The organism is Streptomyces sp. NPDC058279, assembly GCF_042881255.1.
Taxonomy (GTDB): domain Bacteria; phylum Actinomycetota; class Actinomycetes; order Streptomycetales; family Streptomycetaceae; genus Streptomyces.
The window spans coordinates 113,409-168,065 of sequence record NZ_JBHVYA010000011.1 but is presented as its reverse complement, the minus strand read 5'-3'; the positions used below and the strand labels follow the sequence as shown (position 1 = coordinate 168,065).

Here is a 54,657-nt window from a genome sequence, read left to right as displayed (position 1 = left end):
GGCCCGGCGGCGCTCACCATGCGGGGGCTCGCCGCGGCACTCGGGACGGCCGTGACCTCCATCTACTGGCACGTCGGGAACCGCGAATCGCTGCTCGACGCCCTCGTGGAGCGGACCGTACGCGAGATGGGCGCGATCAAACCGTCGGGCCGTACCCCGGCCGAGCGGATCGTCTCCGTGGCCCGGCTGCTGCGCCGTGAACTGCGGGAGCGGCCGCACCTGATCGCGATGGTGCACGAACGGGGGCTGACCGAGCGGATGTTCCTGCCCGCCCAACAGGCGCTGGTGCACGAGGTCCGCGCGGCGGGGCTGCGGGGAGCGCGGGCCGCCGACGCGGTGCGGGCCGTCCAGTTCCAGATCGTCGGCTTCCTGCTCGTGGAGCGCAATCGCGAGCGTTCCCCCGCCCAGTCCCCCGCCGAGGGTGAGCTCTGGGACCCGGCCGCGGCGCCCGGCGACCCGGCGCTCTCGCGCGCCCTGGCCCGGCCGCCCGACCCGGAGCGGCTGTTCCTGCTCTCCGTACGGGCTTTGACGCGGGCGCTGCTGGCGCCGGAGCCGCCGGGCCGCGGCTGACCCGCACCGGTTCCGCCGCCCGACCCGCCACCATCGGGGCACGGGTGTCAGCGGGGGCCGATATCCTCTGTGACCATGCTCGACGACCGAACGACCGCAGAGACGACGTGGCCGACCGCGTACCCCGAGGGGTACGCGGTCGTCGACGTGGAGACCACCGGGCTCGCGCGCGACGACCGGATAGTCTCCGCCGCCGTCTACCGGCTCGACGCGCAGGGCAACGTGGAGGACCACTGGTACACCCTGGTCAACCCGCGCCGCGATCCCGGGCCCGTGTGGATCCACGGCCTGACCAGCGACGTGCTCCGGGACGCCCCGCTCTTCGAGGACATCGCCGAGGAGTTCGCCGGTCGCCTCGCGGACCGGGTGCTGGTGGCGCACAACGCCATCTTCGACTGGCAGATGATCGCCCGCGAGTACGCCCGGGCCGCCGCGGCGGCGCCGGTCCGTCAACGGCTGTGCACCATCGCGCTGTCGAAGGAGCTGAACCTCCCGCTGCCCAACCACAAGCTGGAATCGCTCGCCGCCCACTTCGGGGTCGTCCAGCAGCGCGCCCACCACGCGCTCGACGACGCCCGCGTCCTCGCGGAGGCGTTCCGTCCCTCGCTGCACGCGGCCGCCCGGGACGGCGTCCGGCTGCCCCTGCTGGAATGCCGCCCGTTGACGGAGTGGTCGGACTCGCCCGCCGCGCCCCGCGTCGGCTACCAGGGCCCCTTCGGCGCGACGAGCTGGCGGCCCTCCCGCAAGCGCCCGCCGTGCCCGCACCCCAACCCGGGCCGGTTCGAGGACGGCAAGCCGCTCAAGCAGGGCATGCGGATCGCCTTCTCCGGCGACACCTCCGTGGACCGGGAGCTCCTGGAGGACCGGGCGGTCGAGGCCGGCCTGCATGTCGCGACGAGTGTGTCGCGCCTCACGAGCCTGCTGGTCACCAACGACCCGGACTCGGCGACGTCGAAGACCGTGAAGGCGAAGTCCTTCGGAACGCCCGTGGTCGACGAGGCCGCCTTCACCCAGCTCCTGCGGGACGTCGCTCCGGCAGACGGGTGACCCTCGCGCGACTCGCCACGCGCCCTCTTCCCCGGGCCACCGGTCCGGTCCCACCCTGTGGCGCATGGCCCGTTGCGAAGTATGCGGAAACGATTACGACCTGGCGTTCTACGTGGAGACCCAGGACGGTGCGCGGCACGTGTTCGACTCCTTCTCCTGCGCCATCCACCGGATGGCGCCCATCTGCGAGCACTGCCGCGTGCAGATCATCGGGCAGGGCGTCGAGGCGGACGGCCACTGGTACTGCGGGGCGCACTGCGCCCGCGCCGAGGGCAAGGCCGGGATCGTCGACAAGGTGGGCAGCGCGGCCGGCGCCTCGTGACGACGCCACCCGGCCGCCGGGGTCCGCGCGGGTGGGGGTACCGTCGTGGGCGTGTACCGCTTTGTGCTGACCCGGCAGTGGGTGTGCCTCACCCTCATCACCCTCGCCCTCATCCCCGTGATGATCAAGCTGGGGTTCTGGCAGTACCACCGCCATGAGCACCGGGTCGCGCAGAACGAGCTGATCGCCCGGAACCTGTACGGGAAACCGGTCCCGGTGGGCGAACTGACCTCCCCCGGCCACACCGTCCCGCGGAACGACTACTGGCGCGCGGTCTCCGCCACCGGTACGTACGACTCCGCGCATGAGGTGGTCGTCCGGATGCGGACCTCCAACGACGGCAAGGTCGGCTTTCAGGTCGTCACCCCGCTGGAGCTGGACGACGGCCGGGTGCTGCTCGTGAACCGCGGGTGGGTGGCGAGCGGCGAGGACTCCGGCGCGTACCCGCCGGTGCCGGCGGCGCCGCCGGGCGAGGTGACGGTCACCGGGCGGCTCAAGGCCGACGAGACCAGCGGCGATAGCGGCATCAAGGACCGCAAGGGCCTGCCGGAGCGCCAGGTGATGCTGATCGACAGCGCCCAGCAGACGGCCCGCCTGGGCAAGCCCGTGCTCGGCGGGTACCTGGAGCTCACCGCGCCGGTCCCGGCCGGGGGCAGCCCGGAGCCGGTCGCCGAACCCGACCACGACTCGATCGGCCCGCACATGGCGTACGCCGTGCAGTGGTGGCTGTTCGCCGCGGCGGTACCGGTGGGGTGGGTGATCCTGGTGCGCCGGGAGAAGCGGGACCGCGACGAGGCCGCGGCGAAGGCCGCCTCGGAGCTGACGACCGCCTCGGCGTAGCGTGTCCGGCATGGATCTTGGACTGAAGGACCGTGTCTACATCGTCACCGGGGCCACCCGCGGCCTCGGCCACGCCTCCGCGCGCGAACTGGCCGCCGAGGGCGCGAAGCTGATCGTCACCGGACGGGACGAGGAGCGCGCGGTGGCCGCCGCCGCCTCCCTGGGCCCGGACGCGGTGGGCGTCGCGGCGGACAACTCCGACCCGCGGACGGCGGCGCGGCTCGTCGCGACGGCCGTGGAACGCTTCGGCCGCCTGGACGGCATCCTCATCAGCGTCGGCGGGCCGGCCCCGGGCGCGGCGGCGGACAACACGGACGAGCAGTGGACGGCCGCCTTCGAGTCGGTCTTCCTGGGCGCGGTCCGCCTGGCCCGGGCGGCGGCGGCCGAACTGGGCGAGGGCGGGGTCATCGGCTTCGTCCTGTCCGGCTCGGTCCACGAACCGATCCCCGGTCTGACCATCTCCAACGGCCTGCGCCCGGGGCTCGCCGGCTTCGCGAAGTCCCTGTCGGTGGACCTGGGCCCGCGCGGTATCCGGGTCATCGGGCTGCTGCCCTCGCGCATCGACACGGACCGGGTGCGGGAGCTGGACGCCCTCGCCGGTGACGCGGCCGCCTCCCGCGCGGCGAACGAGGCCCGGATCCCGCTGCGCCGCTACGGCACGCCGGAGGAGTTCGGCCGCGCGGCGGCGTTCTTCCTCTCCCCGGCAGCGTCGTACCTGACGGGCGTCATGCTGCCCGTGGACGGCGGCGCCCGCCACGGCTTCTGACGCCGGGCCCCGGCGACCCTGGCCGGCCGGCCACGGTCGTCGGGCCCGTCAGGTGACCCGGCTCGCGCGGTGCGAAGCGACCCCGAGGCGGGCCTCGGTCGGGAGGGGGGTCAGGCCCGTCGAGGCGCGGGCGTGCTCCAGGACCGGGCCGGCCAGCGCGGCCAGGGTGTCCGAGGGGACCGCGTGCGGCTCCAGTTCCAGTTTCACCCTGAGGGCCGGCGCACCCCGCCGGCCCCGCAGGGCGACCCGGCAGCCGGCGACCCCGTCCAGCGCCCCCACCTCCGCGGCCACCGCCGACTCCAGCGCGCGTCCCCGCAGCACCGCGTAGGCCCCGTCCCCGGTGTCCACCGCCACCGTCGCCGGCCGTGAACGCCGCAGCTGGGCCAGCAGCCACCACAGCGCCAGCAGCACGCACAGGGCCAGCCCGCCGAGCACCGCCCACCACCACCAGCCCTCGACGTGCAAGTGGGCCCGCCGGGCCCGCGCCGTCAGCAGCGGTGCGTGCCGCCCGGCCAGGGGCCACGACCCGGTCAGCACGGATCCCCCGGCCGCCAGCAGCGCCAGCCCGATCAGGGCCAGCAGCACCCGGTTCACCACCCCGAGCATCGCGTCACCTTCACCCTTTCCGGCGGACCCGTACCCGCGCCACCGGCGGGTGCGCGAGCCCGAGTTCCTCGATGCCGACCGCGACTACCGCCTCCAGGTCGGCCCGTACGTCGGCCAGTTCGCGGAAGTGCGAGGTGGCCCGGACCCTGACGCGGGAGCGGCCCGTCCGCACCCGGACCGACCGCACCCCGGACACCTCCATCGCCCGGTCGCGCAGCACCAGACCGGCCGCCTTGCGGCCGAGGCCGGCCCGTACCTCCGAGCCCCGCATGACCAGCAGCCCGCGCATCCCCGGCGTGAGCGCCAGCAGCAGGAGCACCGCCCCGACCACCGCCAGGACCGCTCCGGCGATCAGCACCTGCGGGTCGGCGGGGGTCTGCCGCTCCAGTTGCCGCACGAGTTCCCGGCGCCAGCCCATGCCGGGTCGGTGCGCCCGTACCGCCGCGAGGTCGTAGAGGAACAGCCCCGCGACCGCGAGCACCGCCAGTGCGGTGAGCCCGGCCGGGATCCGCCGCGCCGACGTGAACCGCCGCGCGCGCGGGCCGGTCACCGCAGCCGCCGGCCGCTGCGCCCGGAGGCGGCCGGCCCGGCCGGGAGGGGCCGCAACCGCTCGATGTCGATGTGCACCTCCGGTACGGCCATCCCGGCGCACCGCTCGATCCGCTCGGTCACTTCACGGCGCACGGCGGCGCACTGGGCGGTGAGGTCGGAGGGGTAGTCGAGTTCCAGGCTCACGTGCACCCGGGCGATGTCGTGGTGCACGGTGACGGTCGCGTGCGGGCGCGCCGGCGCGGGACCGGTGGCGGCGAGCGCCTCCCGGGCCGCCTGGGCCGCGATCTTGGTGACGACCCGGTCGGCGATCCGGGTCGCACCCCGGTCCGCGGGTGGTACCCGCGGCGGGGTGGACCGCGGCGTGTCGGTGTCGCTCGTACTCATCGGCGCCTCACCTGCGCCGGCCGTCACGCGGACGGAACAGGTCGGCGAAGTCGAGGTCGCCGTCGAGGAACCGGCCGACCACGAAGCCGATGGCGCCCAGGGCCGCCACCAGCAGGAAGGCCCCGAAGCCGCCGAAGTACCCGGCGAACCCCAGTGCCATGCCGGCCACCAGGCCGACGACCGCCATGCTCATGCGGGGCTCCTTCGGCTATTGGAGACGGGATTCCGGTTCTTCGTCTTCCTCGTCGGGCAGTTTGACGTCGGTGACGGCGATGTTGACCTCCACGACTTCCAGGCCGGTCATCCGCTCGACCGACGAGATGACGTTCTCCCGTACGGCGCGGGCCACGTCGCGGATCGACACGCCGTAGTCGACGACGATCTCCAGGTCAAGGGCGGTCTGGAGCTCGCCGACCTCGGCCTTCACCCCGCGCGAGGCGGAGGATTTGGCGCCGCCGGGTACGCGTTCGCGGACGGCGCCGAACGTACGCGAGAGGCCGGAGCCACTGCCCATGGCGTGGACGCCGACCACCTCCCGGGCGGCCAGTCCGGCGATCTTCTCGACCACCCCGTCGGCGATGGAGGTGCGGCCCCGGTCGGCGGCGTCCTTGGCAGAGCTCCCTGGCACGAATTCGGTCATCGTGTGTCCCTTCGAGCGTGCGGACTCAGGACCACCGTAAGCGCGAAACCCCTCCGCCGCTCTGAGGACGCGGGTGCGCCGGGCGGATCGGAGGGGTCGCGGGGCCGGGCGCAGGGGCTGCCGGGCCGGCCGGGTCAGTCGGAGAGACCGGCCAGGTCGCGCAGCCGGCGGGCCTGCGCCGCACGTTCGGCGGCGCGCTGGTCGTCGTAGGAGCGTGAGGTGGCGCCGCGCAACAGTGTCTTGGTCTCGATCACCGCGTCGCGCGGCGGCGCCAGCAGGGCCGTCGTCAGGTCCTGGACGGCCGCGTCAAGCTCGTCCACGGGCACCACGAGGTTCGCCAGGCCCACCCGTTCGGCCTCTTCGGCGTGTACGAAGCGGCCCGTCGCGCAGATTTCGAGCGCGCGGGCGTAACCCACCAGCGAAGTCAGCGGCTGGGTGCCGGTCAGGTCGGGCACCAGGCCGAGGCTGGTCTCGCGCATGGCGAACTGCACGTCGTCCGCGACCACGCGCAGGTCGCAGGCGAGCGCGAGCTGGAAGCCGGCGCCGATCGCGTGCCCCTGCACGGCGGCGACGGAGATGATGTCGCCGCGCCGCCACCAGGTGAACGCCTCCTGGTACTCGGCGATGGTGCTGTCGAGCAGTTCGTCCGAACCGCGCGCGAGATCGAGGAAGGACGGCTCACCTTCGAAGCCCTCGGGCGTGAACGCCTGACGGTCGAGTCCGGCGGAGAAGGACTTGCCTTCGCCGCGCAGCACGACGACCCGGACGCTCCCCGGCAACGACCGTCCGGCCTCCGCCAAAGCCCGCCAGAGCGCGGGGGACTGAGCGTTTCGCTTGGCCGGATTGGTCAATGTCACCGTGGCGACCGTGTCGTCCACGGTGAGCCGTACGCCGTCCTTGTCGAGCAGAGCCATCTCGGTGCCTCCGGTGTGCAGTCGGCCGGCAATCCCGACCTAAGTGACTGCACAGTAACCACCCGGTCGGCCGCAGGACCGACCGGGGGCCACCGAAGAACCGTCCGTGACGGCCAGGGTCAGGCCGAGGCCGCCTTCTTGCCGCGCGTCGCGCCACCGCGACCACGCAGCACGACTCCGGACTCGCTGAGCATCCGGTGGACGAATCCGTAGGACCGGCCGGTCTCCTCGGCCAGCGCCCGGATACTCGCACCGGAGTCGTACTTCTTCTTCAGGTCTGCCGCGAGCTTGTCGCGCGCGGCGCCGGTTACCCGGCTGCCCTTCTTCAGAGTCTCGGCCACCCGTGCCTCCTCATGGGAAGTGCGCTCTGGACTTCTCATGATCACCCCTCCCCGCGATCCTGGCCACCCATTCAGCAAGGTCGGTACGACGGCATTTCTCAGGGAGTGGACACGAGAACAGAACGGAATCTCCCCTTCCGCCGCATGACCTCCGTCACACTCCCCCCGTCGCACAAGGAATCACCAGGTCAGGGGCGGGGAACCGGAAAGTGGACGGGCCCCGGTCGCGTACCCCCACGGGTACGGCCGGGGCCGTCGTGTCGGTGCGACGGTATGAGACCGCCTCACTCAGATGATGGATCACGCGTGGGCCGAATGATCCATAAGGGACTGGATCAACCCCGCGAAGGGCCGGCGGGACCCGCGCGAAGACGCTGCACGGGCTCCGGCGGGGGCTCGGCCGAGGGGTCAGGCGAGCGCCACCAGGTCCCGGTAGTCCGGGCCCCACAGGTCTTCCACACCGTCCGGCAGCAGGATGATCCGCTCCGGCTCCAGGGCCTCCACCGCGCCCTCGTCGTGGGTGACCAGGATGACGGCGCCCTTGTACGTGCGCAGCGCGCCGAGGATCTCCTCGCGGCTGGCCGGGTCGAGGTTGTTGGTGGGCTCGTCGAGGAGCAGCACGTTCGCGGAGGAGACGACCAGCGTGGCCAGGGCCAGCCGGGTCTTCTCACCGCCGGACAGGACGCCCGCCGGCTTGTCCACGTCGTCGCCGGAGAACAGGAACGAGCCGAGCGTCTTGCGGACGGCGACCAGGTCCAGGTCGGGCGCGGAGGAGCGCATGTTCTCCAGGACCGTGCGCTCCGGGTCGAGCGTCTCGTGCTCCTGGGCGTAGTAGCCGAGCTTGAGACCGTGCCCGGGGGTCACGGTGCCGGTGTCCGGCTTCTCGGTGCCCGAGAGCAGGCGCAACAGGGTGGTCTTGCCGGCGCCGTTGAGGCCGAGGATGACGACGCGCGAGCCCTTGTCGATGGCCAGGTCGACGTCGGTGAAGATCTCCAGCGAGCCGTAGGACTTCGACAGGCCCTCCGCGGTCAGCGGGGTCTTGCCGCAGGGCGCCGGGTCCGGGAAGCGCAGCTTGGCGACCTTGTCGGAGACGCGGACGGCCTCCAGGCCGGACAGCAGCCGCTCGGCGCGCTTGGCCATGTTCTGCGCGGCGACGGTCTTGGTCGCCTTCGCGCGCATCTTGTCGGCCTGCGAGTTGAGGGCCGCGGCCTTCTTCTCGGCGTTCTGGCGCTCGCGCTTGCGGCGCTTCTCGTCGGCCTCGCGCTGCTGCTGGTAGAGCTTCCAGCCCATGTTGTAGACGTCGATCTGGGCGCGGTTGGCGTCCAGGTAAAACACCTTGTTGACGACGGTCTCGACCAGGTCGACGTCGTGGGAGATCACGATGAATCCGCCGCGGTAGTTCTTCAGGTAGTCGCGCAGCCAGACGATCGAGTCGGCGTCGAGGTGGTTGGTGGGCTCGTCGAGGAGCAGCGTGTCGGCGTCCGAGAAGAGGATCCGGGCGAGCTCGACCCGGCGGCGCTGACCACCGGAGAGGGTGTGCAGGGGCTGGCCGAGGACCCGGTCGGGCAGGCCCAGGGCGGCCGAGATGGTGGCGGCCTCCGCCTCGGCGGCGTACCCGCCCTTGGTCAGGAACTCGGTCTCCTGGCGCTCGTACTGCTTCATCGCCTTGTCGCGGGTGCCGCCGCTGCCGGTGGCGATGCGCTCCTCGTTCATGCGCATCTTCTTGATCAGTACGTCGAGCCCGCGCGCGGAGAGGATCCGGTCGCGGGCGAGTACGTCGAGGTCGCCGGTGCGCGGGTCCTGCGGCAGGTAGCCGACCTCGCCCGAGCGGGTGATGGAGCCGGCGGCGGGCTGGCCCTCGCCGGCGAGGCACTTGGTGAGGGTCGTCTTGCCCGCGCCGTTGCGGCCGACCAGGCCGATGCGGTCGCCCTTGGCGACTCGGAAGGAGGCGGACTCGATGAGGACGCGGGCGCCGGCGCGCAGCTCGACGCCGGTGGCGGTGATCACGGAAATACTCCAGGGCGGTGGGGACGGCGGAAGGGGGGCAGGACGCGCGAGGCTTCGACGCCGCTAATCCGCGAGGAGATTTGCCATGAGGACATTCTACCGGGGGCGCGCAACCACTTTTCGGGCCGCCCGGTCTCCTTCCCGTCCCGCCGCCGGGGTGCCCGCCGGTCGTCGTCGCGGCCCCGCCGGGGTCCGCGCCCGGTCCTCCGTTCGGCGCACGGATCTCCCGCGTCTTCCGGGGCACGTATCAGGGCAAGGACGGTGACGATCGCCGCGGGTGCGGACACGTGGGAGTGAGGGCGGTGCGGCATGCAGTTCGACGACGACGCCGATCTGGACACGTCGGAGGTCTCGGACCAGCGCGGCAGCCGGGTCCCGGGCGGCAGGGCCACGATCGGCGGGGGGCTCGTCGGCCTGATCGCCCTGGTCCTGGGGCTGCTGCTGGGGGTGGGGCCGGACCAGCTGGGCCTGTCGGGCGGCGGTCCCCAACCGGTGACGAGCCCCTCATCCGCCGCGCAGGTGCAGCAGACCTGCCGGACCGGCCACGACGCGAACACCCGTGAGGACTGCCGGCTCGTCGCGGTGACGAACAGCACGCAGGACTACTGGCGGCAGGAGTTCCGGCGGCGGGGCGCCCGGTACGTCCCGGCCTCGACGGTCTTCTTCACCGGCCAGGTGAACACCGCCTGCGGCCCGGCCACCTCGGCGGTCGGCCCCTTCTACTGCCCGGGTGACCGCAAGGTCTACCTCGACCTCGGCTTCTTCCAGGAGCTGCGCACGAAGTTCGGCGCGAGCGGCGGCCCCTTCGCCCAGGCGTACGTGGTCGCCCACGAGTACGGGCACCACATCCAGAACCTGACGGGCACGCTCGGGAAGTCCCAGGACGGGCGGACGGGCGCGAACAGCAACTCGGTCAAGGTCGAGCTCCAAGCCGACTGCTACGCGGGGGTGTGGGCCCACAACGCGACCCGGACCCCGGACGAGTCCACCGGGCGCCCGCTGATCACCAGCCTCACCGACCAGGACATCAAGGACGGCCTGGACGCGGCGGCCGCGGTCGGCGACGACCGGATCCAGGAGAAGTTCCAGGGGCGGGTCACCCCGGAATCGTGGACGCACGGCTCGGCGCAGCAGCGCCAACAGTGGTTCTACCAGGGCTACCGGACCGGTGACATGGCCCAGTGCGACACCTTCCGCTGACTGTCGGCGGTGCCTGCCATGCTGTGGTGCGGGTCACGTGGCCGGTCGGCCGGTCGCGTGATCCGAGGTCCGTACCCGCCCACCGCACGAGAGGGAGTGATCGTCATGGCAGGTGTTCCGTCCATCGTTCCGACGCTGCTCTACCGCGACGCGAAGGCCGCGATCCGGCAGCTGACCGAGGCGTTCGGGTTCACGCAGGTCGCCGTCTACGAGGGTGAGGACGGCTCGGTGATGCACGCGGAGCTGTCGTACGGGAACGGCGCGGTGATGCTCGGCAGCAAGGGCCGGGGCGGGGCCTTCGACAAGGCCATGGCGGACGGCGGCCCCGTCGGTGTCTACGTCGTGGTGGACGACGTGGACGCCCACCACCGCCGGGCCGCGGAGCACGGCGTGGAGATCGTGATGGAGCCGACCGACCAGGACTACGGCTCGCGGGACTACATGGCCCGCGACGCCGAGGGCAACATCTGGAGCTTCGGGACGTACGCGCCGCAGGTCTGACCCCGGCCGGGCGTACGCCCCTCGTTTCCTCGCGGTGCTAGACGCCGCCGGTGTGGACCTGGAAGGCGGCCCGCCGGACCGCCTTGGCCAGGGCCGGGTCGGGGTGGGCGGCGGCCAGGGCCACCAGGACCTGCACGGTACGGGGGTGGCCGACCGCGCGGACCTCGTCCAGCAGCCGGGGCACGGTGGTGCGCACGGCCGAGTCGAGGTGGCGGGCGAGCAGTTCGGCCTCTCCGTGGTCCGCGATGGCAGCGGCGGTGTCCACCCAGAGCCAGGTCGACTCCTCGGGGGTGAGGACGTCCTGTGCCTCGTCCGGGTCCACCCCGTCGTGCTCGGCGAGCCAGAGCAGGGCGTAGGGCCGCAGCGCCGGATCGCGCACGGCGGCGCGCACATCGGGTTCGGCGGGGGCGCCGACCACGCGGAGCGCCTCGAAGGCGAGGCCGCGCAGCAGGGCGTCCTCCCCGCGGGCGGCCTGGAGCAGTTCGCTGACGGCGTGTCCGACGGGCCGGGCGGCGAGCCAGGCCCGGTACTCGGCGCGCGCGGGGCCCGGGGTGAGCCGGGCACAGCCGTGCAGCATGGCGGCGGCGGACTGTTCGATGTTCCCGGCCGGGCTCTGCGCGGCGACGCAGATCTGCTCCAGCTTGACCCAGACGGCCCAACTGCCGAGCGGGGTCAGGGTGGCCCGCGCGGGGCCGAGGGTGACGGCGTCGACGGCGGCGAGGCCGCCGAGCGCCCAGCGCAGCAGGCGGGCGAGGGGGACGGGGGGCGCGGGCGCGGTCGCCTGCGCGGAGACCGCCGGGTCCGCCGGGCCGTCGTGCGCGGAGGCGTCCGGGGTGGAGGCGGCGTAGGGGACTTCGCAGCGCTCGTCGCGCAGTTCCGTCACCCGTTGGCCGAGCAGGTCCAGTAGGTCCGGGACGGTCACCGGGCCGGCGGAGAGCTGGAGCAGCGACAGGAGTTGGGGCATCGCCTCGACGACCTCGGCGACGGCCGCCGGGGCGATGTCGGCGGGGGCCGGGTGGACGAGCGACCAGGCGTCGAACAGGGCGACCCAACCGCGCAGGACCGCGGTGTCGTCCCGGTCCCAGGCGCGCAGGCGCCAGCCGGGCCGGGCGTGGCCGCCGTGCACCTCGACCAGGCCGGAGAGGCGGGCCCGGTCCCAGCCGACCCGGATCTGGCCGTGGGTCAGCCCCAGGTCTGCCGCGGCCCGTTCGACGTCCGTGGCGGGCAGCGCGCCCGCCGGGGCGGGCCTGCCCCCGTCGCCGGCCCCGAGGTGCCGCTCGGCCCAGCGGGCCAGCCGTACCGCGTCGGCGAGTGAGGCCCGGGCCCGGTTCGCCAGGTCGGCCGTCGCGGGAGTGCCCGCCGGGGGCCGGGGGGCGGTTCGCGTCCGCCGATCGGTCACCGCCTTGCGGGCCGCGGCGACGGAGCGCGGGGAGACGAGTCGGAGTCTGGAGTCGCGAGCCAACTGCTCATCAGGCTTTCGGGACGTCACGGAAGCAGTCTCGCCCGTCACTGGCCGAAAGCCCAAACGGAACGGGGCGTTTCTACGGGGCACCGGTCAGGCATACCGGGACAAGACGACCACGACACTTCCGCTGCCACCGCACTTTCACACGACCGTAGCGGTTCGCAGGAGAAGGGGTCTCACATGAGGGGGGTCAGGAAGCGGCGCAGGGTCTCCTCGTAGACCTCCGGGTCCGCGTTCCACATCGCGGCGTGCGGCGCGCCGCGGACCGTCTTCAGGGTGACGAGGTCGGGGCGGGCCGCGGCGAGCCGGCGGGCGGGCCCCCAGGGGGCGATCGCGTCGTCGGGCCCGTGGAAGATCAGGACGGGCATCCCCGGCGCGCCGGGGTCCGTGGCCGGGGAGCGCCGGTCGGCGCGCAGGCCCGCACGGCCTTCGGCGGCCCGGACCACGAACGGCATCAGCGGCGCCGGGGTGCGCCGGGCCCCGGCCAGGGCGCGCAGGGTGGTGTGCCAGTCGAGCACCGGGGAGTCCAGCACCAGTCCGGAGATCCGGCCGGCCAGCGCCGAGCGCTCGGCGGCGTAGAGCGCCATGGTGGCGCCGGCGGACCAGCCGTACAGGATGACGTTTCGGGCGCCGTAGCGCAGGGCGTAGCGGATGGCGGCGTCCACGTCCCGCCACTCCGACTCGCCGAGATGACCGAGGCCGTCCGGTGGGCGGGGGGCGCCGAGGTCGCCCCGGTAGCCGACATCGAGGACGGGGAGGCCGTACCGGTGCAGGAACGGCATGACGACCATCGGGTGCTCTCGGGTAGCGCCGAGTCCGTGCACGGCGATGACCCAGGTGTCGCGGGCCGCCGGGACGAACCAGGCGGGCAGCGGGCCGAGCTCGCCGGGGATGTCCACGTCGGCGTGGTCGAGGCCGAGGGCGGTGCGCGGATTGCCGAGGTGGACCTGGGGGGTGAGGGCGACCCGGGTGCCGGGGTCGAGGCTGCCGTGGGTGACGGCGAGGAGGCGGCGTACGACGGTGTCGGGGCCGTGCGGGACATCGGTGAGGACGGGGCCGACCACGGCGTGCACCCCGGGGGCGTCCAGGCCGTACCTGCCGGGGCGCAGGGAGGCCAGGGACCGACTCAGTTCGACGCGGCCGGCCGCGGTGGAGTGGACGGTGAGCCGGGCACTGCCGGGCAGCGGGCGCCCCGGCTCGGGGCGCAGGGCCGCGTCGGCGGCGTACCGGCCGGCCGCGACGGCGGCCGCGCCGACACCGATCAGGGTCGCGGTGACGGCCGCTGCCGTCGCTGTGGCGGTACGCATCGCTCCAGTGTCGGCGCGCGACGGCACGGAGGCCACTGGAGGAGATCATTCCGCATCCGTCGGGTCACGGTCGGTCAGGGTTCGGTCAGGGTTCCGCTTGGCCGCCGCGGAATGTGATCCGGGTCTCGTCGCAAGGGGCGCGAGAGGCGGCGGGGGCGGCCGGGACACCCGCCGGTGAGCGCCGCTCACCGGCCGTGACGTGCCCTTATGGCCGGATCTGGGGCCGAATCGGGAGGAAGGCCCCGATCGCGCCACGGGACGCGACACCACCCGACCTCCCCCAGTTCATCTTCCGTTCACCCAGATTGCCTACGGTCGCCGAACCACTGACGCCAAACAGAAGCCTGGGTAAATGGAGCACATAACGCTTCTCCTCGGGATCGTGATCATCACCGCTCTCGTGTTCGACTTCACGAACGGTTTCCACGACACAGCCAACGCGATGGCGACCACCATCTCGACCGGCGCTCTCAAGCCCAAGACGGCGGTGGCCATGTCCGCCGTCCTCAACCTCGTCGGCGCGTTCATGTCCGTGGAGGTCGCAAAGACGATCTCCAAGGGCCTGGTCAACGAGCAGGGCATCCAGCCTGAAGTGATCTTCGCCGCCCTGGTCGGCGCGATCCTCTGGAACCTGGTCACCTGGCTGGTCGGGCTCCCCTCCAGCTCCTCCCACGCCCTGATGGGCGGCCTGATCGGCGCCGCGGTCGCCTCGGCCGGCATCGGCGCGGTCAACGGCAGCGTGGTCGTCACCAAGGTGCTCATCCCGGCGGTCGCCGCCCCCATCGTGGCCGGGGCGGCCGCGATGCTGGCCGCCAGGCTCACGTACAAGCTCGGTGGCAAGGTCGGCGGCAAGACCGCCACCAAGGGGTACCGCGCCGGCCAGATCGCCTCGGCCGGTCTCGTCTCCCTGGCGCACGGCACCAACGACGCCCAGAAGACGATGGGCATCATCACGCTCGCGCTCGTCGCGGGCGGCGCCCTGGACTCCGGCGCCAACCCGCCGGTCTGGGTCATCATCTCCGCCGGCATGGCCATCGCGACCGGCACCTACCTGGGCGGCTGGCGCATCATCCGCACCATGGGCAGCGGCCTCACCGACCTCCAGCCGCAGCAGGGCTTCGCCGCCCAGACCTCGGCCGCGAGCGTCATCCTGGCCTCGTCCACCCTCGGCTTCTCCCTCTCCACCACCCACGCCTGCTCGGGCGCGGTCATGGGCGCCGGCCTGGGCCGCAAGGGTGGCGTGGTCCGCTGGTCCACCGCCACCCGCATGTTCATCGCCTGGGGCCTGACCCTGCCGGCCGCCGCGCTGGTCGGCGCCGGCGCCGAGATGGTCATGCGCACCGGCAACGTCGGCGTCGCCGCCGTCGTGGTGTTCCTCGTCGCCTCCTGCGCCGCGATCTGGTTCATCTCGCGCCGCCAGGTCGTCGACCACCACAACGTCACGGAGGCGGAGCCGCTCGCCGTCGAGCCGCCGGGCGTCGTCACCACGGCCATGGCCGCCGTCACCGTCCCGCCGATCGCCGCCGCCGGTACCACCGCCGCCGTCACGGACGAGGACCTCAAGGCCACCATCCCGGCGGCCGCCCCGGCACCCGTGGCTCCGGCCGCGGCGGTCTGACCCCGAGAACGACAGAGGAATCAGCGGTATGAAGATCGACTGGGCAGCACTCGGCTCCGTCTTCGGGGTCAGCCTCTCCGCCACCGTCGCCCTCGTGGCCCTGTTCACCCTGGGCCTGGTGGGCCTCTCCAAGCACGAGGCCGCCACGGAGCAGGGCGGGACCGCCACCGCGGCCCGCGGCGGCGCGTACGCCTGCTTCGCGCTCTGCGGCGTCGCCGTGGCCTACGCGATCTACCTGATCGTCAGCTGACGCGACGACCGTCGAAAGCTCCCCGCGGGATTCCCGTGGGGAGCTTTCGCATGCCCCTCGCCCCGGCCGCCCCACCCCGCCCCGCGCGCAGGTCAACGGCAAGTTGACGGGCGTTCGCGGTGCGTGGTGGACTGCCCGAGCCAATACGGCGGCATGGAGAGGAAGTCCGGTGCGAATCCGGCGCGGTCCCGCCACTGTCACCGGGGAGCGCACACGGTCCGTGCGTCCCGGGAGCCAGGAACTCTCGCCGCCGGACACGTCGAACCAGGGCGCGGACCCTGAGCGAGGACATACCTGCCACCATGCGTGCCGATCGCGTATTCGCGTACGGCGCCACGGCGGGCCTGATCGGCGACCGGATCCTCGGGGATCCGCGCCGGGGGCACCCCGTGGCCGCCTTCGGAAGAGCCGCCGCCGCCCTCGAACGCGCCCTGTGGCGCGACGACCGGGCGCGGGGCGTGGTCCACACCCTGGTGTGCGCGGGGGGCGCGGTCGCCGTCGGCGCGCTCGGCGCCCGCGCCGTGCGCTCCCGGCCCGCGGCCGCCCGTATCGCCCTGACCGCCGCCGCCACCTGGGCCGTCGTCGGCGGCACCTCGCTCGGCCGGGAGGCCCGGGCCATCGGCGGGGCGCTCGCCGCGGGGGACGCCGAGGTGGCCCGGGAGCGGCTGCCGCACCTGTGCGGGCGGGACCCGCAGGCCCTGGACGAGCAGCAGTTGGCCCGTGCGGTCGTGGAGTCGGTCGCCGAGAACACCTCCGACGCGGTCGTCGGCGCGCTGGTCTGGGGGGCCCTCGCGGGCGTGCCCGGGCTGCTGGCGTTCCGCGCCGTCAACACCCTGGACGCGATGGTGGGCCACAAGTCGCCGCGCTACCTGCGCTACGGCTGGGCCTCCGCCCGGCTCGACGACGTGGCGGGCTGGCCCGGCGCCCGGCTGACGGCGCTCGCGGCCGTCCTGGCCGGACCCGACCGGCGGGGAGCCGCACGGGCCTGGCGCGCCGACGCCGCCGCGCACCCGAGCCCCAACGCCGGCCCGGTCGAGGCGTCGTTCGCCGGGGCGCTCGGCGTACGGCTGGGCGGCACCCTCGCGTACGGCGGCCGGGTCGAGCACCGGGCCGTGCTGAACGGCGAGGCTGGTCGGCCGGTCGAGGTGGCGGACATCGAGCGGGCGGTGCGGCTGTCGCGTCGGGTGACGTGGGTGGCGCTGGGGGCGTGTGTGGCATTGCGGTGTGCGGTGACACGGTGGGCGGCACGGCAGTCGGGGAAGGGGCGGGCATGAGCGGCACGAGCGGTTCGAGGCGGGGCGGCGGTCTGCTGGTCGCGGGCACCACGTCGGACGCGGGCAAGAGCGTGGTCACGGCGGGCATCTGCCGCTGGCTGTCCCGGCAGGGCGTGAAGGTGGCGCCGTTCAAGGCGCAGAACATGTCGCTGAACTCGTTCGTCACCCGGGAGGGCGCCGAGATCGGCCGGGCGCAGGCGATGCAGGCGCAGGCCGCCCGGGTGGAGCCGACGGCGCTGATGAACCCGGTGCTGCTCAAGCCGGGCGGCGACCGCAGCAGCCAGGTCGTGCTGCTGGGCAAGCCGGTGGGCGAGATGAGCGCCCGCGGGTTCTTCGGCGACCCCGGGGGGTCGGCCGCCGGGAAGACGCCGCACGGCGGACGCGAGCGGTTGCTAGGGGTCGTCACGGACTGCCTGGAGCAGCTTCGGGGCACGTATGACGCCGTGATCTGCGAGGGGGCGGGCAGTCCGGCCGAGATCAACCTGCGCCGGACCGACATCGTGAACATGGGCATCGCGCGGGCCGCGCGGTTCCCGGTGGTGGTGGTCGGGGACATCGACCGGGGCGGCGTGTTCGCCTCGTTCTTCGGGACGACGGCACTGCTCTCGCCCGAGGACCAGTCGCTGATCGCCGGCTACCTGGTGAACAAGTTCCGCGGCGACGTCTCGCTCCTGGAACCCGGCATGGAGATGCTGCGCGGGCTGACCGGGCGGTCCACCTACGGCGTGCTGCCGTACCGGCACGGGCTGGGCATCGACGAGGAGGACGGCATGGGGGTCCCCCCGGCCGGAGGCTGGGGGAGGGTCTCGCTGCGGGGCGCGGTACGCGAGTCCGTGGTCGCCCCGCCGGTGGGTGAGGACGTGCTGCGGGTCGCGGTGTGCGCGGTGCCGTTGATGTCGAACTTCACCGACGTGGACGCGCTCGCGGCGGAACGCGGGGTCGTGGTGCGGTTCGTGGACCGGCCCGAGGAACTGACCGACGCCGACCTGGTGGTGGTACCGGGCACCCGCGGCACCGTGAAGGCCCTCGCCTGGCTGCGCGAACGCGGTCTGGCCGACGCCCTGGCGGCCCGGGCGGCGGCCGGTCGGCCGGTGCTGGGCATCTGCGGCGGGTTCCAGGTGCTGGGCGAGCGGATCGAGGACGAGGTGGAATCCCGGGCGGGCACCGTCGAGGGCCTGGGGCTGTTGCCCGTACGCGTCCGCTTCGCGCGCGAGAAGACGCTGGCGCGGCCGGTGGGTTCGGCGCTGGGCGAGCCCGTGGAGGGGTACGAGATCCACCACGGCGTGGCCGAGGTGCTGGGCGGCTCCCCCTTCCTGGACGGCTGCCGGGTCGGTGAGGTGTGGGGCACGCACTGGCACGGCTCGCTGGAGTCGGACGGCTTCCGCCGGGCCTTCCTGCGGGAGGTCGCGGCGGCCGCGGGGCGCCGGTTCGTCCCGGCGCCCGACACGTCGTTCGCCGCCCTGCGGGAGCGACAGCTCGACCTGCTCGGGGACTTGATCGAGGAACACGCCGACACGTCCGCGCTGCTGGGGCTGATCGAGTCGGGCGCGCCCGCCGGGCTCCCGTTCCTGCCCCCGGGCGCGCCGTGAGGCCGGTGGCCCCGCGGGGCCCCTCCGCCACCCCGCCCCTCCCCGGCGCCCGGGACTCCGTCCCGAGGCCCGTCCCCGGTGCGGCGCCGTACCCGCAGACCGTCCGCTACGAAGGAGTGAGCAACACGTGAGCACCCCCTACCCGTTCACCGCGGTGGTCGGTCAGCGCGACCTGCGGCTGGCGCTGCTGCTCAACGCCGTGAGCCCGGCGGTCGGCGGTGTGCTCGTGCGCGGCGAGAAGGGCACCGCCAAGTCCACGGCCGTCCGGGCCCTGTCCGCGCTGCTGCCGCAGGTGGACGTCGTACCCGGCTGCCGGTTCTCGTGCGCGCCCGCCGCGCCCGATCCGGCCTGCCCCGACGGCCCGCACGAGCCCGGCGGCGGCGCCGTCCGGCCCGCGCGGATGGTGGAACTGCCCGTCGGCGCCTCCGAGGACCGCCTGGTCGGCGCGCTCGACATCGAACGGGCGCTGGCCGAGGGCGTGAAGGCGTTCGAGCCGGGCCTGCTCGCCGACGCGCACCGGGGCATCCTCTACGTCGACGAGGTCAACCTCCTGCACGACCACCTCATCGACCTGCTCCTGGACGCGGCCGCGATGGGCGCCTCCTACGTCGAGCGCGAGGGGGTCTCCGTCCGCCACGCGGCCCGCTTCCTCCTCGTGGGCACGATGAACCCGGAGGAGGGCGAGCTCCGGCCGCAGCTCCTGGACCGCTTCGGGCTCACCGTCGAGGTCGCGGCCTCGCGCGAGCCCGCCCAGCGCGTCGAGGTGGTGCGCCGCCGGCTCGCCTACGAGGACGACCCCGCGGCCTTCGCGAGCCGCTGGGCCGATGACGAACGCGAGGTCCGGGCCCGGGTGGTGGCCGCGCGGGCGCTGCTGCCGAAGGTCGTGCTCGACGACACCTCGCTGCTGCGGATCGCGGCCACCTGCGCCGGGTTCGAGGTCGACGGCATGCGGGCCGACATCGTGATGGCCCGCACCGCGACGGCCCTGGCCGCCTGGGCGGGGCGGACCGAGGTGCGCAAGGAGGACGTGCGGCAGGCCGCGCTGCTGGCGCTCCCCCACCGGCGCCGGCGCAACCCGTTCGACGCGCCGGGCCTCGACGAGGACAAGCTGGACGAGATCCTGGACCGGTTCCCCGACGAGGAACCCGAGCCGGAGCCGGACCCGGAGCCGGAGGGCCCGGAGGACGGTGGTCCCGGGGACGACGGCCCGGACGGGGGCGGCCCGGACGGGGGCGGCCCGGACGACGGCGGTCCCGACGGGGGCGGGGGCGTACCCCCGCAGGGCGAGGCGCCGGAGGACGCGCGGACCCCCGACGCGCCCGGCCCGCAGGAGGCGCCCGAGCCGCAGACCGCACCGCCCTCGCCCGAAGGGGGCGGCGCGCCCGAACAGGCGCCCGTACGGGCCGCCGAGCCCTTCCGGACCAAGATGCTGAGCGTGCCGGGCCTCGGCGAGGGCGCGGCCGGCCGCCGCTCCCGCGCCCGGACCGCGCACGGCCGCACCACCGGCGCCCAGCGTCCCCGCGGCCACCTGACGAAGCTGCACCTGGCCGCGACCATCCAGGCGGCTGCGCCGCACCAGAAGGCGCGCGGGCGCAGCGGACGCGGGCTCGTCGTACGGGCGGACGACCTGCGGCAGGCGACCCGTGAGGGCCGCGAGGGCAACCTCGTCCTGTTCGTCGTCGACGCCTCGGGTTCGATGGCCGCCCGGCAGCGCATGGGCGCGGTCAAGGGCGCCGTCCTGTCGCTGCTGTTGGACGCCTACCAGCGCCGCGACAAGGTCGGTCTGATCACCTTCCGGGGCGCGGGCGCCGAGCTGGCGCTGCCCCCGACCTCGTCCGTGGACGCGGCGGCGGCCCGGCTGGAGAAGCTGCCGACCGGTGGGCGGACCCCGCTGGCGGCCGGACTGCTCAAGGCCCACGAGGTGCTGCGGATCGAGCGGTTGCGGGACCCCTCGCGCCGACCGCTGCTCGTGGTCGTCACCGACGGGCGGGCCACCTCGGCGGGCGCGCTCGGCGGGGACCCCCGCGAACTGTCCGGGCGCAGCGCGCGGATGTTGGCGGCCCAGGGGCTGGCCTCGGTGGTCGTGGACTGCGAGACGGGTCCGGTCCGGCTGGGACTGGCCGGGGTGCTGGCCGCCGACCTCGGCGGGCCGGCCGTCACGCTCGACGGGCTGCGGGCCGACTCGCTGGCCGGCCTGGTGAAGAACGTACGTACCTCAGTGACCTCGAACACCACCCCCAACAGGAGGGCCGCGTAATGCCGCAGGGACAGCCGTCCGTCGTTCCGGACGACGGGCTCACGACGCGCCAGCGCCGCAACCGTCCGCTCGTCTTCGTCCACACCGGCCCGGGCAAGGGCAAGTCGACGGCGGCCTTCGGGCTGGCGCTGCGCGCCTGGAACCAGGGTTGGTCGATCGGGGTGTTCCAGTTCGTCAAGTCGGCGAAGTGGAAGGTCGGCGAGGAGAACGCGCTCAAGGTGCTCGGCGCCTCCGGCGAGGGCGGCCCGGTCGTCTGGCACAAGATGGGCGAGGGCTGGTCCTGGGTCCAGCGCGACGCGCAGCTCGACAACGAGCAGGCGGCGAAGGAGGGCTGGGAACAGGTCAAGCGGGACCTGGCCGCCGAGACCCACCGGCTGTACGTGCTGGACGAGTTCGCGTACCCGATGCACTGGGGGTGGATCGACGTGGACGAGGTGATCGAGGTGCTGCGCGACCGCCCCGGCACCCAGCACGTGGTCATCACGGGCCGCAACGCGCCCGAGAAGCTGCTGGAGTTCGCCGATCTGGTCACCGAGATGACCAAGGTCAAGCACCCCATGGACGCCGGCCAGAAGGGCCAGAAGGGCATCGAGTGGTGACCTCGCTCCACATGCCGCGGCTGGTCATCGCCGCGCCGTCCTCCGGCAGCGGCAAGACCACCGTGGCGACGGGCCTGATGGCGGCCTTCGCGGAGCGCGGCCTCGCCGTGTCCCCGCACAAGGCCGGGCCCGATTACATCGACCCGGGCTACCACGCCTTGGCCACCGGCCGGCCGGGGCGGAACCTGGACGCCTTCATGTGCGGGCCGGAGCTGGTCGCGCCGCTGTTCGCGCACGGGGCGGCGGGGTGCGACCTCGCCCTCGTCGAAGGCGTGATGGGGCTGTACGACGGGGCGGCGGGGCGGGGTGAGCTGGCCTCGACGGCGCAGGTCGCGAAGTTGCTGCGGGCGCCGGTGGTGCTCGTGGTGGACGCCTCCTCGCAGTCGCGGTCGGTGGCGGCGCTGGTGCACGGCTTCGCGTCGTTCGACCCCCGGGTGCGCCTGGGCGGGGTGATCCTCAACAAGGTCGGCTCCGACCGGCACGAGGTGATGCTGCGGGAGGCGTTGGAGGAGGCCGGGATGCCGGTCCTGGGCGTCCTGCGGCGGGCTCCGCAGGTGGCCGCGCCGTCGCGGCACCTGGGGCTGGTGCCGGTGGCGGAGCGGCGGGCCGACGCGGTGGCCGCGGTGGCCGCGCTGGCGGACCAGGTCCGGGCCGGGTGCGACCTGGAGGCCCTGCTGGCCCTGGCGCGCACGGCCCCGCCGCTGGAGTGCGAGGCGTGGTCTCCGGAACGGGCTCTGGTCGATGCCGCGGCGCCCGCTTCCGGCGCCGCCCGGCACGACCCGGTCCCGCCGGCGTTCGAGGCGCGGGGGTTCGGGGGCGGCGCCCCCGACAACGGCGCCACGCCGAACGAACCTCCTGTCATCGCGGTCGCCGGCGGCCCGGCCTTCACGTTCTCCTACGCCGAGCACGCGGAGCTCCTCGGCGCCGCCGGCGCGGAGGTCGTCACCTTCGACCCGCTGCGGGACGAGGCCCTCCCCGAGGGCACCACCGGCCTGGTGATCGGCGGCGGGTTCCCCGAGGTGTACGCGCCCGAGCTCGCCGCCAACGCGCCGCTGCGCCGGGCCGTCGCCGACTTCGCCGCGGCCGGCGGCCCGGTGGCGGCCGAGTGCGCGGGGCTGCTGTACCTGGCGCGGTCGCTGGACGGGAAGCCGATGTGCGGGGTGCTCGACGCCGACGCCCGGATGTCGGAGCGCCTGACGCTGGGCTACCGCGAGGCGGTCGCGGTGTCGGACAGCGCACTGGCCGTCGCCGGGACCCGGCTGCGGGGACACGAGTTCCACCGGACGGTGATCGAGCCGGGCGCGGGAGCGGCCCCCGCGTGGGGTTTCACGCATCCCGAACGCCGTGTCGAGGGCTTCGTACAGGGCGGTGTCCACGCCAGCTACCTGCACACGCACTGGGCGGCCCGGCCGTCCGTCGCCCGACGGTTCGCGGAAGCGGCGGCGGCGGCCCGGTCGTGAGGTCAGTCCGCGAGGCCGACCACGAGCCAGATCCCGGCCACCCCGCCCACGGTGCACAGCAGCGTGGACAGGGCGGGGTGGCGGTGGTGCGCCTCGGGGAGGATCTCGGCGGCGGCCAGGTAGAGCAGGACGCCGGCGAAGAAGCCGAGGTACGCCCCGAGCGGTTCCTCGGGAAGGGTGAACAGCAGGGTGGAAAGGGCGCCCACCACCGGCGCGAGGGCGTCGGCGAAGAGCATCAGCTGCGCCTTGCGGCGGGCGTTCCCGTACAGGCTGGTGAGCGTGTACGTGTTGAACCCGTCGGCGAAGTCGTGGGTGACGACCGCGAGGGCGACGGCCACGCCCATCCCGCCGCCGACCTGGAAGGCGGCGCCGAGGGCCACCCCGTCGGCGAGGCTGTGGCCGACCATGGCGGCGGCGGCGGCGAGCCCGACCTCGGGGGTCCGGTGCGCGTGCGCGCGGTCGTGGGAGTGGCCGGGGTCGTCGGGGGTACGGGGGTCGTCAGGGAGGCGGGGGTCGTCGGGGACGGGGGGAACGCGGGGGACGCCGTTCGCGGCGCCGTGCGCGGCCTGCCGTACGGCGAGCAGCCGCTCGGCGACGTGCGCGAGCAGGAAGCCGGTGACGAAGAGCAGCAGGGCGAGCGGGACGCCGAACACCGGACGGCCCGCGGCCCGCATGGCCTCGGGGAGCAGGTCGAGGCCGACGACGCCGAGCATCAGCCCGCCGGCCAGGCCCAGCACGAGGTGGCGCCGGTCGGTGACGCGCTGCGCCGTCCATCCGCCCGCCAGGGTCATCAGGAACGCGCCCAACGCCACGATCACGGCCATGTGCCCCTGAATACCGATTGTCGGCGTCACGCGCACTTCCCCGCGCGGGACGACGGAGACGTATTGACCACGGCGGCCCGACAATGACTCGACAGGACGACGGAGGGAGGGCTTCGGTGGGCGAGTACGCGACCCGGCTGGTGGTCGGGGTGGGCGGACGGGCGGGGGTCTCCGTGGCGGAGGTCTGTGCGTTGGTCGAGGAGACGTTGCGGGGGGCGGGGCTGGCCGCCGACGCGGTGGCGGCCCTGGCCACGGTGGAGCCCAAGACGAAGGAGGCGGGGATCGCGGGCGCGGCGAAACGTTTCGGCGTGCCGTTGCTGGGCTACTCCGCGGAGAAGCTGGCGACCATCGCGGTACCGCACCCCTCGGACGCGGCGCTCGACGGCGTCGGCACCGCCTCGGTGGCGGAGGCGGCGGCGCTCGCGGGGGGCGGGGAACTCCTCGTACCCAAACGCCGGTCGGTGGCGGCGACCTGCGCCGTCGCCACCGCGCAGGGGCACGACCTGCGCCACCACGGTGACGCGGAGGTGCGGGACGCGGGAGCGGGACTCGTCGACCTGGCGGTCAACGTACGGACGCACACGCCCCCGGAGTGGCTCAAGCAGCGGATCGCGGCCTCCCTCGGGGATCTCGCCGCGTACCCCGACGGCCGCGCGGCCCGCGCGGCGGTGGCGGAGCGGCACGGGCTGGCGGTCGGGCGGGTGCTGTTGACGGCGGGGGCGGCGGAGGCGTTCGTACTGATCGCCCGGGCGCTGGGCGCCGTCCGGCCGGTGGTGGTGCATCCGCAGTTCACCGAACCGGAGGCGGCCCTGCGGGACGCTGGCCACCGGGTGGAGCGGGTGGTGCTGCGGGCGGCGGACGGGTTCCGGCTGGACCCGGCGGCGGTGCCGGAGGACGCGGACCTGGTGGTGGTCGGGAACCCGACCAACCCGACGTCCGTGCTGCACCCGGCGGCCGGCCTGGCGGCACTGGCCCGGCCGGGCCGGATCCTGGTGGTGGACGAGGCGTTCATGGACGCGGTCCCCGGCGAACGGGAGGCGCTGGCCGGGCGGACGGACGTACCGGGGCTGGTGGTGCTGCGCAGCCTGACGAAGACGTGGGGGCTGGCGGGGCTGCGGATCGGGTACGTGCTGGCCGAGCCGGAGGTGATCGCGAAGCTGGCGGCGGCGCAGCCGCTGTGGCCGGTGTCGACGCCCGCTCTGGTGGCGGCGCAGGCGTGCATGACCCCGGAGGCGCTGGCGGAGGCGGAGGCGGCGGCGCGGCAGATCGCGGTGGACCGGGCCCATCTGCTGGCGGGACTCGCCGAGTTCGAGGAGATCTCGGTGTCGGGGGTGGCGCAGGGGCCGTTCGTGCTGATCCGGGTGCCGGGCGCGGAGCAGGTCCGGGCCCGCCTGCGCGCGTTGGGCTTCGCGGTGCGCCGCGGGGACACCTTCCCGGGCCTGGACGACTCCTGGCTGCGCCTCGCGGTCCGCGACCGCCCCACGACGGGCCGCCTCCTCCAGGCCCTCGACCACGCCCTGACCCTGACCACGCACTGACCCGCCCGTCGGGGCCGCTGTAGGGGTATCCCGGTCCGGCTCCGGACCCGCCCGGCGCGGGGGCTGGGTGCCTCGGTCCGGGCTCCGGACCGGCCCGGCACGGGGGCTGCTGGGCGGCCTCGCCGGCTGCCGCGTCGGCGCGGGTCAGCGGGGCGAGGCTCGTTGGGGCGCCGCCCCGGACCCCGCGCCTCAAGCAGCGGCGAGGCCGGCGGGTCGGCCGCCCGCCACGCCGGCTGCGGCAACGCCGCTTCGACTGGCAGCCCCGCTCGGCCGCCCGGGGCGGCCGGAGCCGCCGGGTCGCCGGCCGGGATGCCGGCGGGGCCGGTCTCACGGGCACGTGCCCCGACTCCGGCCTGGGGCCGTTCCGGGTCGCTCGCCGGGATTCCGGCGGGGCCGGTCTCGCGGACACGTGGCCCCGACGCTGCCCCGGGGGCGATCCGGTCGACGCCGGCCCGCAGCCGGTCCGAGTCGTCCGCGCCGTCGCCGAGGGCTCGCTGACCGCCGCGGAGCGGAGCGCGTACGCCCGCGCCGACCAGCAGGTCACCCCCGCGGTGCCGTCCCGGGCCGCGACCGCCCGGGGACCGGGGCCCGCCGCGCGCCGACGGGCTCCTCGGCCGTCCGCCCGCGCTACGAGGACTTGCCGCGCCGGGTGAGGAGCAGCGCGCCCGCGCCGACGCCGAGTAACAGCAGCGCCCCGCCCGCCACATAGGGCGTCGCCGAACCGCTCCCGGTCTCGGCGAGGTCGGCGCGCACGGGTGTCGGCGCGCCGCTCGCCGTCTGCGGCTTCACGTCCGACGGCGCGGCGGCGGCCGTGCTCGGCGCGGGGCCCGTCGGGGTCTCGCAGTGGGCCTCGGCCAGGACGACCTCGCCGTCGACCCGCGCCACGTTCAGCTTCAGCGGGTTCACCGAGACCTTGAGCCGGAGCGCCGTCGCGGCGGCCGTGGTGGAGGTGGTCCGCGTGCCGGACAGCTCCAGGTCGACCAGGCCGACCCCCGGGACCTCGACCTTGGTCGGGCCGCCCGCCGACAGGGTGACCTTCTTGCCGAGGACGGTGACGGCGCCGAGCACGTTCGAGCCGGCCACCGGCTTGCGCCCGGCCTCGCACACCGCCGTGGAGGTGACCTTCTCGACCTGGATCAGGGAGAGCAGCGGCAGTCCCGGCACGTGCACGGTGGCGTTGGCGAGGTGGGACTCCGCCCGTGCGCCGTGGGTGTCCGCGGTCGCCTTGGCGGTGGCCACGTCCGCCCGCAGCACGCTGACGGGGTTGCCCTGTTCGGCGCCGTCGAGGGTCACGGTGAGGGCGGTCTTCTCGGCCGTCGCCGGGGCGCTGACCTCGTTGAGGGTGGCCTGGAGCGGGACGTGGACGGCCTCGCCCAGCAGGCCGACGTCGAGTCCGGCGCGCAGGACGACGGCGCCGGCCTTGCCCTGGCCCGCCGCGCCGCCACTGCCACTGCCCGCCGCGGTGGCCGAGGCGGGCGGCGCGGTGAGCAGGGCCACCGCCCCCGCGGCGAGCAGGACGGCCGCGGGCATGCGGAAGGTGTTGCTGTTCAAGATGGAGGAACCCCCGGGGAGATGGGTGCCGTCGCGCGGCCAATGGGGGACATCGCGCACGCCGACGGCTTCGACCCTCGGATTCTTTAAGCACTGTGGGTGAACGGGGGCCCACCCGGGGTGACTTCACCCCAATGGGTGGTTTCCGACCGCACGTACGAATCATCGGCCCCAGAAAGAACGGGAGTTCCCCCCAGTCACGCCCGAACGGCCCCGTTGACCACCACGCGCAGCGGCTGCGCCAGGGTCCGTACGTCAACGCGCGGGTCCGATCCGTAGACCACGAGGTCGGCCGGCGCGCCCTCGGTCAGGCCGGGCCGGCCGAGCCACTCGCGGGCCGACCAGGCGGTGGCGGACAGGGCGGCCGATGTCGGGAGCCCGGCCTTCACCAGCTCAGCGACCTCGGCGGCGACCAGGCCGTGCGGCAGGGAACCGCCCGCGTCGGTGCCGACGTAGACGGGAACTCCCGCGTCGTAGGCGGCCCGTACGGTGTCGTACCGGCGCTCGTGCAGCCGCCGCATGTGCGCCGACCAGGCCGGGAACTTCGCCTCGCCGCCCGCCGCCAGCTTGGGGAACGTCGCGATGTTGACCAGGGTCGGGACGATCGCGACCCCGCGCTCCGCGAACAGCGGGATGGTGTCCTCCGTGAGCCCGGTGGCGTGCTCGACGCAGTCGATGCCCGCCTCGACCAGGTCGCGCAGCGAGTCCTCGGCGAAGCAGTGCGCGGTGACGCGGGCGCCCAAGCGGTGCGCCTCGGCGATGGCCGCCTCGACCTCCGCGCGCGGCCAACAGGCGGTCAGGTCCCCGGCGTCGCGGTCGATCCAGTCGCCGACCAGCTTGACCCAGCCGTCGCCGCGCCGCGCCTCGCGCCCCACGTACTCGACCAGGTCGGCCGGCTCGATCTCGTGCGCGTAGTTGCGGATGTAGCGGCGGGTCCGGGCGATGTGCCGGCCCGCCCGGATGATCTTCGGCAGGTCCTCGCGGTCGTCGATCCAGCGGGTGTCGGAGGGCGATCCGGCGTCGCGGATCAGCAGGGTGCCGGCGTCGCGGTCGGTGAGCGCCTGGCGTTCGGCGGTCGCCGCGTCGACGGGCCCGTGGGCGTCGAGGCCCACGTGGCAGTGCGCGTCGACCAGGCCGGGCAGGGCCCAACCGGTGACCGTGGTGATCTCGCGTGCGGCGCGCGGGCGCTCGTAGGAGATCCGGCCGCCGATCACCCACAGTTCGTCGCGTACGTCGTCGGGTCCGACGAGCACCCGCCCCTTGACGTGCAGCACTTGACCCACGGACCCGCCTTCGGACCCGCTCTGCGACCGATCGTCGGCCCGGCCCGCTCCGTCCACCTCACGCGTATCGCTCATGGCGGCACCTTACGTCCGTGCTCGGTAGGCTCGGCCGGTGACCCCGGACGAAGAGAGCACCGCCGTGACCCACCCGCTGTTGGACCTCCCGCCGCTGACCGCCGACCGTTTCGCGTCGATCGAGCGGGGGGTGGCGGAGCTGCTCGGCACCCGCCAGGACGTGGTGATCACCCAGGGCGAGGCGCTGCTGCCGCTGGAGGCGTGCATCCGCTCGGGGGCCCGTCCCGGATCGGCGGCGCTGAACATCGTGACGGGGCCGTACGGGACCACGTTCGGCAACTGGCTGCGCGACTGCGGGGCGCGGGTGGTGGACCTGGCGGTGCCGTTCCACACCGCGGTCACCGGGGAACAGGTCGCCGGGGCGCTGGCCGCGCACCCGGAGATCGACTTCGTGTCGCTGGTGCACGCCGAGGCCGCGACGGGCAACACCAACCCGGTCGCGGAGATCGGCGAGGCCGTCCGGGCCCACGGCGCCCTGTTCATGCTGGACGCGGTGGCCTCGGTGGGCGCCGAGCCGCTGCTCCCGGACGCGTGGGGCGTGGACCTGTGCGTGATCGGCGCGCAGAAGGCGATGGGGGGCCCGGCGGGCGTCTCGGCGGTGTCCGTCTCGGAGCGCGCCTGGGCCCGCTTCGCGGAGAACCCGGCGGCGCCCCGGCGTTCGTACCTGTCGCTGCTGGACTGGAAGGAGCGCTGGATCGACGCCGGCCGTACGACCCTGCCGCACGCCCCCGCCCAGCTGGAGATGCTGGCGCTGGAGGCGTGCCTGGACCGGATCGCCGCCGAGGGACTGCCCGCGGTGACGGGCCGGCACGCGGCCGCGGCCGCCGCGACCCGAGCGGGCGCGACGGCGCTGGGCGTGGCCCCGTACGTCCCGGCGACGGTGGAGGCGGCGCCGGTGGCGACGACCCTGCGGGTGGCGGACGCCTCCGTCGTGGTGGCCAAGGCGCTGTCGGCGGACCCGACCGCTCCGCTCGCGGCGGGCGGCGGGGCGCTCGCGCAGGAGATGATCCGGGTCAACCACTACGGCCCGGCGGCCTCCCCGGAGGCGGTGCGGGCGTCGTTGACCGCGTTGGCCTCCGCCCTGTCGGCCGACCCGGCCCCGGCGCTCGCCGCGGCGGACGCGGCCTGGTAGTCCGCCGCGAGGGGCCGGCCCCGGCCTCCGCCTCCGCGAGGGCCGGCTCGGTGTCGGCTCGGGGTCGGCCCGAGGTCGGCCGGATCAGTCCGCGAGGACGTCCAGGAGCCGGTCGACGTCCGCCTCGGTGTTGTAGAGGTGGAACGAGGCCCGCAGGCCGCCGGCCCGGGCCGATGTGGCGATGCCGGCGGCCTGCAGGGCGGGCTGTCGGTGGGCCAGCCCGGGAACGGTGACGATCGGGGTCCCGCCGGTGACCGGTTCGTGGCCCAGGCGGGCGAGCCCGGCCCGGTAGCGGGCGGCCAGGGCGGTGTTGTGCGCGTGCACGGCGGCGACGCCGATCCGCTCCAGCAGCGCCAGCGAGGGCTCGGCGGCGTGGTAGCCGAGGAACGCCGGGGACTCGTCGAAGCGCCGGGCCCCTTCGGCCAGTCGCGGCATCGGCCCGTAGGTGGCGTCCCAGACGGACTCCGCCGCCACCCAGCCGGCGTGCAGCGGGGTGAGGGTGTCCTGGGCCTCCTCGGACACGGTGAGGTACGAGGCCCCGCGCGCGCCGAGCAGCCACTTGTAGCCGGCGGTGACGGTGTAGTCGTAGGGCGCGGCGTCGAAGGGCACGCAGCCCGCCGCCTGGGTCGCGTCGACGAGCATCCGCGCGCCGTGGGCGGCCGTCGCGGCCCGTACCGCCGCCAGGTCGGCGCTGCGGCCGTCGGCGGACTGTACGGCGGACAGCGAGACGAGCGCGGTGTCGGGGCCGACGGCTTCGGCCAGCGACTCCAGCGGGGCGAGGCGGAGCTTGAGATCGGCGCGCACGACGAAGGGATTCATCACCGAGGCGAAGTCCCCTTCGGGGCAGAGGACTTCGGAACCGGCGGGGAGGGCGGCCGCGACCAGACCGACGTGCGTCGCGACCGAGGAGCCGAGCGCGACCCGTGCGACGGGCACGCCGACGAGCCGGGCGAAGGCCGCCCGGACCCGGTTGACCCGGTCGAAGTCCCCGAATCCGGCCGGGTCCCCGGCCCCGGCCGCCTCGGCCAGGGCCCGGACCTCGGCGACGGCCGACCGCGGGAGGATTCCGCACGTGGCCGTGTTGAGGTAGGTGGTGGAGTGCGCGAACTCGGCCCTGAGGGCGGGGAGGTCCATGCCCTCAACTCTGCGCCAAGCCCGGCTCCCCGTCCACGCCCGTCGCGCCGGTGTCCGCTACGCCCGGTCGCGCCGGTGCCCGTTACGCCCGGGGGACGGCGCACGCCCCGTCGGGCTCGCACACCTCGCCGTCGGCGGCCTCGGACGGGGCGACCTCGCGGCCGGCCCACGCCTGTTCGAGCGCCTGTGTGAACACCTCGGCGGGCTGCCCGCCGGAGATGCCGTAGCGGCGGTCGAGGACGAAGAACGGTACGGCGTTGGCCCCCAGTTCGGCCGCCTCGCGCTCGTCGGCGCGCACCTCGTCGGCGTAGGCGGAGTCGTCGGCGAGCACCGTACGGGCCTCCGTCTCCTCCAGCCCGGCCTCGACGGCGAGGGCGACCAGCACCTCGGGATCGAAGACGCTGCGCTCCTCGGCGAAGTTGGCGCGGTAGGCCAGGTCGAGCAGTTCCTCCTGACGACCCCGGGCGGCGGCCAGGTGCAGCAGGCGGTGGATGTCGAAGGTGTTGCCGTGGTCGCGCCCCTCGACCCGGTACGCCAACCCCTCGCCGCGCGCGCCGGCGGCGACGTGCTCCTCCATGGCGCGCGCCTCGTCGAGGGTCCGGCCGTACTTCGCGGCCAGCATCTCCAGGACCGGCGCGGTCACGCCCTTGGGGCCGTGCGGATCGAGTTCGAAGGACCGGAAGACGACCTCCACCCGGTCGCGGTGCGCGAAGTCGGCCAGCCCCTTGGTGAACCGGGCCTTGCCGATGTAGCACCACGGGCAGGCGATGTCGCTCCAGATCTCGACGCGCATGATCCTTCTTCTCTCGGGTTCGGGGGCCGTCCGACGGGAGGACCGGACGGTTTCCCTTTCAACCGACTGCCGGAGCGTCTCATTCCCCGGACGGGTCCCCCACGCACAGCCAGAGCGTGAGGTGGCTGCCGGAGCGGGCCGCAGCCGGCTCCGGGCGCCAGCCGAGGGCGGCGTAGAAGGACTGGGCGCGCGTGTTGTGCTCGTACACCTCCAGGCGGGCCCGGGTGACCCCGGCCCGGCGCCAGGCGTCCAGGCAGGCCGCGTGCAGGGCCGCGCCGGTGCCGTGGCGCCAGTGGGCGGGGTCCACGTGCAACTGGGTCAGTGTGCTCTGCCCGTCGGCGGTGCGGAACGCGGCGACCCCGGTGAGTATGCCGTCCTGTTCGGCGCAGAACACGCCGCCTTCGGAGCCGGCGCGCGCGACGGCGCGGGCCCAGCCCTCGCGGCTGCGCGCGACTTCCGCTTCGCCCCCGTAGACCTTCTCGGGGACGCGGCCCCGGTAGTAGGTGGCACGGGCCCGGGTGTGGAGGGCGGCGATGGCGTCGAGGTCATCGGGGCGCGCGGTTCGGATCATGGACAGGGGAACGCGCCGGGAACCGTGTCGGTTCCCGGCGCGGCGCCCCGCGGGCGGGAGGGCTACTTCTTGAGCCACGCCGCCATCATCTTCTGCGCGATGGGCGCGGCCAGCTTGCCGCCACCGATCTCGGAACGGTCGGTGTCCGAGTTCTCGATCACCACCGCGACGGCGATCTGCTTGCCGTCGATCTTCCCGTACGAGGTGAACCAGGCCAGCGGCGGCAGGCTGTTGTTCACGCCGCGCTGCGCGGTACCCGTCTTGCCCCCGACCTCGGCGCCCGCTACCTGCGCGGGCTTGCCGCCGCCCTGGGTCGCGACGGTGCGCATCGCGTCCTGGAGCATCGAGGCCGTCTTGGCGCTCATGACCTGGTCCGACTTGGGGTCCTTGAAGCTCTCCAGCACGTTGCCGCCGGAATCGGTGACCTCCGAGACCATGTGCGGCGCGACGAGCTTGCCGCCGTTCTCGATCGCCGCCGTCACCATCGCCATCTGGAGCGGCGTGGCCTGCACGTCGAACTGGCCGATACCCGTCTGTGCGACCTGGTCGACCGACATCTTGGTCGACGGGTACTTGCTCGCGGGACGGGCGGTGACGGGGGTGGCGGTCTCCTTGTTGAAGCCCAGCTTCTCCGCCATCGCGCGCATCTTGTCCTGGCCGAGCTTGGACGCCAGGTCGGCGAAGACGTTGTTGCAGGACAGCCGCAGCGCGGTGCGCACGGACACGTTGTTGCACCCGTCGTTGCCGGCCTCGCTGGGCAGGGCGGTGCGGGTGCCCGGGATCGTGTACGCGCCGGGGATGCCGGTGGGCGCGTCGATGTCGGAGACCAGCCCGTTCTCGATGGCCGCCGCCATGGTGACCAGCTTGAAGGTGGAGCCGGGGGCCTGCGGCTTGCGCAGCGCCACGTTCTCCATCGCCTTGCCCTGGTCGGCCGAGAGCTCCTTCCACGCCTGCTCGTCGGCGGCGCCGGTGATCCGGCCCGGGTCGAAGGAGGGGTTGTTCACCATCGCGAGGATCTGCCCGGTCGCCGGGTCGATCGCCACGGCGGAACCCTGCTTGCCCTGCAGCGCGTCGTAGGCCGCCTTCTGGACGCCCTTGTCGATGGTGGTCAACACGTTGCCCGGGGCGGCCCGCTTGTTGGTGAGGATGTCCATCGGCGTCTTCAACCGGCTGTCGGAGCCGTTGAGGATGTTCTTGTAGACGCCCTCCAGCATGCTCACCCCGTACGCCTGGGAGCTGTAGCCGGTGATCGGCGCGTACAGCGGGCCGTCGACGTAGGTGCGCTTGTACTCGAAGTCCTTGCCGCCGGTCTTCACCGAGCCGGTGATCGCCTCGCCGCCCACGATGATGTTCCCCAGCGGGTTCTCGTACTGCCCGATGAGGTTGCGCCGGTTGTGCTTGTCGTCTGCGAGCGCCTGGCCTTGGTACGCCTGCACCCAGGTGACCCGTATCAAGAGGGCCGCCACCAGAAGCAGACAGAAGACCGACGCGCGCCTGATCGTCTTGTTCATCCCCCGGAAAGACGTGCGAGCGGCGTCAGACGTTCCGCTCTGCCCCGATTGTGGCCGGGTTCTCAGTTTTTCCTCATGAGGAACCCCCCTTCGTAGGCGGCGATCACCGCTTGGGTGCGGTCGCGGGAGCCGGTCTTGGCGAGGATGGCGGCGACGTGCGTCTTGACCGTCTGGGGCCCGACGCCGAGGCGTTCACTGACCTCGTGGTTGGACAGGCCGGTGGCGATCAGGCGCAGTACGTCGGCCTCCCGGTCGGTCAGCCGGCGCACCCAGGGGGCGGTGGCGGAGGGGTCGCCGGCCGCCTGGGTGGCGGCGAGGGAGCGGACGGCGGCGGGGAAGAGCAGGGAGTCGCCGCGGGCGACGAGCCGTACCGCCCCGATCAGCTCGTCCGGGTCGGCGCGCTTGAGGAGGAAACCCGCGGCGCCGGCGCGCAGCGCCCCGTAGACGTAGGAGTCGTTCTCGAAGGTGGTGACGACGACGATCCGGGGCGGCTCGGCCATGGTGGCGAGGATCTGCCGGGTGGCGCGGATGCCGTCGATCCCCGGCATCCGTACGTCCATCAGGACCACATCGGGCGCCAGCGCGCGTACGAGGGACACCGCCTCGGCGCCGTCGGCCGCCTCGCCGACGACATCGAGGTCGGGTTCGGCCTCCAAGATCACGCGCAGGGCGGTACGGACCATCCGCTCGTCGTCGGCGAGCACGATGCGCAGGGGCGGCCGGCTCATCGCTCTTGCCCGCCCAGCGGAAGGACGGCGCGCAGCCGCCACCGCTCCTCGCCGGGGCCTGCCTCGACGGGTCCGGCCTCGACGCCGCCACCGAGTAGCGCGGCCCGCTCGGCGGCGCCGCGCAGGCCGCGCCCGCCCGTCGCGCGGGGCTTCGACCCCTCGGCGGTGCCCGGCGGGTTGGTCATGGTGATCTCCAGTTCGCGGTGCGTGCCGTTTCCCTTGTCCCGTACGGCGATCCACAGCTCGACGGGGCCCGTGCCGTGGCGCAGGGCGTTGCTCAGGCCCTCTTGGACGATGCGGTACGCCTCCCGGGAGACGATCGCGGGGAGCCGGGTCCAGTCCCCGGCGGCCCCGTGGTCCTGGTGGGCGGTGATCGGGGTGCCGGCCGCCCGGGAACGGGCCAGGAGGCCGTCGAGATCCGCCGCGAGCGTCGGCGCGGGCCGCGACCGGTCCGACCCGTCGGTGCCGTCGCCCTCCCGCAGCAGGCCCAGCACGGCGTCCAGCTCACCGACCGTCCGCCGGGTGGTGTCCTCGATCGCGGCCAACGCCTCACGTACGAAGCCGGGGTCGCTCTCCAGCACCCGCCGGGCGGCGTTCGCCTGGAGGGTGACCGCGCTCAGCGCGTGCCCGACGGCGTCGTGCAGCTCCCGCGCCAGCCGATTGCGCACCGCCAGGTCGGCGGCCCGCTCCTGCGCCGCCGCCAGCCGGTCGGCCGCGGTCGGCCCGAGCAGGACGGGCGCCGCTCGGGCCAGCAGCGCCCCGGCCGCGGCGGCGCACAGGACGAGCCCGCACAGCAGCGCGATCCCCAGCAGCGGGGCGGTGTAGGGCTCGGCGCCGGTACGGAACCATCCCAGCCCCACCGGCACGTCCCGCAGCCGGCGCACGAACGGCAGCACGATGAGCACGACCGCCATGGGCGGTACCGCGAGGCTCATCCCGCTGATGACCGCGCCGACCCCCAGGTGCAACGTCCACCAGGCCGAAGTCCGCCCGCGGGCCTGCCAGGACCGGGCCGGCCCCTCCGCCAGCCGCTCGCCGGGCACCCCGCACAGGGCCCGTACGGCGCCCGCCGACATCGGCCGGACGAGCGCGAACACTGCGGTCAGCGCGGCCAGGGGCAGGGAGACCCCGTAGGCGGCGAAGGTCAGGCGGGTGGAGCCGAGGACGTTGCCCACACCCGCGACGACACTGACCGCAACCTCGGCGAGGAGGAAGTACGGCATCAGCAGGGCGCCGCCCAGGATCAGATGTACCCACCGCCGTCGGGCCCGCGCCCCCAGCAGCCGGGCGACACCGGCCCGTACCCCCGTCGCCATTCCATCGCCCCCCGGCACCCCACTGCCCCGTCGGCCCTCTCCCGCCCGCGCCGGTCCCCCTCACGCGGTGCGGCGTGAGGCGAGGAACCGGGTCAGGACCACGGCGGCGAGCAGACCGGTGATCATCTGGCCAGCGTAGGTCAGGACCATCGCGAGGGTGACCGCCTCCTCGGGATCGGTGGCACCCGTCGAGGCGATCAACAGCCACAGGCCCCAGCAGGCCGCGGCCGCCGACCCGGTCCATGCCACGGCGAGCGCCCCCCGGGCCCGTCGGGCTCCGCCCCGGGCCAGGTTCACCGCGCCCGCGCCCGCGGCCAGGGCGCATATCGCATGGGTGGCGGACACCGCGCCCGTCTGCGGATCGAACCGGGCGATCTGTGACGCGCTGAGCCCGGCCGTCCCGCCGAAGGCCCAGAAGAGTTGCACGGCCGCCACGGCCACGGCCGTCACCGCCGCGGCTCCCGCCACCACCCCCGTGGGTGACGGGAGCCGCTCCCCCAGGACGCCCTGCCAGCGGCTGCCCCAGCGCTTCCGCGCATAGGGGACGAACAACCCGGCCAGGGCTATGGCCTGCACGATGAAGCCGCTGTAGACGACGTTGAACACCCAAGGGTCGAGGAAGGGCTCCTTGGCCGCCTCCGCGGCGGCGCCGGAACCCACGCCCGCTACCGCCATGAGGCGTTGGGCGGGGAAGGCCACGACGATCGGGACGAGCAGTCCGGTGGCGATGAACACCGGGACGGTCAGCAGCCAGGTCGGCACCCGTATGCCCCAGGACCGTGTGAACACGAGCACGAGCACGATGACGGCCGAGTCCATGACCAGGGTGACGGCATTGGCGACCTTGAAGAACATGCCGGGCTCCAGCAGCACGCTGCCGTCCGGTATCCCGATGCGGCTCCCCGCCAGCCAGGCGCCCTTGAGGCACAGGTAGGGAACGGTGGCGGCCAGGGCCGCCGCTCGCAGGATCCGTCCGACGGCCCCGGGACGGGAGGCCCCCGGGCCGCCGGCCGGCGGCCGCGCCGTGTACGTCGTCTCGCTCCTGTGCACCGCTCGTGTGGTCATGACCCAACGGTCGCGTGCGCGCCGCCCCGCCACCTCCCCCGTGAAGGGGAACCGCCTCCCCCGTCCGGGGGAGAAACCTCCGTCCGGGGGAGGGACCCCCGCCCGGCGGGAGGACCCCCGCGTTCACCGCCTCACATCCACCGCCTCAACACCAGCGCCTCACATCCGCCGCGTCACCACCGACAGCCGGTCGCGGGCCTCGAACAGCGCCGCCTTGATGGCCTGTTCGTGCTGCGGCGTCAGCCGGGCGACCGGCACCGAGCAGCTCACCGCGTCCCGCGCCGGAGTGCGATAGGGCACCGCCACCCCGAAGCAGCGCAGTCCGAGGGTGTTCTCCTCCCGGTCGACCGCGTAGCCCTGCTCCCGCACCAGCGCCAACTCGTCCACGAGCCGCTCCCGGTCGGTGATGGTGTGCTCGGTCACCGCCTCCAGCCGCCGCGGCAACAGCCCCCGCACCTCGTCGTCGGTGTGCGTGGCCAGCAGCGCCTTGCCCAGGGCCGTCGAGTGCACGGGCAGCCGCCGACCGACCCGGGTGAAGGGCCGCAGGTAGTGCTGGGACGGCCGGGTCGCGAGGTAGACCACGCTCGTCCCGTCCATCCGCGCCAGGTGGATCGTCTCCGTCGTGTCGTCGGAGAGCCGGTCCAGGGTGGGCCGGGCCGCCGCGACCACTTCGTCCCCGTCGATGTAGGAACTGCCGACCAGCAGGGCCCGTACGCCGATGCCGTACCGCGTGCCCGTCGCGTCCGTCTCCACCCAGCCCAGGTTCACCAGCGTGCGCAGCAGCATGTACAGGCTGGACTTGGGCAGCGAGAGGTCGTGCTGGATGTCGGCCAGGCTGTGCAGTCCCGGCCGGGCCGCGAAGTGTTCCAGCAACATCACCGTGCGCACGGCCGACTTGACGGCCGCCGGCGCCCCCGGACCGCCCGCTTCCGCGCCTTGGTCCCCTGACGCCCCGGACTCACCTGTGGTCATCGGCCTTCGTGCCCCTCTTGTGTCGTTTCCCTTGTCAACCGGGAAGACGCGGAAATAGAGTCCACGCTGGATGTGATCATTCATCCTTCGGAACGGCGTTCAGAATACTGAACGACGACACCGCGCGGGTCAGCGTAGATCCAGGAGGCAGTGCGCCATGGCAGCAACACCAGTCTGGAGTGTGGACCCCCGCACCGGGAAGCAACACGGTCAGGTTGCGGTGGAGGCCACATCCCGGGAGGTGGACGGGGCCGTACGCGCGGCGCACTCCGCCCGGGGCGCGCTGAGCGACCGCGCCGCCCGCACCGCCTTCCTGCGCGGGGCAGCCGACATGCTGGACGGGGCGGCGGACCAGGTCGTCGAAACCGCCGACGCCGAGACCGCCCTCGGACCCGGCCGGCTCACCGGCGAACTGGCCCGCACCACCGGCCAATTGCGGGCCTTCGCCGATGCCGTGGACGAGGGCGGGTACCTCGACATCCGCGTCGACCGCGCCGACCCGTCGCTGACTCCGCCGCGCCCGGAACTGCGCCGTTACAAGGTGCCGCTGGGCGTGACCGCCGTCTACGCCGCCTCCAACTTCCCGCTCGCCTTCTCCGTGCCCGGCGGGGACACCGCGAGCGCGCTGGCCGCCGGCTGCCCCGTGGTGGTCAAGGCGCACCCCGACCACCCGGCCACCTCCGAACTGTGCGCCGCCCTGCTGCGCCGGGCGGCGGTGGACGCCGGGTTGCCGGCCGCCATCGTGTCGGTCGTCCACGGCTTCGGGGCCGGGCTGGAGCTGATCCGCCACCCACTCGTCGCGGCGGCCGGATTCACCGGTTCCATCCGGGGCGGGCGGGCCCTGTTCGACGCGGCCGCCGCCCGGCCCGTGCCGATCCCCTTCCACGGCGAACTGGGCTCGCTGAACCCGGTCGTGGTCACCCCGGCCGCGGTCGCCGAACGCGCCGAGGAGATCGGAGCGGGGCTCGCGGGCTCGCTCACGCTCGGCGTGGGCCAGTTCTGCGTCAAGCCGGGGCTCGTCCTCGTCCCCGAGGGTCCGGACGGCGACCGCCTCACCGCCGCGCTCGGCAAGGCGCTGGGCGAGAGCGGGCCGGGGGTGCTGCTGGACCACCGGATGCGGGACGCCTTCGTCGCCGGGGTCCGCGAGCGCTCGGCGCTGCCCGGCGTCGACGCGCCCGTCGCACCCGGCCCGGCCGGTGAACACACCGTCGCCGCCGGGTACCTGAGCGTGCCGGCCCGGACCCTCCTCGACGGCGGGCCGTCCTACGAGGTGCTCCTGGAGGAGTGCTTCGGCCCGGTCGGCGTCGTCGTCCGGTACGCGGACGGGCGCGAGCCGGCCGAAGTGCTGGGCCGGCTCGCGGGGAACCTGAGCGCCACCCTCCAGCTCTCGACGGCCGAGGCCGAGGGCGCCCCCGGACCGGCCGCCGAACTGATCGAGCGGGTCACCGGCTTGGCCGGCCGGATCGTCGTGAACGGCTGGCCGACCGGGGTCGCGGTGGCGCCGGCCCAGCACCACGGCGGCCCGTACCCGGCGGCGACCTCGCACTCGACCTCGGTCGGCGCCACCGCCATCGAGCGCTGGCTGCGGCCGGTGGTCTACCAATCGGTGCCGGACGCGCTGCTCCCGGCGGAGCTGCGCGAGGGCAACCCGCTCGGCCTGCCGCGGCGGGTCACGGGCGGCTGACGGGCGTCCGACGGGCGACTTACGGCGGGCGGCCGGGAGTGCGCGGACGGCGCCGGGCGGGCGCGCGGGAGCGGCGGGTCCGGCGGAGGCCACCGGGCCGCGGGCCGGGCCGGTCGGCCGCGGGAGGTTCCGGCGCGCTCGCGGAGGCGGCCCGAATCCGTTGCCGCCTCCGCCCCGGGCACGGCAGGCTGCCGCCCATGCCGAAGCCGCACGGGTTCACGCATGGGAAACACGGCGACCGCGTCGTCATCACGCACCGGGGCCGCGCCGCGGGCACCCTGGGGGGCCCGGGCCGGGAAGTTCCCCGCCGAGGTGGATTCCGGCGACCCGCGACTCGTCATGGCCCGCCGGACCGGGGCGTACAAATCCGGCGACGAGCGCTCGGCCCGGAACCACCCGCGCAACCGCGGCTGAGAAGTCTTGCGAGGGTAAGGGAACGGCAAAGCGGTGTCGGTCGTTCTCCGGGCATGACCGCTATGACCCCTGGTTCCAATCTGCCGCTCCATACCGTCCGTGTGACGGTCGACGTGGCTGCCCCGGTGCGGCTCGACGTGTCGGGACTCCTCCTCACGGCGGACGGCAAGGTGCGTTCGGACGCCGACTTCATCTTCTACAACCAGCCGTCCGGGCCCGGTGTGGACTACCGGTCCGGCGGCGGTTCGGCGCCCGACTCGATCACCGTCGACACCTCCGCCCTCCCGCCGGGGATCGAGCGCATCGTGGTCACGGCGAGTCCGGACGCCGCCGGACAGAGCTTCCAGGGCATCGAGCCCACCGCCACCGTGCGGGACGCGGTGAGCGGAGCGGTGATCGCCACCTTTACCCCACCGCGGCTCGGCGCCGAGACCGCCCTGGTGGTGGTGGAGGTGTACCAGCGCGGCGGAGTGTGGAAGGTGCGCGCCGTGGGCCAGGGGTACGCCAACGGTCTCGCCGGCATCGCCACCGACTTCGGGGTCACGGTGGAGGAGGAGCCGGCGGCGGCCGTCCCGCCGATGCCCACGGCCGCGCCCTCGACCGTTGCCCCGCCGATGCCGTCGGCGCCCGCCCCTGCCCCGGTCACAGCCGCCCCCGCGCCGCCCGCCGCCACACCGGCCGCCGGCCCCGGGAAGATCAACCTCGACAAGGGGCGGGTCAACCTGCGGAAGAACCAGACCGTCTCGCTCGTCAAGGGCGGCCGCCCGCTGCTCTCCCAGGTCAAGATGGGCCTCGGCTGGGAGCCCGCGTTCGGCGGCCGGGCCATCGACCTCGACGCGTCCGTCGTCGCCTACGGCCCGCAGCGCAACCACATCGACAGTTGCTACTTCGGCAAGCTGTCCATCCTCGGCGGCGCCGTCAAGCACTCGGGTGACAATCTGACCGGCGAGGGGGCCGGGGACGACGAGGTCATCGTCGTGGACCTCGGCCGATTGCCCGCCGAGGTCACGGGCCTGGTCTTCACGGTCAACTCCTTCTCCGGCCAGAAGTTCAGCGAGGTGGCGAAGGCCTACTGCCGGCTGATCGACGCGGCGAGCGACGAGGAGCTGGTCCGCTTCGACCTCACCGGAGCGGAGCCGCAGACCGGCGTCATGATGGCCAAGTTGATCAAGCAGTTCAGCGGCGAGTGGGAGATGACGGCCATGGGCGACTTTGTGAAGTCCCGCACAGTGCGGGGCATGGTCAAGCCAGCCTCGGAAGCACTCTGAGCAGGTGGGCGGCCACATGGCGCGACCGGTGCCGGGACCGGGTGAGCGATGACACCTCTAAATCGGAGGTGACTGTCAGTGGCCGCCCGTAGCCTTGTAACCATGCAGAAGACACTCCAGCCCGCGGGTCCGGCCCGCCCGTCCGCCGCAGAGGCGAACGCGGCGATCCGGCACCTCGTCGAGACCCGAGTGGACGACGAGTGGCCCTCCGAGGCGTACGAATTCCTGCTCGAGGAATGGGCCGCGGCGTCCCGCGCGGAGGCCGCCCCGGCCCAGTAGGGCCGGTAGCCGGCCGGGCCGTATCGGCCCGGCCGCCGTTCGTCGGCCTCCTCAGCGGGTGCGCCGCCAAGGCCCGGTGATGGCCAGCATGATCCCCGGCTCCTGGATGTTGGCGTACAGCGTGCGCCCGTCCGGTGCGAAGCAGACGCCGGTGAACTCCGAGTACTCGGGGTTCTCGGCCGTCCCCATGTTCATCTCGTTGCGGGCGAGCGGATAGGTGCGGCCCGACTCCGTCGCGCCGAGCAGGTGCTGGACGCCCTCGCCGTCCTCCGCGATGACCAGACCGCCGTACGGCGACACCGTGATGTTGTCGGGGCCGTCGAAGGCACCGTCCTTGGACGGGTCGGGGTTCACCCCGAGCAGGACCATCAGCCGGATCGTGCGGCGCTTCGGGTCGTAGAACCACACCTGGCCGTCGTGCGCGGGGCCCGGGCTCTCGGACCGGGCATAGGAGGAGACGAAGTACGCTCCCCCGTCGGCCCACCACATGCCCTCCAGCTTGCGCGCCCGGGTCACGGCGTCCGCCCCGAACTGCTTGCGCACCGACGTCGTACGCCCGTCGCGGTCCGGGACCTCCACCCAGTCGACCCCGTACACGGTGCCGGTCTGCGTCGCGCGCGAGAGGTCGTCCACGAACCGCCCCGAGCTGTCGAAGCACTTGGCCGCCGCGAGCACGCCCGCGTCGGGGGCGAGCGTACGGAGCTTGCCGCGCCCGTGGCGGAAGCCGTGCGGCGGGGTCCAGCGGTAGAGCAGGCCGTTGGGGCCGGAGGCGTCCTCCGTGAGGTAGGCGTGGCCCTGGCGCGGGTCGATGACGACGGCTTCGTGCGCGTACCGCCCGAACGCCTTGACGGGCTGAGGGTCGCGGTTGGCACGGCGGTCGTGCGGATCGACCTCGAAGACGTAGCCGTGGTCCTTGGTCATCCCGTTCTTGCCGGCCAGGTCCTCGGTTTCCTCGCAGGTCAGCCAGGTGCCCCAGGGGGTGGCGCCGCCGGCGCAGTTGGTGGACGTACCGGCGATGCCGACCCATTCGGCGACCTCGCCGCCGCGGCGGACCTCGACGACCGTACAGCCGCCGGAGGCCGCGGGGTCGTAGACGAGGCCCTCGGTGAGCGGGACCGGGCGGGCCCAGCCGGAGCGGGGGCCCTTCAACTCGTGGTTGTTGACGAGGAGGGTGACTCCGCGTGCGCCCTCGAAGGCGGCCGTGCCGTCGTGGTTGGAGGGGGTGCTCTCACCGGAGTCGAGCTTCGTCACGCCGCTGTGGGTGATGACGCGGTACGTGAAACCGGCCGGGAGGGCGAGGATTCCGGCCGGGTCGGAGACGAGCGGGCCGTAGCCGGGCTCGCGCGGGTGACCGTTCTCCTCGTGCCACGCGGTGCCGTCGGCCGCAAGCGCGCCGGGGGCGGTGGCGAGCGCGCCGACGGTCCCGGTGAGTGCGACTCCCGCACCGGCGATGACGGTGCGGGAGGTGAAGTCTCTGCGGCTGAGGGGCATCGTGGCTCCAAGGGGTGGACGGTGGTGCGCCTGTCGTACGGTCGTCGGCGCACACGCTCGCGCCCGCACGTGAACGCCGGCTGAACTACCCCCGGCACCGGACTGTCCCTCGCCCGCGCCTCGGAATGGCGAACTCCGGCCTTTGATCGGCTCGTTGTACCCCCTTGCGGACGCCGGCCCGGACCCTGCCGTCGCGGCGAGCCGCCGGGGCCGCCGGGCGCGCAACAGGAACCGGTGCCCCCGCCGCCCGATGCCCCGCCCCGAGCCGGGCCGCCCTCACCGGCCCCGCCGGCACCGGCGCGGGCGGGTGGTGGAGTCTGCCTGCTCCGCACCGGCACCGGCGGGGCCGCCCGCCCGGGAGGCGGGCCCTCGCCGGGCGGGCGGACCGGGGCACCCGAAACGCCCGGCCGCCCCGTTCCCGAGCCGGGCCGGAGCCGGGACGGACCCCGGGCCGGGCCGGAGCCGGCCGGGACACGGCGGACCTGCCGGCCCTGGGGCGCCCGGTCTCGGTCGACCGGGCCGGTAGGTGCCCGCACTCGACAGCCCGCCCGGGTCCGGCGCGCCCCAAGCCCGGCGCGCCCCAGCCCGTCACGGGACACCCGGTCCGATACCGGTGGGAAACCCGGCGCCCACGCCCCGCGCCGACGGCCGGGAACACACCTGGTCCGGGACCCGGCGAACCCGACCACCGGTACGCCACCTGCCGTCCGACCGGCCGGCCGAGGCCCGCCACCGGGCGGCCGGCAGCCGCGGGTGACCCCACCGAACACCTGGCCCGACCTGGGCCCGGGCCGCCACCCCGGCCTCCGCCCACCGCCCGGTGGCGCGCTCGAAGTCCCCGGCGGGCCCGACCACTGGTACGCCGCCCGGGCCGACAGGAGCGCGGGCCGGCGGCCACGGATGGCCCACCGGCCGGAACACCCCGCCGCCCCGCCCCCAAGAAGGGTGTCAGCGGCGGCGGGAGCGGGCCTTGAAGGCGGCCTTGCGGGCTGCCTTCGCCGCCTTCTTGTCCGGGTGCAGGCGGCCCATCGCCTCCAGGACGTCCGCCGTCGCCGGGTGCTCCACCCGCCAGACCTCGTCGAAGAACCCGGCGTGGTGTCCCGTCAGGCTCCGCATCAACAGAGGCAGTTCCTCCGCCTCCCCGTCCGCCGCGAGCTGCGCCGCGATCGTGTCGACCGTCAGCCAGAACACCATCGCCCCGTCCGGGGCCGGTACGTCCGTCGCCCCCCGCTCGGCCAGCCAGACCCGTGCCAGCCCGCCCAGGCGCGGGTCCTCCAGCACCGCCCGGACCGCGGGTTCCGCCTCCGGTCCGGCCGGGGCGAGGGCCTGTTGGCAGCGCAGCCGGCGCAGCGGGGCCCCTTCGTCGTCACCCCGCGCCGCGTCGAGCAGTTCGGCGACCGCCGACGGCAGTTCGCGTCCGGCCAGCCACTGCTCCATCTCGGCCTGCGCCGCGTGCTCCGGGTAGTGGGAGACGGCGTCCAGCAGCGCGTCGGCGCCCTTGTCGGCCAGTTCACCGATCGCGGGCGCCTCCACCCCGGCTTCGAGCATGCGGGCGCGGACGCCGTACAGGCCGAGGGGAGTCAGCCGCACCATGCCGTACCGGGCGATGTCGTCCTCGTCCGCGTCGGCCGGGCCCGGGAGCAACTCCTCGTCGTCCGTCCCCGCCATCAGCTCTTGGTCCACGGGCCGGAACTCGACCAGCCCGATGGGTTCCAGCTGCCGGAACTGGTCGTCGAGGCGCATCATCGCGTCGGAGACCTGCTCCAACACCGCGTCGGTCGGCTCCCCCATGTCGTCGGGGACGACCATGGAGGCGGCGAGGACGGGCAGCGGCACCGGGCTCTCCCCCGCGCCGCCCTCCGCCACCGTGAGCAGGTAGAGGTTGGCGAGGACCCCGTCCAGGAAGTCCGCTTCGCGCGCCGGGTTCCAGTCGAGGCGGTCGAAGTCGATTTCCCCGGCGCCCTCCAGCGCGTCGACGAGGTCGTTCAGAGGGGGCACGGCGGCGTCCGCGAGGACGGCGTCCAAGGCGGCCAGCCACAGGTCGAGCACGTCGGCGGGCGCGCCCGCGCCGATCAGCGCGAGGTCCTCGCCGGGGGCGGCGGTGCCGTGCTCCGGCGCACCGGCGCCGCCGCCCGGCGAGGCGGCGCCGGATTCCGGTTCGCCTTCGGCTTCGGCTTCGGGCGCGGCCTCGGCCTCGGCCTCGGCCTCATGTTCGAGTTCGGGTTCGGTCACGTCGACCAGCCCGGTGTCGACGGCCACCCGCCATGCCTGGCTCGCGTACATCGGGCCGTCCGGGTCGACCGCGTCGAACCCGAGTACGGTCGCGGCCCGCGGCAACTGGTCGGCGGCCAGCTCGCCGCCGATCTCGACGCGCGTGTCGGGTCCGGCCCACCGCGCGAGGCGCACGGCCCGGGCGAACAGGGGTGCGACGAGGGCGTCGCGGGCCAGCTCCGCATCGGAGTGCAGCCGTACCGGCGGCAGCGTGGGGTGCGGCTCTGCGGACATGGGGCGGTTCTCCTCGGGGACGCGGTGGTGGGACCGTCGGGCCGAACGGCGACGCCCAGCGTAGACGCATATCGGGCACGTCCAGGGGGCCAACGCCTTTGGTTCATCCCACAGTCAGCTGCCGTCTTCCCTGGAGACCTTGACAACTTCACGCCCCACGCAGGAAATTGACGCGCGTAGACATAGCGAAGACCCAGCCCCAAACCCTCCACACCATTCCGGGCACCCGCGGTCCTTCGGGTTCCCCCCTCCACACACCGGAGTTCCTGACCATGCGCTCCTCGCACCCCCGTTCCGCCGCCATCGCGGCCCTCGTCGCCACGGCCCTGGCCACCGGGCTGCTCGCGGGCTCCGCCGACGCCGCTGAGGGCGCCGCGTCCGCCGATCAGGTCCGCATCCACGACATCCAGGGCACCACCCGGATATCCCCGCTCAACGGCAAGCAGGTCACCGGCGTCGAGGGCATCGTCACCGGCGTGCGCACGTTCGGCTCGCGCGGCTTCTGGATGCAGGACCCGGACGCCGACGACGACGCCGCCACCAGTGAGGGCATCTTCGTCTTCACGAGCTCGGTCCCGACCGTCGCGGTCGGCGACGCCGTCAAGGTGAACGGCACGGTCGGCGAGTACGTCCCGGGCGGGGTCTCCTCCGGCAACCAGTCGATCACCCAGATCGCCAAGCCGGCCGTCACGGTGGTCTCCTCCGGCAACGCGCTGCCCGAGGCCGTAACGATCAACGAGTACAGCGTTCCCGCCGAGTACGCCCCGGCGGGCGACGCGTCCGCCGCCGGCAGCATCAACGGCCTGCCGCTGGACCCCTCGCGGTACGCCCTGGACTACTACGAGTCCCTGGAGGGCATGAACGTCCGCATCGGCACCTCACGCGTCGTCGGCCCCACCGACCCGTACTCGGAGCTGTGGGTCACGGTGAAGGGCTGGGAGAACACCGCCAAGCGCGGCGGCACGCTCTACGGCTCGTACGAGTCCCAGAACACCGGCCGTCTCCAGGTCCAGCAGCTCGCGCCGCTCGCGCAGCAGCCCTTCCCCGTGGCGAACGTCGGCGACAAGCTGACCGGCACCACCGAGGGCCCCCTCGACTACAACCAGTTCGGCGGCTACACCCTGGTCGCGCGCACCCTCGGGCAGGTCCAGGCGGGCACGCTCGCCCCCGAGAAGACCAAGGCGCAGGCTCCGGGCGAGCTGGCGGTGGCCACGTACAACGTCGAGAACCTCGACCCGTCCGATCCCCAGACGAAGTTCGACAACCTGGCGAAGGCCGTCGTCGAGAACCTCGCCTCCCCCGACATCGTGGCCCTGGAGGAGATCCAGGACGACAACGGCGCCAAGAACGACGGCACCGTCTCCGCGGAGCAGACGCTGACCAAGTTCACCGCCGCCATCGCGGCGGCGGGCGGTCCCGCCTACCAGTGGCGGACCATCAACCCGGAGAACAACAAGGACGGCGGCGAGCCCGGCGGCAACATCCGCCAGGTGTTCCTGTTCAACCCGGCCCGCGTCTCGTTCACCGACCGCGCGGCCGGCGATTCCACCACCGCGACCGGCGTGACGACGGAGAAGGGCCACGCGGCCCTGACCCACTCCCCCGGCCGGATCGACCCGGCCAACCCGGCGTGGACCGACAGCCGCAAGCCGCTGGCGGGCGAGTTCGTCTTCCGCGGCCGGACGGTCTTCGTGATCGCCAACCACTTCACCTCGAAGGGCGGCGACGAGGGCCTGACCTCCGCGCACCAGCCTCCGGTGCGGTCCTCGGAGGCCAAGCGGCTGCTCCAGGCGCAGGCCGTGAACGGCTTCGTCAAGGACATCCTGGCGACCGAGAAGAACGCCGACGTCCTCGCGGTCGGCGACATCAACGACTTCGAGTTCTCGGGGACGGCGAAGGCGCTGGAGGACGGCGGCGCGCTGTACTCGGCGATCAAGTCGCTGCCGAAGGCGGAACGTTACTCCTATGTCTACCAGGGCAACGCGCAGGTGCTGGACCAGATCCTGACCAGCCCGGCGGTGAAGAACTTCTCCTACGACAGCGTGCACATCAACGCCGAGTTCTCCGCCCAGAACAGCGACCACGACCCGCAGGTGCTGCGCTTCCGCCCGTAACCGCGGTCCGCGGGCCGTAGGCCGCAGGCCGCAGGCGGCCCGGGCGCTCTCCCGCCCGGGCCGCCTGCCACACTGCCGCCATGATCCTCCGCACCGCGACCCGTGCCGACCTGCCCGTCCTCCTGGCCCTCCTGGCGGACGGCGACGACGCCCCGGTCACCGAGGCGCACGAGCGGGCCTTCGCCGCCATCGGGGCGGACCCGCGCAACGAGATGCTCGTCCTGGCGGACGGCGACCGGGTGCTGGGCTGCCTCCAACTGACGTACATCCCGGGTCTCGGCCAGGGCGGCCGGGAGCGGGCGCTGATCGAGGCGGTACGGGTGCGCCCCGAGCTGCGGGGGGACGGGCTGGGCACGGAACTGATGGAGCGGGCGGTGGCGCGGGCCCGCGAGCGCGGCTGCGCTCTGGTGCAGCTGACCAGTAACAAGCGCCGGGTCCACGCGCATCGCTTCTACGAGCGGCTGGGTTTCGCCCGCAGCCACGACGGGTTCAAGCTGTCGCTGACGGGCTGAGCGCGATCGACGGGAGGGCGAGATGAGGAGTTTCGTCCCCGACGTGACGCCGGCCACATCCGTGCCCATTCCACCCGGGTTGTGGTGTTGAGTATCCCCACGCCGAAACCCGCTCGACCCGACGAACCGACGCCTGACCCGCCGAACCGACGCCGGACCCGCGCCCGACGCGCCCGACCCGTGCCGCGCGCACGCCAGGCCCACGCCCGATCCCGTCCCCCCGCACACCCGGAGGACCGCGTGTTCCCCTCCATCTCCCTCGCCCGGGAAATCGGCGTGGCCGTGCTGCTCTTGGCCGCGCTGGTCTGGGTCATCGGCCTCGGCCACATGCTGTGGGGCAGCAGGTTCCACCACCCCGAGCCCGGCTCGCACGAGGGCCTCGCGGCCATCCCGGGCCAGCGCGGCCCGGCCGGCCACCCGATGGAGACGGTCGAGCTGACCGAGGAGGAGGAACGGGCCTTCGCCGGCCTGATCCGCACCATCGCCCTCCACTGAGGACCCCGTCCCGCGCGAACGCCCTCCCACCCCGCTCGGGGGTGTGGGAGGGCGTTCGCGCGTACCGGCCGGGCGGGCCGGCTCAGTTGTGGCTGTGCAGGACCTCGTTCAGGCCGCCCCAGACCGCGTTGTTCGGGCGGGCCTCGACGGCGCCGGTGACCGAGTTGCGGCGGAAGAGGATGTTGCTCGCGCCCGACAGCTCCAGGGCCTTGACGATCTGGCCGTCCGGCAGGGTGACGCGGGTGCCGGCGGTGACGTAGAGGCCGGCCTCGACGATGCACTCGTCGCCCAGCGCGATGCCGACGCCCGCCTCGGCGCCGACCAGGCAGCGCTCGCCGATCGAGATGATCTGCTTGCCGCCGCCCGAGAGGGTGCCCATGGTGGACGCGCCGCCGCCGATGTCCGAGCCGTCGCCGATCACGACGCCGGCCGAGATGCGGCCCTCGATCATGGAGGTGCCGAGGGTGCCGGCGTTGAAGTTGACGAAGCCCTCGTGCATGACGGTGGTGCCCTCGGCGAGGTGCGCGCCGAGGCGGACGCGGTCGGCGTCGGCGATGCGGACGCCCTTGGGGGCGACGTAGTCCGTCATCCGCGGGAACTTGTCGATCGAGGTGACCTGGAGGTGCAGGCCCTCGGCACGGGCGTTCAGCCGCACGGTCTCGACCTGGTCGACGGCGACCGGGCCGAGCGAGGTCCACGCGACGTTGGCCAGCAGGCCGAAGAGGCCGTCCAGGTTCTGGCCGTGCGGCTTGACCAGGCGGTGGCTCAGCAGGTGCAGGCGCAGGTACGCGTCGTGGGCGTCCAGCGGCTTGTCGTCGAGCGAGGCGATCACGGTGCGGACGGCTACGACCTCGACGCCGCGGCGCGCGTCCGGCCCGAGGGCCTTGGGCGCGGCCTCGCCGAGCAGCTCCACGGCGCGCTCGGCGGTGAGGCGCTCGGTGCCGGCCGGGCCGGGCTCGGCGACCAGCTCGGGGGCGGGGAACCAGGTGTCGAGGACGGTGCCGTCGGCGGCGAGGGTGGCAAGTCCGGCGGCGACGGCGCCGGTGGTACGCGTAGCAGTCATATCCGAAACCTAACCGGCCAGGGGCTCGCGTCGCGAACCGGTCTCATGTGCCGGGCGCGCTTCCCGTCCCCCGGCGCGACGGGCGTCCCCCACTCGGGCGTCACCCCCGCGGGCCTGCCGCGCCGACGCCGTGAACACCGCCCCGCCCGCACCCACCGCCAGCGCGGCGCACAGCGGCCAGAGCAGCCCCGGCGCGGCGGAGTACAGGGCCCCGCCCAGCGGCGCGCCGAGCACGACGCCGCTGATCGAGACCCCGGCGTACAGGCTCTGGAACCTGCCGACCGCGTGTTCCGGCGCCTGGTCGGCCACGTAGGCGGTGGCGGTGGTCTTGTAGAGGATCTCTCCGAGGCTCAGCAGCACCATCATGACGACGGCGCTCGCCGCGCCCGCCCCGCCGAGCAGCGCCGCGTACCCGGCGCCGACGAGCACCAGCCCGGTGGCGATGACGGGCAGCGGCGGGCGGTGGCGCAGGGCGACGGCGGCGGGCAGCTCCAGCAGCAGGATGACGCCCCCGTTGAGCGCGATGACCAGCCCGAAGGCGCCGACGTCGAGACCGTGGTCGGCGAGGAACACCGGGAAGGTGCCGTACTGCTGGCGGTAGACGAGGTCGGTGACGAGGATCGCGCCGAGCAGGACGAGCACGGCCGGCCTCGCCCGCAGTTCCCCCCATACGCCGCGGCCCCGACCCCCGTCCGGGGCCGCGGCGGGCTTCCCGGAGGCGCCGCGGGCCGGCACGACCCGGGCGGTCCAGACGGCGAAGAGGAGGCTGCCGAGGCCGTCGGCGACGAAGAGCCAGTCGTAGGACAGGGCGGTCGCGACGAGGGCCCCCAGGGGCGGGCCGAGGGTGAAGCCGCCGTTGGAGACGCAGCGCACCACGGCGAACGCCTGCCGGCGGGACCCTTCCGGGACGGTCACGGCGACCAGCGCGGAGTTGGCCGCGCGGATCACGCCCGAGGCGTACTGGGCCACCGGCAGGGCGGCGTACAGCAGCGGCGTGGGCAGCAGCGGAAGACTCACCAGGGTCAGCCCGCCGAGGCCGGCGGCGGCGAGGAGGACCCGGCGGTGGCCGAAACGGTCGCCGTACCAGCCGCCGGTGAAGTTCCCGGCGACCATGCCGATGCCTCCGACGCCGACGGCGACACCCGCCTGGGCCGGACCGAGCCCGCGCGGGCCCGAGAGGTAGAGGAAGACGAAGACGAACGTGAAGCTGACGACCGCGTTGACGAACACTCCCGCCGCCAGCAGCCACACGACCCTCGGCACGTCCCCGAACGCCGGCGCCCCGAACCTCGGCCCCCGGAACCCCGGTCTCCCGAACCACTGCGGCACAGCCACCCACCTCCGAGTAAGTTCCTTTTGGGAACGGACTATGTCAGCATGGCAGCCTCGGGTCAACGGACAAAGGAGTTCCCATGGCCCAGCGCACCACCCTCGGTGACGCGGACTGCTCCATCGCCCAGGCCCTCGACGTCGTCGGGGACTGGTGGACGCTGCTGATCGTGCGCGACGCCGCCCGCGGCGTGCACCGCTTCGAGGCGTTCCAGCGCGAGCTGGGCATGTCCCGCAAGGTGCTCACCGAGCGGCTGCGGCTGCTCGTGGACGCCGGGGTGCTGGCGCGCGTGCCGTACCAGGACCGCCCGGTGCGGCACGAGTACCGGCTGACCCCGCGCGGGCGGGGCCTGCTGCCGGTGCTGGTCGCCCTCCAGGACTGGGGCGACACCTGGATCCTCGGAGAGGGAGAGATGACGGCGACGACGACGGAATCCTCGCGCGAGGCGGTACGGGTCCACGCGCTGCGCGGCAGCAGACTGCCGGAGCTGCTGCTGCCGGACCGGTTCGGCGAGCCGCGCGACCCGGTGGCCGACACCCCGTTCACCGTCCTGTACTGCTTCCCGGGAGCGTACGCGCGGGCGGAGTCCTACCCGCCGGGCTGGGCGGGGATTCCCGGGGCGAAGGGCTGCACGCTGGAGTCGTGCACCTACCGGGACCAGCTGGCGCAGTTCACGGCGGCGGGCGCGACGGTGCACGGGGTCTCCACCCAACGCCCCGACGAGCAGAAGGAGTTCGCGGAGGCGGAGGGCCTGCGTTTCCCGCTGCTCTCGGACGCGGACCTGGAACTGGTCGCGGCGCTCCGGCTGCCGACCTTCCGGGCGGCGGGGGTGAGCCGGATCAAGCGGCTGACCCTGGTCGTGGACCGGGAGCGGACCGTGCGCGAGGTGTTCTACCCGATCCGGGACATCGAGGCGAGCGTCCGGGCCGCCCTCGCCGCCGTCCGCTCCGACGGTCCCTGAGCGGGCCACGCCGACCGCGCCCGAGCCGACGGCCCGGGAGCGGCGGGCCCGCCTACGGCTCCCCCAGCACCCGCGCCAACAGCCCGCGCGCGTACGGCTCGTCGTACTCGGCCTCGGTCAGCAGGACCTGGAGGCTGATGCCGTCCAACACCGCCGACACCGCTCGGGCCGTCGCCGCGTCCACCCGCTCGGCCAGCGCCGCCACCACCGCGTCGCACCACTCGGCCGCCACCGGCCGCAGCGCCGGCTTGCGCAGGGCGGCCAGGTACAGCTCGTACTCCAGCTCCGCGCCCGCCCGGTCCGCCGTCAGGAACTCCCCCAGCCGGCGGGCCAGCGCCCCCGCCAGGTCGCCGTCCCCGAGCTCGGACAGCGCCGCCGCGAAGCCCTCGTTCGTCTGCCGCAGCGCCGCCACCAGCAGCTCGTCCAGTGTCGCGAAGTGGTAGGTCGTCGACCCCAGCGGTACGTCGGCCTCCGCCGCCACACTGCGGTGGCTCAGCCCCGCGATGCCCTTGGCACCGACCACCCGGATCGCCGCGTCGATGATCCGCTGCCGTCGGTCGGGGTCGTGGCGGCGCGCCATCAGTGCGTCGCCCCGCCCAGGTTGAGCAGGACCACCCCGCCGATGATCAGGGCGATTCCGGCGATCTTCGCCGCGGTGGCCGCCTCCCCCAGGAACACCATCCCGATGGCGGCGATGGCGGCCGTGCCGACCCCGGCCCATATCGCGTAGGCCGTGCCCACCGACATGGATTTCAGGGTCTGCGCGAGCAGGGTGAAGGCGATGAGGTACCCCGTCAGCGTGCCGAGCGAGGGCCAGAGCCGGGTGAAACCGTCGCTGTACTTCATGGCGGTGGTCCCGGCCACCTCGGAGGCGATGGCCGCCGCGAGCAACACATAAGGCATGTGTACGACAGTACACATGCCTTACGTACGCCGGTACACAAAGGCCGGTCAGTTCAGCGTGAACCAGGCCGCGCGCGTCTTCTTCCACTCCGGGTGCGTGAGGTCCTTGGCCTCGACCCCGTCGCCGTACAGGTCCGCCGAGCCGCTGTCGGTGATCAGCTGCACCCTGGCGCCCGGGACGGTCAGGTCGGGCACGTCCACGATGGCCTCCCAGCCGCCGGGGTCGGTCGTCGGCAGGTCGGCCCGCTTGACCGGGGCGTGGCCGGCGATGCCGTCCCACTGGTAGAGGGCGTACGGGTCGGAGTTGTCGTCGGCGGCCCAGGAACCGGCGAGGATCAGGTACTGGTCCGCCGCGTTCTTGCGGATGTCGCGGACGGAGAGACCGCCGAGGTCCAGCTCGATGCCCGGCCCGAAGACGGCCTTGGAGCCGCTCGACAGCACCTTGTCGAAGTTGGTCACCGGCACGAGCAGCGCCTTGCCGCCCGGGACGGCCGGCGCCAGCGGCGCCCGGAACCCCAGGTAGGCGGTGGTCGTGGAGCCGGGCGCGAACTCCAGCCCCTCGACGTTGAACCCGTCGATCTGCTTGGGCGCCTCGCCGGCCGCGGTCCCGGCGGCGAAGCCGTACCGGTTCCCGTTCCCCTTGTCCCAGGCCACCAGGTCGTCACGGAGCTGCTTGTACGAGCGTCCGTAGGCCAGTTGCGTGCCCGGGCCGGAGCCGCTGACGGTGGTGGTGAACACGGTGTTCCGGGGCGCCTTGTACTCGCCGTCCTTGTTGTTGCCGAGCGAGCCGGTCCAGTAGACGGTGTCGCCGATCCGGGTCGCCCCCTCGATGTCCACCTCCTTGGTGACACCGAGCTGGGAACTGAAGTCCCAGGTCCGCACGGGCGCGGCGGAGCGGGCGCGATCGTACAGGCGCAGCACGTTGTTCTCGTCGTCGGCGACGACGGTGTAGCCGCCGCCGACGTCCACGGCGGCCGAGGAGTCCGAGGCGCCGCTGAAGTAGCGGGCGTCGGCGGGGTCGCCCACCGCGGCGGAGGCCGCGTAGGACAGGGTCTTGGTGGCGGTCTTGCCGCCGAGTCCGGTCACCTTGACGGTCAGGTCGGTGTAGCCGCGGCCCCGTGCGGTGACGGCGAGCCGCCGGACCGCGCCGGACCCGGTGACCGTGACGTCGCCCGCCCCGGCGACGGAGCTCTTGCCGGACGCGGAGGCGCTGACGGTCAGCGCGGACACGTCGGCGCCGCTCTGCCCGATGGTGACGGCGACCGTCTGGTCACCTACTCCGCCGACGGCGCCGGACAGGTAGGACGAGGACAGGGTGATGGTCGGCGTACCGTACGTGACCGCGTGCGCGGGCAGGGCCGCCCCGGCGACGACCAACGCCGCGATGGCGGCGGTGCCCAGCTGCTTCTTCATCCGAAGGGTCCTCTCGTGTGCGTTCGCCACCTCGTGACGTCCGTCGAGAAGATTCGGCCGGCGTGGCCAACTCCCGGTGCACGCGGATCGACCACGGAAAGAACACGCAGGGCGGCGGAACCGGCGAAAACACGGAGGGCCCCCGGCACGACCGTGCCGGGGGCCCTCTCGCGAACGCGGGAACTCAGACGTTGAAGCCGAGCGCGCGCAACTGCTCACGGCCGTCGTCCGTGATCTTGTCCGGGCCCCACGGGGGCATCCAGACCCAGTTGATGCGGAGTTCGTTGACGATGCCGTCCGTCGCCGACTTCGCCTGGTCCTCGATGACGTCCGTCAGCGGGCAGGCCGCCGACGTCAGCGTCATGTCGAGGGTGGCGATGTTCGCGTCGTCGATGTGGATGCCGTAGATCAGGCCCAGGTTGACGACGTCGATGCCCAGCTCGGGGTCGACCACGTCGTAGAGGGCCTCGCGGACCTCTTCCTCGGTGGCCGGCTTGATCGACGCCTCGGGCGTCGCGTTCTCGGTCATGCCGTCTTCCTCTCGGCGTCGCCCAGTGCCTGGGCGGTCGCGTCCTTCCACGCCATCCAGCTCAGCAGAGCACACTTCACCCGCGCCGGATACTTGGAGACGCCGACGAACGCGACCGCGTCCTCCAGCACCTCCTCCATGGCCTCGTCGGGCTCGATCTTGCCCTTGGACTGCATCATCTCCAGGAACACGGCCTGGATCTTCCGCGCCTCGGCCAGCTCCTTGCCGACGAGCAGCTCGTTCAGTACGGACGCGCTGGCCTGGCTGATGGAGCAGCCCTGGCCCTCGTAGGAGACGTCGGTGAGCGTCTCCCCGTCGTACTTCACACGCAGCGTGATCTCGTCGCCACAGGTGGGGTTGACGTGGTGCACCTCGGCATCGCCGTCGCGCAGGCCACGCCCGTGCGGGTGCTTGTAGTGGTCCAGGATCAGTTCCTGGTACATCGAATCCAGCTTCACAGCGCTCTCGTCCGCCTCGTCGTCGTCCGACTCGTCGTCATCCGAAGAAGTTCCGTACGTGCTCAAGCCCGTCGATCAGCGCGTCGACCTCGGCCGGAGAGGAGTACAGGTAGAAAGACGCTCGTGTCGTCGCGGGAATTCCGTACCGCAGGCAAACCGGGCGCGCGCAGTGGTGTCCCACGCGGACCGCGATGCCCTGCTCGTCCAGCACCTGCCCGACGTCGTGCGGGTGGATG

At 73.9% G+C, this 54,657-nt stretch carries 54 protein-coding genes, 1 pseudogene and 1 riboswitch (2 of these 56 running past the window's edge); of the genes and pseudogenes, 24 read left to right on the top strand and 31 right to left on the bottom strand.

Annotated elements, in window-relative coordinates:
* The 5 genes from ACFVXJ_RS21780 to ACFVXJ_RS21760 form a co-directional block, all read left to right on the top strand.
* A protein-coding gene (locus ACFVXJ_RS21780) for a TetR/AcrR family transcriptional regulator (protein ID WP_389663845.1) crosses the window boundary here: on the top strand, positions 1–570 show its 3' portion. Its footprint begins 66 nt before the window's first position; only the last 570 of its 636 coding nucleotides appear in the window; its start codon lies off the left edge, out of view; the stop codon is at positions 568–570.
* Positions 571–645: 75 nt separating this feature from the next.
* Entirely contained in the window at positions 646–1,617 is a 972-nt protein-coding gene (locus ACFVXJ_RS21775) for a DEDDh family exonuclease (protein WP_389663843.1), read from the top strand.
* Positions 1,618–1,681: 64 nt separating this feature from the next.
* On the top strand, positions 1,682–1,939 hold the full coding sequence (locus ACFVXJ_RS21770) for a hypothetical protein (RefSeq protein ID WP_136216322.1): 258 nt from the start codon (positions 1,682–1,684) through the stop codon (positions 1,937–1,939).
* A 51-nt stretch (positions 1,940–1,990) separates the two neighbouring features.
* The gene (locus ACFVXJ_RS21765; protein WP_389663841.1) at positions 1,991–2,779 is read left to right on the top strand and encodes an SURF1 family protein; all 789 of its coding nucleotides are present in this window, start codon (positions 1,991–1,993) and stop codon (positions 2,777–2,779) included.
* Between the two features lie 10 nt (positions 2,780–2,789).
* Positions 2,790–3,545: an SDR family oxidoreductase gene (locus ACFVXJ_RS21760; RefSeq protein ID WP_389663839.1), complete on the top strand. Its 756-nt coding sequence runs from the start codon at positions 2,790–2,792 to the stop codon at positions 3,543–3,545.
* A gap of 48 nt (positions 3,546–3,593) precedes the next feature.
* On the opposite strand, the gene amaP is transcribed toward ACFVXJ_RS21760, so the two are convergent.
* The 8 genes from amaP to ACFVXJ_RS21720 form a co-directional block, all read right to left on the bottom strand.
* Entirely contained in the window at positions 3,594–4,151 is a 558-nt protein-coding gene (gene amaP / locus ACFVXJ_RS21755) for an alkaline shock response membrane anchor protein AmaP (RefSeq protein ID WP_389663837.1), read from the bottom strand.
* A 10-nt stretch (positions 4,152–4,161) separates the two neighbouring features.
* Entirely contained in the window at positions 4,162–4,701 is a 540-nt protein-coding gene (locus ACFVXJ_RS21750; RefSeq protein WP_389663835.1) for a DUF6286 domain-containing protein, read from the bottom strand.
* Positions 4,698–5,087 (bottom strand): hypothetical protein, encoded by a 390-nt coding sequence (locus ACFVXJ_RS21745; protein WP_389663833.1) that lies wholly within the window; start codon positions 5,085–5,087, stop codon positions 4,698–4,700. Before ACFVXJ_RS21745 ends, ACFVXJ_RS21750 begins: the two co-directional genes overlap by 4 nt.
* Positions 5,088–5,094: 7 nt before the next feature.
* A complete protein-coding gene (locus ACFVXJ_RS21740; protein ID WP_389663831.1) occupies positions 5,095–5,280 on the bottom strand; it encodes a hypothetical protein in 186 nt (61 codons plus the stop codon).
* 15 nt (positions 5,281–5,295) lie between these two features.
* On the bottom strand, positions 5,296–5,727 hold the full coding sequence (locus ACFVXJ_RS21735) for an Asp23/Gls24 family envelope stress response protein (protein ID WP_389663829.1): 432 nt from the start codon (positions 5,725–5,727) through the stop codon (positions 5,296–5,298).
* Positions 5,728–5,861: 134 nt separating this feature from the next.
* The gene (locus tag ACFVXJ_RS21730) at positions 5,862–6,641 is read right to left on the bottom strand and encodes an enoyl-CoA hydratase/isomerase family protein (RefSeq protein ID WP_389663827.1); all 780 of its coding nucleotides are present in this window, start codon (positions 6,639–6,641) and stop codon (positions 5,862–5,864) included.
* A 119-nt stretch (positions 6,642–6,760) separates the two neighbouring features.
* Complete coding sequence (locus ACFVXJ_RS21725) at positions 6,761–6,982, bottom strand: helix-turn-helix domain-containing protein (RefSeq protein ID WP_005319113.1); 222 nt, start codon at positions 6,980–6,982, stop codon at positions 6,761–6,763.
* Between the two features lie 408 nt (positions 6,983–7,390).
* A complete protein-coding gene (locus ACFVXJ_RS21720; protein WP_389663825.1) occupies positions 7,391–8,989 on the bottom strand; it encodes an ABC-F family ATP-binding cassette domain-containing protein in 1,599 nt (532 codons plus the stop codon).
* A 309-nt stretch (positions 8,990–9,298) separates the two neighbouring features.
* Between ACFVXJ_RS21720 and ACFVXJ_RS21715 the strand changes: the two genes are divergently transcribed.
* Both ACFVXJ_RS21715 and ACFVXJ_RS21710 read left to right on the top strand, forming a co-directional pair.
* Entirely contained in the window at positions 9,299–10,189 is an 891-nt protein-coding gene (locus ACFVXJ_RS21715; protein WP_389663823.1) for a neutral zinc metallopeptidase, read from the top strand.
* A 105-nt stretch (positions 10,190–10,294) separates the two neighbouring features.
* Positions 10,295–10,690, top strand: a complete 396-nt coding sequence (locus tag ACFVXJ_RS21710) for a VOC family protein (RefSeq protein WP_361313386.1) — start codon at positions 10,295–10,297, stop codon at positions 10,688–10,690.
* Positions 10,691–10,727: 37 nt separating this feature from the next.
* On the opposite strand, the gene ACFVXJ_RS21705 is transcribed toward ACFVXJ_RS21710, so the two are convergent.
* On the bottom strand, positions 10,728–12,179 hold the full coding sequence (locus ACFVXJ_RS21705; RefSeq protein WP_389663821.1) for a hypothetical protein: 1,452 nt from the start codon (positions 12,177–12,179) through the stop codon (positions 10,728–10,730).
* A 152-nt stretch (positions 12,180–12,331) separates the two neighbouring features.
* On the bottom strand, positions 12,332–13,462 hold the full coding sequence (locus ACFVXJ_RS21700) for an alpha/beta hydrolase family protein (protein ID WP_389663819.1): 1,131 nt from the start codon (positions 13,460–13,462) through the stop codon (positions 12,332–12,334).
* 352 nt (positions 13,463–13,814) lie between these two features.
* On the opposite strand from ACFVXJ_RS21700, the gene ACFVXJ_RS21695 reads away from it, so the two are divergent.
* The 7 genes from ACFVXJ_RS21695 (at position 13,815) to ACFVXJ_RS21665 (ending at position 22,509) form a co-directional block, all read left to right on the top strand.
* Positions 13,815–15,080, top strand: coding sequence for an anion permease (locus tag ACFVXJ_RS21695; protein ID WP_389663817.1), 1,266 nt, complete (start codon positions 13,815–13,817; stop codon positions 15,078–15,080).
* 28 nt (positions 15,081–15,108) lie between these two features.
* Positions 15,109–15,330 carry a hypothetical protein gene (locus ACFVXJ_RS21690; RefSeq protein WP_389663815.1) on the top strand — a complete coding sequence of 74 codons (222 nt, stop codon included), beginning with the start codon at positions 15,109–15,111 and terminating at the stop codon, positions 15,328–15,330.
* 157 nt (positions 15,331–15,487) lie between these two features.
* A riboswitch (cobalamin riboswitch) is annotated at positions 15,488–15,574 on the top strand.
* A 58-nt stretch (positions 15,575–15,632) separates the two neighbouring features.
* Complete coding sequence (locus ACFVXJ_RS21685; RefSeq protein ID WP_389663813.1) at positions 15,633–16,604, top strand: cobalamin biosynthesis protein; 972 nt, start codon at positions 15,633–15,635, stop codon at positions 16,602–16,604.
* On the top strand, positions 16,601–18,193 hold the full coding sequence (locus ACFVXJ_RS21680; protein WP_389663811.1) for a cobyric acid synthase: 1,593 nt from the start codon (positions 16,601–16,603) through the stop codon (positions 18,191–18,193). Before ACFVXJ_RS21685 ends, ACFVXJ_RS21680 begins: the two co-directional genes overlap by 4 nt.
* Positions 18,194–18,320: 127 nt before the next feature.
* Positions 18,321–20,450 (top strand): putative cobaltochelatase, encoded by a 2,130-nt coding sequence (locus ACFVXJ_RS21675; RefSeq protein WP_389663809.1) that lies wholly within the window; start codon positions 18,321–18,323, stop codon positions 20,448–20,450.
* On the top strand, positions 20,450–21,049 hold the full coding sequence (gene cobO / locus ACFVXJ_RS21670; RefSeq protein WP_361313407.1) for a cob(I)yrinic acid a,c-diamide adenosyltransferase: 600 nt from the start codon (positions 20,450–20,452) through the stop codon (positions 21,047–21,049). Before ACFVXJ_RS21675 ends, cobO begins: the two co-directional genes overlap by 1 nt.
* 11 nt (positions 21,050–21,060) lie before the next feature.
* On the top strand, positions 21,061–22,509 hold the full coding sequence (locus tag ACFVXJ_RS21665; RefSeq protein ID WP_389663925.1) for a cobyrinate a,c-diamide synthase: 1,449 nt from the start codon (positions 21,061–21,063) through the stop codon (positions 22,507–22,509).
* Positions 22,510–22,511: 2 nt separating this feature from the next.
* On the opposite strand, the gene ACFVXJ_RS21660 is transcribed toward ACFVXJ_RS21665, so the two are convergent.
* Positions 22,512–23,333 carry a ZIP family metal transporter gene (locus ACFVXJ_RS21660; protein WP_389663807.1) on the bottom strand — a complete coding sequence of 274 codons (822 nt, stop codon included), beginning with the start codon at positions 23,331–23,333 and terminating at the stop codon, positions 22,512–22,514.
* Positions 23,334–23,416: 83 nt separating this feature from the next.
* Between ACFVXJ_RS21660 and cobC the strand changes: the two genes are divergently transcribed.
* The gene (gene cobC / locus ACFVXJ_RS21655; protein ID WP_389663805.1) at positions 23,417–24,871 is read left to right on the top strand and encodes an Rv2231c family pyridoxal phosphate-dependent protein CobC; all 1,455 of its coding nucleotides are present in this window, start codon (positions 23,417–23,419) and stop codon (positions 24,869–24,871) included.
* Between the two features lie 627 nt (positions 24,872–25,498).
* On the opposite strand, the gene ACFVXJ_RS21650 is transcribed toward cobC, so the two are convergent.
* Positions 25,499–26,422 (bottom strand): SCO1860 family LAETG-anchored protein, encoded by a 924-nt coding sequence (locus tag ACFVXJ_RS21650; protein ID WP_389663803.1) that lies wholly within the window; start codon positions 26,420–26,422, stop codon positions 25,499–25,501.
* Between the two features lie 197 nt (positions 26,423–26,619).
* The gene (locus ACFVXJ_RS21645) at positions 26,620–27,780 is read right to left on the bottom strand and encodes an amidohydrolase family protein (RefSeq protein ID WP_389663802.1); all 1,161 of its coding nucleotides are present in this window, start codon (positions 27,778–27,780) and stop codon (positions 26,620–26,622) included.
* Between the two features lie 64 nt (positions 27,781–27,844).
* Here ACFVXJ_RS21645 and ACFVXJ_RS21640 point away from each other — a divergent pair, with 64 nt between their 5' ends.
* Positions 27,845–28,912 (top strand): pyridoxal-phosphate-dependent aminotransferase family protein, encoded by a 1,068-nt coding sequence (locus tag ACFVXJ_RS21640; protein WP_389663923.1) that lies wholly within the window; start codon positions 27,845–27,847, stop codon positions 28,910–28,912.
* 84 nt (positions 28,913–28,996) lie between these two features.
* Here the strand turns inward: ACFVXJ_RS21640 and ACFVXJ_RS21635 are convergent, their stop codons facing one another.
* The 8 genes from ACFVXJ_RS21635 to ACFVXJ_RS21600 form a co-directional block, all read right to left on the bottom strand.
* Positions 28,997–30,046, bottom strand: coding sequence for an aminotransferase class V-fold PLP-dependent enzyme (locus ACFVXJ_RS21635; RefSeq protein ID WP_389663800.1), 1,050 nt, complete (start codon positions 30,044–30,046; stop codon positions 28,997–28,999).
* A gap of 82 nt (positions 30,047–30,128) precedes the next feature.
* Positions 30,129–30,839, bottom strand: coding sequence for a DsbA family oxidoreductase (locus tag ACFVXJ_RS21630; RefSeq protein WP_389663799.1), 711 nt, complete (start codon positions 30,837–30,839; stop codon positions 30,129–30,131).
* 79 nt (positions 30,840–30,918) lie between these two features.
* Positions 30,919–31,410, bottom strand: coding sequence for a GNAT family N-acetyltransferase (locus ACFVXJ_RS21625; RefSeq protein ID WP_389663797.1), 492 nt, complete (start codon positions 31,408–31,410; stop codon positions 30,919–30,921).
* Between the two features lie 62 nt (positions 31,411–31,472).
* Positions 31,473–32,921 carry a peptidoglycan D,D-transpeptidase FtsI family protein gene (locus tag ACFVXJ_RS21620; protein ID WP_389663796.1) on the bottom strand — a complete coding sequence of 483 codons (1,449 nt, stop codon included), beginning with the start codon at positions 32,919–32,921 and terminating at the stop codon, positions 31,473–31,475.
* A 62-nt stretch (positions 32,922–32,983) separates the two neighbouring features.
* Entirely contained in the window at positions 32,984–33,649 is a 666-nt protein-coding gene (locus ACFVXJ_RS21615; RefSeq protein WP_389663794.1) for a response regulator, read from the bottom strand.
* The gene (locus ACFVXJ_RS21610; RefSeq protein ID WP_389663792.1) at positions 33,646–34,965 is read right to left on the bottom strand and encodes a sensor histidine kinase; all 1,320 of its coding nucleotides are present in this window, start codon (positions 34,963–34,965) and stop codon (positions 33,646–33,648) included. The genes ACFVXJ_RS21615 and ACFVXJ_RS21610 overlap by 4 nt, the downstream gene beginning before the upstream one ends.
* 60 nt (positions 34,966–35,025) lie before the next feature.
* Positions 35,026–36,030 carry a hypothetical protein gene (locus tag ACFVXJ_RS21605; RefSeq protein WP_389663790.1) on the bottom strand — a complete coding sequence of 335 codons (1,005 nt, stop codon included), beginning with the start codon at positions 36,028–36,030 and terminating at the stop codon, positions 35,026–35,028.
* Between the two features lie 159 nt (positions 36,031–36,189).
* A complete protein-coding gene (locus ACFVXJ_RS21600) occupies positions 36,190–37,002 on the bottom strand; it encodes an IclR family transcriptional regulator (RefSeq protein ID WP_389663789.1) in 813 nt (270 codons plus the stop codon).
* Between the two features lie 157 nt (positions 37,003–37,159).
* Here ACFVXJ_RS21600 and ACFVXJ_RS21595 point away from each other — a divergent pair, with 157 nt between their 5' ends.
* The 4 genes and pseudogenes from ACFVXJ_RS21595 (at position 37,160) to ACFVXJ_RS21580 (ending at position 40,647) form a co-directional block, all read left to right on the top strand.
* A complete protein-coding gene (locus tag ACFVXJ_RS21595) occupies positions 37,160–38,686 on the top strand; it encodes an aldehyde dehydrogenase (NADP(+)) (protein WP_389663787.1) in 1,527 nt (508 codons plus the stop codon).
* Positions 38,687–38,883: 197 nt separating this feature from the next.
* Positions 38,884–39,100, top strand: a pseudogene (locus ACFVXJ_RS21590) (hypothetical protein).
* A 62-nt stretch (positions 39,101–39,162) separates the two neighbouring features.
* The gene (locus ACFVXJ_RS21585; protein WP_389663785.1) at positions 39,163–40,368 is read left to right on the top strand and encodes a TerD family protein; all 1,206 of its coding nucleotides are present in this window, start codon (positions 39,163–39,165) and stop codon (positions 40,366–40,368) included.
* 102 nt (positions 40,369–40,470) lie between these two features.
* Positions 40,471–40,647: a hypothetical protein gene (locus ACFVXJ_RS21580; RefSeq protein WP_361313450.1), complete on the top strand. Its 177-nt coding sequence runs from the start codon at positions 40,471–40,473 to the stop codon at positions 40,645–40,647.
* A gap of 51 nt (positions 40,648–40,698) precedes the next feature.
* Here the strand turns inward: ACFVXJ_RS21580 and ACFVXJ_RS21575 are convergent, their stop codons facing one another.
* Positions 40,699–42,138, bottom strand: coding sequence for an alkaline phosphatase PhoX (locus ACFVXJ_RS21575; protein WP_389663783.1), 1,440 nt, complete (start codon positions 42,136–42,138; stop codon positions 40,699–40,701).
* A gap of 948 nt (positions 42,139–43,086) precedes the next feature.
* Positions 43,087–44,643 (bottom strand): hypothetical protein, encoded by a 1,557-nt coding sequence (locus ACFVXJ_RS21570; protein WP_389663782.1) that lies wholly within the window; start codon positions 44,641–44,643, stop codon positions 43,087–43,089.
* 272 nt (positions 44,644–44,915) lie between these two features.
* On the opposite strand from ACFVXJ_RS21570, the gene ACFVXJ_RS21565 reads away from it, so the two are divergent.
* From ACFVXJ_RS21565 to ACFVXJ_RS21555, 3 genes are all read left to right on the top strand, one after another.
* Positions 44,916–46,757: an endonuclease/exonuclease/phosphatase family protein gene (locus tag ACFVXJ_RS21565; protein ID WP_389663780.1), complete on the top strand. Its 1,842-nt coding sequence runs from the start codon at positions 44,916–44,918 to the stop codon at positions 46,755–46,757.
* Between the two features lie 80 nt (positions 46,758–46,837).
* Positions 46,838–47,269 (top strand): GNAT family N-acetyltransferase, encoded by a 432-nt coding sequence (locus tag ACFVXJ_RS21560; RefSeq protein WP_389663778.1) that lies wholly within the window; start codon positions 46,838–46,840, stop codon positions 47,267–47,269.
* Between the two features lie 240 nt (positions 47,270–47,509).
* A complete protein-coding gene (locus ACFVXJ_RS21555; protein WP_389663777.1) occupies positions 47,510–47,764 on the top strand; it encodes a hypothetical protein in 255 nt (84 codons plus the stop codon).
* Positions 47,765–47,846: 82 nt separating this feature from the next.
* On the opposite strand, the gene dapD is transcribed toward ACFVXJ_RS21555, so the two are convergent.
* Together dapD and ACFVXJ_RS21545 are read right to left on the bottom strand one after the other, a co-directional pair.
* A complete protein-coding gene (gene dapD / locus ACFVXJ_RS21550; RefSeq protein ID WP_389663775.1) occupies positions 47,847–48,827 on the bottom strand; it encodes a 2,3,4,5-tetrahydropyridine-2,6-dicarboxylate N-succinyltransferase in 981 nt (326 codons plus the stop codon).
* A gap of 9 nt (positions 48,828–48,836) precedes the next feature.
* Entirely contained in the window at positions 48,837–50,090 is a 1,254-nt protein-coding gene (locus ACFVXJ_RS21545) for an MFS transporter (protein ID WP_389663773.1), read from the bottom strand.
* Positions 50,091–50,239: 149 nt separating this feature from the next.
* On the opposite strand from ACFVXJ_RS21545, the gene ACFVXJ_RS21540 reads away from it, so the two are divergent.
* Positions 50,240–51,118 carry a winged helix-turn-helix transcriptional regulator gene (locus tag ACFVXJ_RS21540; protein WP_389663772.1) on the top strand — a complete coding sequence of 293 codons (879 nt, stop codon included), beginning with the start codon at positions 50,240–50,242 and terminating at the stop codon, positions 51,116–51,118.
* 52 nt (positions 51,119–51,170) lie between these two features.
* Here the strand turns inward: ACFVXJ_RS21540 and ACFVXJ_RS21535 are convergent, their stop codons facing one another.
* From ACFVXJ_RS21535 to ACFVXJ_RS21510, 6 genes are all read right to left on the bottom strand, one after another.
* Positions 51,171–51,698, bottom strand: coding sequence for a TetR/AcrR family transcriptional regulator (locus ACFVXJ_RS21535; RefSeq protein ID WP_389663770.1), 528 nt, complete (start codon positions 51,696–51,698; stop codon positions 51,171–51,173).
* Entirely contained in the window at positions 51,698–52,021 is a 324-nt protein-coding gene (locus ACFVXJ_RS21530; RefSeq protein ID WP_389663768.1) for a DMT family transporter, read from the bottom strand. Before ACFVXJ_RS21530 ends, ACFVXJ_RS21535 begins: the two co-directional genes overlap by 1 nt.
* A gap of 48 nt (positions 52,022–52,069) precedes the next feature.
* A complete protein-coding gene (locus ACFVXJ_RS21525; RefSeq protein ID WP_389663766.1) occupies positions 52,070–53,434 on the bottom strand; it encodes a hypothetical protein in 1,365 nt (454 codons plus the stop codon).
* A gap of 184 nt (positions 53,435–53,618) precedes the next feature.
* Positions 53,619–53,963, bottom strand: coding sequence for a metal-sulfur cluster assembly factor (locus ACFVXJ_RS21520; protein ID WP_030388904.1), 345 nt, complete (start codon positions 53,961–53,963; stop codon positions 53,619–53,621).
* Positions 53,960–54,421 carry a Fe-S cluster assembly sulfur transfer protein SufU gene (sufU, locus tag ACFVXJ_RS21515; RefSeq protein WP_361313835.1) on the bottom strand — a complete coding sequence of 154 codons (462 nt, stop codon included), beginning with the start codon at positions 54,419–54,421 and terminating at the stop codon, positions 53,960–53,962. The genes ACFVXJ_RS21520 and sufU overlap by 4 nt, the downstream gene beginning before the upstream one ends.
* Positions 54,422–54,458: 37 nt before the next feature.
* Positions 54,459–54,657 carry the end of a cysteine desulfurase gene (locus tag ACFVXJ_RS21510; RefSeq protein ID WP_389663764.1) on the bottom strand. Its footprint extends 1,058 nt past the window's final position, so 199 of the gene's 1,257 nt are visible here — the last part of the coding sequence; the start codon falls outside the window, past its right edge; its stop codon occupies positions 54,459–54,461.

What these genes read in the sequence shown, in the direction of transcription:
- ACFVXJ_RS21775 (WP_389663843.1), top strand. Translation starts at nt 646, where the DNA reads ATGCTCGACGACCGAACGACCGCAGAGACGACGTGGCCGACCGCGTAC.
- ACFVXJ_RS21770 (WP_136216322.1), top strand. Translation starts at nt 1,682, where the DNA reads ATGGCCCGTTGCGAAGTATGCGGAAACGATTACGACCTGGCGTTCTAC.
- ACFVXJ_RS21760 (WP_389663839.1), top strand. Translation starts at nt 2,790, where the DNA reads ATGGATCTTGGACTGAAGGACCGTGTCTACATCGTCACCGGGGCCACC.
- amaP (WP_389663837.1), bottom strand. Translation starts at nt 4,151, where the DNA reads ATGCTCGGGGTGGTGAACCGGGTGCTGCTGGCCCTGATCGGGCTGGCG.
- ACFVXJ_RS21745 (WP_389663833.1), bottom strand. Translation starts at nt 5,087, where the DNA reads ATGAGTACGAGCGACACCGACACGCCGCGGTCCACCCCGCCGCGGGTA.
- ACFVXJ_RS21740 (WP_389663831.1), bottom strand. Translation starts at nt 5,280, where the DNA reads ATGAGCATGGCGGTCGTCGGCCTGGTGGCCGGCATGGCACTGGGGTTC.
- ACFVXJ_RS21735 (WP_389663829.1), bottom strand. Translation starts at nt 5,727, where the DNA reads ATGACCGAATTCGTGCCAGGGAGCTCTGCCAAGGACGCCGCCGACCGG.
- ACFVXJ_RS21730 (WP_389663827.1), bottom strand. Translation starts at nt 6,641, where the DNA reads ATGGCTCTGCTCGACAAGGACGGCGTACGGCTCACCGTGGACGACACG.
- ACFVXJ_RS21715 (WP_389663823.1), top strand. Translation starts at nt 9,299, where the DNA reads ATGCAGTTCGACGACGACGCCGATCTGGACACGTCGGAGGTCTCGGAC.
- ACFVXJ_RS21710 (WP_361313386.1), top strand. Translation starts at nt 10,295, where the DNA reads ATGGCAGGTGTTCCGTCCATCGTTCCGACGCTGCTCTACCGCGACGCG.
- ACFVXJ_RS21700 (WP_389663819.1), bottom strand. Translation starts at nt 13,462, where the DNA reads ATGCGTACCGCCACAGCGACGGCAGCGGCCGTCACCGCGACCCTGATC.
- ACFVXJ_RS21695 (WP_389663817.1), top strand. Translation starts at nt 13,815, where the DNA reads ATGGAGCACATAACGCTTCTCCTCGGGATCGTGATCATCACCGCTCTC.
- ACFVXJ_RS21690 (WP_389663815.1), top strand. Translation starts at nt 15,109, where the DNA reads ATGAAGATCGACTGGGCAGCACTCGGCTCCGTCTTCGGGGTCAGCCTC.
- ACFVXJ_RS21685 (WP_389663813.1), top strand. Translation starts at nt 15,633, where the DNA reads ATGCGTGCCGATCGCGTATTCGCGTACGGCGCCACGGCGGGCCTGATC.
- ACFVXJ_RS21680 (WP_389663811.1), top strand. Translation starts at nt 16,601, where the DNA reads ATGAGCGGCACGAGCGGTTCGAGGCGGGGCGGCGGTCTGCTGGTCGCG.
- cobO (WP_361313407.1), top strand. Translation starts at nt 20,450, where the DNA reads ATGCCGCAGGGACAGCCGTCCGTCGTTCCGGACGACGGGCTCACGACG.
- ACFVXJ_RS21665 (WP_389663925.1), top strand. Translation starts at nt 21,061, where the DNA reads ATGCCGCGGCTGGTCATCGCCGCGCCGTCCTCCGGCAGCGGCAAGACC.
- ACFVXJ_RS21660 (WP_389663807.1), bottom strand. Translation starts at nt 23,333, where the DNA reads ATGGCCGTGATCGTGGCGTTGGGCGCGTTCCTGATGACCCTGGCGGGC.
- cobC (WP_389663805.1), top strand. Translation starts at nt 23,417, where the DNA reads ATGACTCGACAGGACGACGGAGGGAGGGCTTCGGTGGGCGAGTACGCG.
- ACFVXJ_RS21645 (WP_389663802.1), bottom strand. Translation starts at nt 27,780, where the DNA reads ATGAGCGATACGCGTGAGGTGGACGGAGCGGGCCGGGCCGACGATCGG.
- ACFVXJ_RS21635 (WP_389663800.1), bottom strand. Translation starts at nt 30,046, where the DNA reads ATGGACCTCCCCGCCCTCAGGGCCGAGTTCGCGCACTCCACCACCTAC.
- ACFVXJ_RS21630 (WP_389663799.1), bottom strand. Translation starts at nt 30,839, where the DNA reads ATGCGCGTCGAGATCTGGAGCGACATCGCCTGCCCGTGGTGCTACATC.
- ACFVXJ_RS21625 (WP_389663797.1), bottom strand. Translation starts at nt 31,410, where the DNA reads ATGATCCGAACCGCGCGCCCCGATGACCTCGACGCCATCGCCGCCCTC.
- ACFVXJ_RS21620 (WP_389663796.1), bottom strand. Translation starts at nt 32,921, where the DNA reads ATGAACAAGACGATCAGGCGCGCGTCGGTCTTCTGTCTGCTTCTGGTG.
- ACFVXJ_RS21615 (WP_389663794.1), bottom strand. Translation starts at nt 33,649, where the DNA reads ATGAGCCGGCCGCCCCTGCGCATCGTGCTCGCCGACGACGAGCGGATG.
- ACFVXJ_RS21610 (WP_389663792.1), bottom strand. Translation starts at nt 34,965, where the DNA reads ATGGCGACGGGGGTACGGGCCGGTGTCGCCCGGCTGCTGGGGGCGCGG.
- ACFVXJ_RS21605 (WP_389663790.1), bottom strand. Translation starts at nt 36,030, where the DNA reads ATGACCACACGAGCGGTGCACAGGAGCGAGACGACGTACACGGCGCGG.
- ACFVXJ_RS21600 (WP_389663789.1), bottom strand. Translation starts at nt 37,002, where the DNA reads ATGACCACAGGTGAGTCCGGGGCGTCAGGGGACCAAGGCGCGGAAGCG.
- ACFVXJ_RS21595 (WP_389663787.1), top strand. Translation starts at nt 37,160, where the DNA reads ATGGCAGCAACACCAGTCTGGAGTGTGGACCCCCGCACCGGGAAGCAA.
- ACFVXJ_RS21585 (WP_389663785.1), top strand. Translation starts at nt 39,163, where the DNA reads ATGACCCCTGGTTCCAATCTGCCGCTCCATACCGTCCGTGTGACGGTC.
- ACFVXJ_RS21580 (WP_361313450.1), top strand. Translation starts at nt 40,471, where the DNA reads ATGCAGAAGACACTCCAGCCCGCGGGTCCGGCCCGCCCGTCCGCCGCA.
- ACFVXJ_RS21575 (WP_389663783.1), bottom strand. Translation starts at nt 42,138, where the DNA reads ATGCCCCTCAGCCGCAGAGACTTCACCTCCCGCACCGTCATCGCCGGT.
- ACFVXJ_RS21570 (WP_389663782.1), bottom strand. Translation starts at nt 44,643, where the DNA reads ATGTCCGCAGAGCCGCACCCCACGCTGCCGCCGGTACGGCTGCACTCC.
- ACFVXJ_RS21565 (WP_389663780.1), top strand. Translation starts at nt 44,916, where the DNA reads ATGCGCTCCTCGCACCCCCGTTCCGCCGCCATCGCGGCCCTCGTCGCC.
- ACFVXJ_RS21560 (WP_389663778.1), top strand. Translation starts at nt 46,838, where the DNA reads ATGATCCTCCGCACCGCGACCCGTGCCGACCTGCCCGTCCTCCTGGCC.
- dapD (WP_389663775.1), bottom strand. Translation starts at nt 48,827, where the DNA reads ATGACTGCTACGCGTACCACCGGCGCCGTCGCCGCCGGACTTGCCACC.
- ACFVXJ_RS21540 (WP_389663772.1), top strand. Translation starts at nt 50,240, where the DNA reads ATGGCCCAGCGCACCACCCTCGGTGACGCGGACTGCTCCATCGCCCAG.
- ACFVXJ_RS21535 (WP_389663770.1), bottom strand. Translation starts at nt 51,698, where the DNA reads ATGGCGCGCCGCCACGACCCCGACCGACGGCAGCGGATCATCGACGCG.
- ACFVXJ_RS21530 (WP_389663768.1), bottom strand. Translation starts at nt 52,021, where the DNA reads ATGCCTTATGTGTTGCTCGCGGCGGCCATCGCCTCCGAGGTGGCCGGG.
- ACFVXJ_RS21525 (WP_389663766.1), bottom strand. Translation starts at nt 53,434, where the DNA reads ATGAAGAAGCAGCTGGGCACCGCCGCCATCGCGGCGTTGGTCGTCGCC.
- ACFVXJ_RS21520 (WP_030388904.1), bottom strand. Translation starts at nt 53,963, where the DNA reads ATGACCGAGAACGCGACGCCCGAGGCGTCGATCAAGCCGGCCACCGAG.